The following is a 57,671-nucleotide window of genomic DNA, read 5'->3' as shown; positions in this document are numbered from 1 at the left end:
CGGTCTTGGCGAGCTGCTGGCGCGCGTCGGCCACCTTGCGCTCGAGGCTGGCGAGCTCCTCGCTACGCTCGACGATCTCGTCGGCCAGCGCCTCGCTCTTGGCCTGCTGCTTGGCGAGCGTGCGCTCGAGCGCGTCGCGGTCGTCCTCGAGCTCGTCGATCTCCGCCTTGGCGCTGGTGAGCCGCGCATCGGCCTGGGCCTTGGCCTGCTTGGCCGCGGCCAGCGAGCGCTGCAGCTCGTCGGAGACTCGTCCGCGGGTCTCCGCCTCGCCGATCTCGCGCTCGACCCGCGCGAGCGCCTTGTCGGCCTTGGTCCGCGCCGAGGCGGCGGCCCGACGCTCGGCCTGCGCCGCCGCGAGCTCGCGCTCGGCCTTCGCCAGCGCCGCCTTGGCCTGCTCCTCCAGCGCCGCCACGCTCTGGTGCTTGCTCGCCGCGTCGGACTTGGCGGCCGCGAGCTCGCGCTCGGCCTTCGCCAGCGCCACCTTGGCCTGCTCCTCCAGCGCCGCCGCGCTCTGGTGCTTGCGTGCCGCGTCGGCCTCTGCCGCGGCGAGCTTTTGCTCGGCCTGCGCCAGCTTGGCCCGCGCCGCCGCCTCCAACCCCTCGGCCTGCTTGCGCGCCTTGGCCAGATCCTCGTCGACCTCGCGCTGGGCCTTGGCCTGCGCCTTGGCCACCTTGCTGGCGATCTCGGCCTCGCTGCGAGCCCGCACCTGGGCGAGCGCGCGCTCGGCCTCCCGCACCGCGCTCTTCTCGGCCTGGGCCTTGGCCTGCGCCAGCTCGCGCTCGGCCTCCGCCTCCGCCGCGGCGAGCTTGCGCTCGGCCTCGAGCTTGGCGGCCGCGGTGGCCGCGGCGACCTTCTGCGCCGCGTGGACCTTGGCCTCGGCCACGATCGCATCGGCCTTGCGCCTGGCCTCTGCCTCGAGCTTCTCGGCCGCCGCCACCTTCTTGGCCGCTTCCTGCTCGGCCCGCGCCTGTGCCTCGGCCTTGCGCTTGACCTGAGCCTCGAGCTCGGTCGCCGCGGCCAGCTTCTGCGCCGCTTCGCGATCACCACGTGCCCGAGCTTCGGCGAGGATCTCCTTGGCTCGCGTCTCGGCCGCCTCGGCCGCCGCCAGCTTCTTGGCCGCGTCCTGCTCGGCCTTGGCCAGCGCCGCCTCGGCCTTGGTCCGCACCTGCTTGGCCGCCTCCTCCGACTTGGTCGCGTCGGCTCGCGCCTGCTCGAGCCGAGCCTCGGCCTCCGCCGCCGCCTGCTCGAGCTTGTGCTTGGCGGCCGCATCGGCGGCCCGGGCCGCCGCCGCGGCCCGCTTGGCATCCTTCTGGGCACGGGCCAGCTCCGCATCGGCCTTGGCTCGCGCCACCTTTGCGTCGGCCTCGGCCTCGGTGAGCTCGGCCCGTGCGGCCGACAGCAGCTTGGCCGCGTCCTGCTCGGCCCGCGCGGTCTTGGCCCGTGCCTGCTGCAGCTTCGCCGCGGCCGCGACCTCGGCCTGCTCGGCCCGCCCGCGTGCCTCGGCCAGCTGCTTGCGCTCGACCTCCGCCTGACCACGCGCCTTGGCCAGCTGCTCGCGCTCGGCCTCCACCTCGGCCCGCGCACGGGCCAGCGCTCGATCGGCTCGCTTGCGCTCGGCCTGGGCCTGCTCGCGCTCGGCCTGGGCCTCGGCCCGCGCCTGCTCGGCCTGCTTGAGCGCGCGCCGCAGTCGGAGCTTGCCCCCCGAGGCCTCCTCGAGGGACCGCCGCGCCTCGGCCTCCGCCGTGGTCGCGCGCCGCTCCGCCGCGGCTGCCCGCTGCTCGGCCTGCTGGGCCGCCTCGGCATCGCCGCGCGCCTGGCTCACCTTGCGCTCGATCTCTTGCTGCTGTTGCCGCGCGTGGCTGGCCAGCGCTCGGGCCTCTGCCTCCAGCGCCTTGACGTCACGGGCGCTGCGCTCGATCTCGGTGCGGCGCTCGTGGGCGCTCTTGCGCGCGAAGTAGGCCTCGGGTGCCATCTCGCGGGGCGTCACCGTGATCACCAGCTCCTCGCCCTTGGGCAGCACGATGTAGCTGGCCTCGCGTCGCAGCTCGATCACCAGCCGGACCAGGTTGGTGTCGCGCTCCTGCACGCCATCCACCGTGACCCGCCCGCAGGCCCAGGTATCCAGGGGAACGTGGGGCACGACCTTGCCAGGCTCGCTCCCGGCGATGTCGACCACCAGGCGCTCGGGACCGGACAACCGATACACGTTGAACGTGGGCTTGCGGCTGCCCTGGACCCGGAGCACGGTGGTGCCGTCCTCGAGCTCCTCGACCGACAGACCGTCGATGCGATTGCGCTGCTCGAGCGACCCCATGGTCGCCATTCCGAACAGCGGGGGCGAGGGCTCGACCAGCGGGACGGGCCCGAGCCCCTCCAGGATCGCAGCGTTGGCCACGGCCGGGACCTGGGTCACGAGCACCAGGGCAAGGGGCGCCGCCAAGCGAGACAGGGACATGGAGTTGGGCTGGCTCATGAAAGGGCGGCTCCTGCTACCGGGGTGCCGTGGCACCGGTCACTCGTTGCGGAGGTACAGCGCACGACGCTCCCCGCGTTTCATGCCGAGGCTGCCGGCGAGTTCCTCGTCGACGACCTCGATCTCGACATAATCCCGATTCACCGCGACGAGCAAAACTTCGGCGCTGGAGAAGTACTCGCCCTGCCTGACGGCCCCCGAGAACCCGTCGCCGGCCACGAACAGGGCCCGTGGTCTCACGCCCGATCGCCGAGAATTTGCGATCGCGACCAGCTTGAGGTCGTCGAACGAGTAGCGTCGCAGCTCCACCGCCCGCTCGGCCCGGATCGGGTCGGGCTCGGGCTGCACCGGCTCGGCCGCCACCAGGCCCTGGAAGGGATCGCGGCGGCGCACGAACGAGGTTGCATCGAGGATGGGCGGCGGCCGCTTGGGCGTGTCCGCCTCGGGCGCCTCCATCGCGATCGGAGCGGCGGCGTCGGGCGTGGCACGGCGGCTGGCCGGCGCGGCCTTGCCGTCCTTGGCGTCGCCCTTCTTCTTGTTGTTGGCCCCGGGCACGCCGCGCGACATCGTGTTCGGGAGTTCCTCCTCGCCGCAGGCCGCGGCCAGGAGCACGAGCGCGAGCGCGAGCCGTGAGGGCGCCACGAGTCGATGGATGCTCACTTGCTGCCTCCCCCGCTCTCGCTACGGCTGCGGCGCGATGGCTGGCGTGCACTCTGAGGAGCGCTGAGTTCCTCTGCACTGAGGGCCCGGTAGGTGGCCGCCTCGAACTCGAGCGCGAGCATCGGCACGTCGCTGTCTTCCTCGCGCTTGGCGGTCTGCAGCTCGAGCCGCACGTTCTCGATCGACAGCGGTCGCCGCAGCTCGCCGAGCTGGCGGAAGAACTCGCCGATCTGGGCCCACGAGCCCCGCGCCTTCACCTTCACCGGCATGCGCGCATAGACGTCCTGGCGCTGCTCGGGCTCGTTGGTCCAAAAGTCGAACGACACGCCCACCTGGCGCGCCTTCTGCTGGAAGGTCTCCATGAGGTTGTCCACCGCCGACGAGCTCACGGGCACGATCTCGAGGTTCTCGCGGGACTTGGCCTTGCGCTCCTCGTGCTGGCGCTGCTCCTCGAGGAAGTTCTCCTTCTTCTTCTGCAGCCGCTCCAGCTCGGTGTTGGCCTTGGCCAGGCCGCCCTCCGCGGCCTCGCGAGCCTCCACCGCGTCCACGTAGAAGAGGAACCACCACACCGCCGCGAGCATGGCCGCACCCAGCACCCACACGATCAACCGTTGCCATATCGGCAGGTTCTCGATGCCATCGAATGCCGAAGCCATTACGTCCTCACCTCCTCCGGGCCGACCCCATCACCACGCTCGATGACTAGTCCCACTGCTTGACCTCGACATCGAGCTTCCAGGTCAGGTGCGGCTCGTCCTTGCCCTTGGCGTCCACGCGCTCGAAGTTGGGGTGCGACACCCGCCCGAAGCGCGCGCTGGCGCGCAGCCGCCGGGTGAACTCCGACAGGTCGGTCGCGTCGCGAGCCCCGCCCTCGATCACGAGCAGCCCCCCCTTCTCCTCGACCTTGGTCAGCCACAGCCCCGTGGGATCCCACAGCGGGTTGGGCTCGGCCTGCGCATCGGTCTTGGTCAGCTGGCGCAGCTTCTCCTTGTCGATGTCGGGGCCGCCGCCCTCCCGTGCGTCGGTGAGGATCATCGCCAGCTCGTACATCACGTACACCGGCGTGCGCCGCTTGGACTCGAGCTTGTCCTTGATGGCCTCCTGCATCGCCAGCTCTTGCTTGCTGGCCTCGAGGCCCTCCTCGTCGATGTCTTGGCTGATCTTCTCCGCTTCGGCGGTCTTCTGCGCCGCCTGCTGGCGGACCTCGGCCGTGGCCTCCTCCTCCATCAGGAGCAACCACCACCCCGCCCCGCCCAGGAGCAGCCAGCCGATGAGCCAGCCCATCACCCACCACTGGCCGACACCAGCGCGCGCGGACCCCCCCTTGGCCGCGGCCAGGGCCCGGGCCGCCTTCTTCTTGGTGGGTAGGAGGTTGATGCGAATCATGTCGAGTCTCCCGGTCGGCGCAGGGACAGGCCGAAGGCGATCGATGCCACCGGGGCGTTGGCCCGCAGGTAGTCCACGTCGAAGCGCCGCGCGTCCACCTCGACGCGCACGAAGGGGTCCAGGATCTCGACCGGAATGCGGGAGCGATCCTGGATCGCCTTGGGCAGCTGCGGCACCAGCGACGACCCCCCCGCGAGGTAGATGCGGGACAGCTGCGTGTCGACCGCATCGTTGATGTAGAAATCGAGCGAGCGCTGGAACTGCTCGGCGACCTGCTCGCTGACCTGGGCCAGGATGCGGTGCACTTCCTGCGGCACCACGTCGGCCCCCGCCCCGGCGGCCGCAATCGCGCCTCCCACCTTGTATGCCTCGGCGCCGTCGATGCTCACCGCGAGCCGCTGCTGGATCGCCGAGGTATAGGTGTTGCCCCCCGCCGAAATCTCGCGGTTGAACGAGGGCATCCCGTTGTTGACGATGGACAGCGTGGAGTACGAAGCGCCCACGTTGATGATGGCGACCGCCTCACCGGGCGCGTAGCCGATGCCGCCCTCGACCGCGTTCTGCAGCGCGAACGCGGCCGTATCGACCACCAGCGGCTGAAGCCCCGCGTCGCGCACGGCCTGGTTGTACTGCTGGACCACCTCGCGCTTGGCGGCGACCAGCAGGACCTCCATCTGGCCCTGCGGCGTCTGCTGCACCAGCACCTCGTGGTCCACCACCACGTCCTCGCGGGAGAACGGGATGTTCTGCCGAACCTCCCACTCCATCTGCTCCTCGAGGGCCGGCCCCTCCATGGCCGGGATGGAGAGCCGCTTGATGATCACCGCGTTGCCCGAAACGGCGATCGCCGTGCCCTTGCCGCGCAGGTGGATCCGCCGGGTGAGGTTGCGAATGGCGTCCACCACGGCGCTGTGGTTCATGATGACGCCGTCCACGATCGCCTGCGGTGGGATCGGCTCGATCCCGAAATTCATCAGCGCGACGCCTCGCCGCCCGATCTTGAGCTGCACGAGCTTGATGGCGCTCGACCCGATGTCGAGGCCGATGCACTGCTTGGCCATGGCCTAGGACTCCCTCCTGGCCCCGTGGCTCGCCCGCTCGGTATCGAGACGAAGCGAGAGGACCCGCGCGGGGGTCAGGGCAGATCGAGATCGGGGAACACGTCCTTGGCGGCCGACGGCTGCAGGCCCAGCGCTTCGAGGATCTTGCGCTTGGTGTCCATGCGGCACGGGCAACCCGCCTCGACGCGATCGATCGTCAGCGGGCTGACGCCGGCCCGCCGAGCAAGCTCGGCCTTGCTCATCATCGCGGTCTGTCGCAGCTTGCGGACGTTGTTGGGGTGAGACCCCGCCTTCGGACGCGTACGACGCGACTTCCGTCCGCCCTCCGCTGGACTGGCCACGGGAGGGGCCGACTCGCCCGAGCCCGCGGCCTCGGGCCGCGTCGAGACCCGCGGCGGTGCCGAGACGTCCTCGACCACGGCCGAGATGCTCTCGACCGCAGCCGCAGCCTCTCCACTCGCAGAGGCCTTGCCTCCGTGGTTGCCTTCCGGGTCCATGCGTACGAAGCACGGTCATTGTCGACGCCGATCGAGAGTCCGTCAACGCGAAGATTGCGCGTCAGAGATATGTAAGTGAGTGATAGTGATAGGGAATTGATAGGTCATTGAAGTGATCCAAATGACCGACCGAGAGGCTCCCCACCCGGGGTGGAGAGGGACAAGTCCTTGAGTTTGTTGGGCAAAGCGTCACCGTCGCACACCACGCCAAGGTCCAGCCTCGGAAGTCCGGACAAGCATTTCACGAGCACCCCCACCCAGCCCAAAAATTGAGGGAATTCCACCGCGCTAGCCCCGCAACTCGGGATCCGGCGGGGACGGCCCCGGGGCCCGGCGCCGCGTGCGGGCCTCGTGAGGTCGGCGTCACTCTTCCGGGAGCGGCGTCTGGCGGCGGCCCAGGCCGCCGACATTTCTCGACTAGAACCCGAATTCCTTGATCTTGTAGAGCAGCGCGCGGTGGCTGAGGTCGAGCAGCTTGGCCGCGTGGGTGCGATTGCCCGAGGTCTGCTCGAGCGCCCGCAGGATGAAGTCACGCTCGACCGCTCGCTGGGCTCGCTTGACCGACAGGTCGTCCTTGGGAAAGCGCAGCTGAAACCACGCGTCGTCGTCGCCGACGTCACGACGGGCTCGAACGCGCTCGGGCAGCGCCTCGGGTCCGATCCACGGGCCCTCCGACATCACGGCGGCATGCTCGATGGTGTTCTCCAGCTCACGCACGTTGCCGGGCCAGTCGTAGGCCAGCAACGACGCGATCGCACTGCGGCCCACCCCCTCGACGTGGGTGCCGAGGCGCGCGTTGGTGGCGGACACGAAGTGCTCGACCAGCGGGGGGATGTCGTCCTTGCGCTCTCGCAGCGGGGGCAGCTCGATCGGCATCACGGCCAGCCGGTAATAGAGGTCCTGCCGAAACTCACCGTCCTCGACCATCTGGCGGAGCTCGCGGGAGGTCGCGGCCACCACCCGCACGTCCACCGCGATCGAGTGGTTGTCGCCCACGCGCCGGATTTCGCCCTCCTGCAGCGCGCGCAGCAGCTTGACCTGCAGCGGTGGCGGCAGCTCTCCGATCTCGTCGAGGAACAGGGTGCCGCCGTGGGCCTCCTCGAACAGCCCGCGCTTGTCGGCGGTGGCATCGGTGAACGCCCCCTTCTTGTGACCGAACAGCTCCGACTCCAGCAGCGTCTCGGGGATGGCGCCGCAGTTGACCGCCACGAACGGCCCGGCGCTGCGCGGGCTCTCGTCGTGCAGGGCACGGGAGGCCAGCTCCTTGCCCACCCCCGACTCGCCCAGCAGGAGCACCGTGGTCTTGTACCCGGCGACCTTGCGCACCATCCGCGCCACCCCGCGCATCGCCGCGGAGCCGATGAGCAGCGCGCCCAGGCGCTCGGTCTTGGCCAGCCGCTCGCGCAGCCGAGCCCGCAGCGCCGAGTTCTCGCGGCGCAATCGCTGCCGCTCCTGCGCCTTGCGCAGCGCCAGCACCACCTCGTCCTGCTTGAACGGCTTGCTGATGTAGTCGTAGGCCCCGCGGTGCATGGCATCGACGGCCAGGGCCACGCTGCCGAAGGCGCTCATCACGATCACGGTCAGCTCGGGGCGATGGGCCGCCGCCCACTCCACCAGCCCAAGGCCCCCCATCCCCGGCATGCGCACGTCGGTGAGGACCACGTCGAGCTCGGGCGTGGCATCGTCCTGCAGCCGCTGCACGGCCGTTTCGCCCGACTCGGCCGTGACCACCTCGTAGCCCTCGCGACGCAAGAGCAGCTCGAGCATGTGGCGCATGGGCTCCTCGTCGTCGACGACCAGGACGCGGGAGAAGGCGGGGGGTACGACGTCGAGCTCGAGGTCCGGTGCGGGATCCGGCGGAGCGGAATCGGGCGAGGGATGCTCGGCGGGAGGACGCACCACGACGGGAGGACGCACCACGAGAGGATGGTACCAGGGCCTTGCCGTCGATGACCGAGGCTGGCCGACCTCCGTCCGGGGTGCGACGCTCTCGGGATGTTCTTCGACTGGCTGCGGCGGCGACGACGCGAGCGGATCCTGGCCGAGCCCCTTCCCGAGGGCTGGCGGGAGATCCTCGAGCGCAACCTCGGGTGCTTTGGCGAGCTCGACGAGGAGGAGCAGGCGCACCTGTGCCAGCTGGTGCAGGTGTTCGTGGCCGAGAAGCACTGGGAGGGCCTGGGCGGGCTTGAGATGACCGATGAGATCAAGGTGACCGTCGCCGGGCAGGCGTGCGTGCTCATCCTCGATCTCCACCACGACCTCTATCGGCAGGTGGAGAGCATCCTGGTGTATCCGAGCACGGTGGTGGCCCCGCCGCCGTCCCAGGGCTTCGGGGCCGTGCTCACCGCTCCGCCGCCCGCGGCCATGCCCGTGCTGGGGCAGGCGTTCTCACGCGGGCCGCTCATCCTGGCATGGGACGCCGTGCGGCGCGGCGGCGCCGATGCTCGCGACGGGCACAACGTGGTGTTCCACGAGTTCGCCCACAAGCTCGACATGCTCGGCGGAGCGGCCGACGGCGTGCCGCCGCTGGCCGACGACGAGACCTATGCGCGCTGGGTGGAGGTGTTCGAGCGGCACTGGAACGAGCTGCACGCCCAGCAAGCGCGCGGGCGCAGGACCTTCCTCGACGCGTATGCCGGCAAGAGCCCCGCCGAGTTCTTCGCGGTGGCGACCGAGCAGTTCTTCGAGCAAGGGGCGACCATGAAGAGGAAGCACCCCGAGCTGTACGAGGTGCTGCGGGGGTTCTATCGCCAGGATCCGGCCGCGCGGCAGCGACGGCGGTCGAAGGACGAGGGCGAGACTCAGACGCGGCGCGGGAGACGCTCGACCAAGCGGTAGACGTGGCTGCCGGACTCTTGCGGCCAGCGCTGGGTGCGGTTGGTGTCGAGGGCGCGGGCACGGGCGATCGCGAGGTCGACGGCCTCACGGGTATAGATCTCGGGCTGGAGGCGGGCCTTGTTGTAGGAGCCGATGATGGAGCGAATCGCGGCCTCGCACTCGGCCTGGGTTGGCTTGGGCTCGTCGGAGAAGTGCAGCAGGAGCCAGACCTCGAAGGCCGGGTTGCTGATGGCGAGCTGATAGCCAGCGTCGAGGGCTTCCTTGCAGGCTCGGGCGAGGTTGGGGGCATGGCGGCCCGTGGCCCAGTGATCGACGTCGAGGCAGAGCCACCGCTCGTCGGCGTCGACCCTCTCGTCGAGCGCCCGCTCGACCTCGGCGAGGCGCAAGCGGACCGAGGTGGGATCGGATCGACGAGAGTCATCCGTGCTCAGCACCCTCACCACGACTCTGCGGGTGTCGAAGACGCCATTGGCCCTCAGCGCATCGAAGTACTGCTCGACGGCAAAAGTATCCTCGCTCGCGACCAGGAATACCCCCATGTCCCGAAAGCGCTCGTTGGCGGGCGGCAGCAAGCCCCGCCGCCGAATGTGGGAAGGGCTCACGACGCGTTCTTCTTGGTCGTGGCCGCAATGCGTGGGTTGCGGAGGAACGGGGTACCTCCGAAACGGCCAAGGAGGTACCCGCTCTCGATCTTGTTGCCGAGCTGCTCGAGTTGCTCCGCCTTGAACTCGGCGAGCGAGTAGATCGAGGAGCCTCCACCCAGATCCTTCTCGACGAACCGAATCGAGTCCTGCGGGAGCAACTCGAGATCGAGGAGGTTGGTGTCGTGCGTGGTGAAGATGAGCTGACCAGAGCTTGCCGAATCAGAAGCCAGGAAGCGTTCCAGTAGATTGCGAGACAGCAGAGAGTGCAAGCTTCGATCGAGTTCGTCGATCACGATGGTCGCGTCGGTCTTCTCCAGCAAGAACCAATTTGGCGCGAGCTCAACGAGACGACGTGTGCCGTCCGACTCCTCTTCCTCCTCGAAGAAGACGTCCTCGGTGACACCTCGTGTCTCGTGTAGAAATCGTATCTTGGGCTTGGCATTCTCCGTCCTGCGCGCGTGCAGACCCGCCAGGGACTCCACGGAATCGAGATCTTCAGCCTCGTTCCTCGGAAGAACCACCTCGAGACCCGCAACCCCTGCTCCTGCTCCTCGAAGCAATTCGGCCGCGAACGAGGTGACATCATCCCGTTTCGCGAAGACATTCGGGGCCGTGAGAACAAACCCCCAAAGCCCCCAAAAGAACCTCAGCAGCGGAGCCAACTCCTTCACGTTACGCTGGCTCGCCTCGGCCAAGAACAGCTGTTCCGGTCGCGTTCCCTCCGCTACGAACTTCCAGAACTGACGGCGATCGACATCGAATCGTAGCGCGTCTCCGATCTCGACCGAGACGTCGTCGCCGTCTCCGGTCGAGCGCAGAAAGACGTTGTTCTCTCCATCCCCGGCATCACGGTAGAGCCACTCAGCCTCGACTCGAGCCGCCGTGCAAGCAAAGCCATACGACCAGCGGAAACCGTCAGCCCATATCTCGAACTCGAACCGCGAAGGCTGGCGCCATGCGTCGGGAGCCAGCTTGAACGGCGAGACCCGAATTGGTCTTCCTGGAAGAGTGCCCACCAACACGAGCGCCGCCGCCATCTGCAGCGCCTTCACCAAATTCGACTTCCCCGACGCATTCGCCCCGTAGAGCGCCACCACCCGCAGCACCGGCCCGATCCCCGGCACCTCGATCACCTGCCCCGGCGCGTGCTCCACCCCGGGAACGGCCAGCAGGCTGAGCACCGTCTCGTCCCGAAACGACAGTACGTTCTCGACGGTGAATTGCAGCAGCATCGGCCGGCCTCTTCGCGAAAAACGTTGCTCCGTAGGAGTACCACGCCCTCGCTCCCTCCGCAGGGTGCCGCCCCTGCACCACCTGATCTAAGCTCGCCTCGCCTCCCCGCGATGTCCGCCCCCTCCTCCACCGGCTCGGCCGATCCTTCATCGGCACTGGCCGACCCGCGCCCGATCCACCACGGCGACGGGGCGCATGCGGTGCTGCTGCTGCACGGGCTGACCGGCACGCCCTACGACGTCGCGCCGTTCGCCGACGCCCTGTCCGCCCGCGGCTTTGCCGTTCGTGCCCCGCTGCTGGCCGGTCACACCGATCTCGCCACGCTCGAGACCACGTCGTGGCGCGACTGGTACGCCTCGGCCGAGGCCGCGTTCGACGAGCTGCACGCCGAGGGTCGTCGCCGCGTGGTGGTGCTGGGATTCTCGCTGGGCTCGCTGCTGGCGCTGCGCCTGGGGGCCCTGCGCGGCTCGGAGATCACGGGTCTCATCGCGATCTCCGTTCCCCTCGAGGTCCCGAGCTGGCAGCGCATCGGGATCAATGCCCTGGCCCGGCTTCGCACCACCCCGGGGCTCGGGCGCATCGTGGGCATGCTGCCCTCCGAGGGCCCCGACGTGCGGGTCGAGCGGGTGTTTCGCCAGAGCCCCAGCCTGCGCGGCTTTCCGTTCCCCTCGCTCGCCGAGCTGGTCGCGCTGCAAGACGAGGTCACCGATCTCCTGCCCTACGTGCGCCCACCGCTGTTGCTGCTGCACGGTCAGCACGACCATCGCGCGCCCGTCGAGCTGGCCGATCGCGTGGCCCAGCGCGTGGGCAGTCGCACGGTGCACAAGATCATCCTGCCGCGTTCGTTCCACATCATCGCGCACGACCTCGACCGGGAGCGCGCCCGTGACGAGATCGTGGGCTTCTGCCTCTCCGTGCTGGGGCGCCCCGTTCCCCCGCCGACGACCAACGAGACCAACCCCGAGACGTCCTCATGAGCGCCGACCTCATCCTCGCCATCGATCAAGGCACCACGGGCAGCACCTGCCTGCTGGTCGACACCGAGCTCCGCGTGCTGGCCAAGGCCAACCACGAGTTCCCCCAGCACTTTCCCCGCCCCGGCTGGGTCGAGCACGATCCCGAGGAGCTGTGGGCCTCGGTGCTGCACTCCATCGTCGACGTGCTCGGGCGCGTCGATGCGCCGGTGGAGCGCATCGCCGCCATCGGGATCACCAACCAACGCGAGACGAGCCTCTTGTGGGATCGCAAGACCAGCCAGCCGCTGCATCGCGCGCTGGTGTGGCAGGACCGTCGCACCGCCGACACGTGCGCCCAGCTCGAGGCCGCCGGGCACCAGGCTCGGGTGCGCGAGCTGACGGGGCTGGTGCTCGATCCCTACTTCTCGGCCACCAAGATCGCGTGGGTGCTCGACCACGTCGACGGCGCTCGCGCCAGGGCCGAAGCGGGGCAGCTCGCGGCCGGCACCATCGACACCTATCTGCTGTGGCGCCTCACGGGCGGAGCGGTGCATGCCACCGAGCCCAGCAACGCCTCGCGCACGCTGTTGTGGCCGCTTTGCGGCGGTGGCTGGAGCGACGAGATGTGCGAGCGCATGCGGGTGCCCAGGGCGCTGCTGCCGGAGGTCCGTCCCTGCGCGGGCGAGTTCGGCCGCACTCGCGGCGTGCCCGGGCTCCCCGACGGGATCCCGATCTGCGGGATCGCGGGCGATCAGCAGTCGGCGCTGTTCGGCCAGGCCTGCTTCGAGGTCGGTCAGGCCAAGTGCACCTATGGCACCGGGGCGTTCGCGCTGCTCAACACCGGTACGCGAGCGGTGCCCTCCGAGCACGGCCTGCTGACCACCGTGGGCTGGCAGCTCGGCGACGTGACCACCTACTGCCTCGAGGGCTCGTCGTTCATGGCCGGCGCGGTGGTGCAGTGGCTGCGCGACCAGCTCGGCCTCATCGCTCGCGCCTCCGACGTGGAGGCGCTGGCGCGCAGCGTGGACGACAGCGACGGCGTGGTGCTGGTGCCGGCCCACGCGGGGCTGGGCGCGCCGCACTGGCGACCCGATGCACGCGGACTCATCCGCGGGATCACCCGAGGCACCGGGCGGGGACACCTCGCTCGCGCCGCGCTCGAGGGCATCGCGCTGCAGATCGCCGACCTGCTCGAGGCGATGGCGGCCGATCTCGGCGCACCGCTCGAGCTGCTGCGCGTCGACGGAGGCGCGGCCGCCAACGACCTGCTGATGCAGATGCAGTCCGATCTGCTCGGGATCCCGCTCGACCGGCCCACCATGCTAGAGTCCACCGCGCTGGGGGCGATCTCGCTGGCGGGCTTGGGCGTGGGGCTGTGGCCCGACACCACGGCGCTTCGGCGAGCGTGGCAGCGAGACCGGCAGTTCACGCCGGCCGGGGATCCCGCGAAGATGGATGCGCTGCGCAAGGCCTGGCGGGCCGCGCTCGCATGCGCATGACCGCCGCGAACGGACACGAGAGCCCATGAACGACGACGCGCTCACCCCGGTGACCGAGGGCGTGTGGCTCGGGACGGCGCCCGTGCGCTTCCTCGGCCTGCGGCTCACCTCGAACATGACCGTGCTCCGCCTCGGCGACGGGAGCCTGCTGCTGCATTCGCCCGTCGCGATGACTCCCGAGCGTCGTGCCGCCGTGGAGGCGCTCGGGACGGTGGCGCACCTCTATGCGCCCAACACCTTCCACCACCTGCGGATCGGCGAGTGGGCCGCCGCGTTCCCTCGCGCACGGCTCCACGGCCCCGCGGGCCTCGCCAAGAAGCGTCGCGACCTGCGACTCGACCGGGCCCTCCCCGGACCCCCCGAGCCGGCCTTCGAGGGCGTGCTCGACGAGTTCCACATTCGCGGCTTTCGACTCGAGGAGCACGTCCTCCTCCACCGACCGTCGCGCACGCTGGTGCTCGCCGACCTGGTCCATGACATCGGCCGTCCCGAGCACGGGTGGACCAAGCTCTACACCAAGATGATGGGCTTTCACGACCGCGTGGCGCTCAGCCGCATGATCCGCTGGACCGGATTCCACGACCGCCGGGCCACCCGCGAGTGCCTCGACCGGGTGCTCGAGCTGCCGTTCGACCGGATCGTCGTGGGGCATGGGGAGCCGATCACCGAGCAGGCGCGCGAGCGCCTGGCCGACGCCTACGCCTGGCTGCCCCGCCGCTCGGCGTGATCGCGAGACCTCAGCCCACCGCCCGCCGCACGATCGTGACGACCACGTCGGCGGGCTCCACCGTCACCCACTGCTCGGGCGCGAATGCACCGCGCTCGAGCCACCGTCGAACCCGCTGCGCCGTCGCTTCCCGCAGCCGGCGCGCACGCACCCAGGGGCGCAGCAGATCGCCAGCACCTCGACGCCGGGCCGAAGCGAGCTCGATCAGCGTCCCTCCCGGGCGCAAGGCACTCCACCCCGCCTCGGGCAGCTCGACTCCGGGCTCGGGCAACGGCGACAGCACCACCAGCACGTCGAGCGAGGCGGGCAGCGCAGCATCGTCCAGCGCAGCAACATCGGCCCGTGCGAGCAAGCGCAGGAGCCCTCGCGAGGGCCTCCAGCGCGACTGCGGCGGCGCCGACCACACGGCCGCCCTCGCGCCCTCCCACCCGGGCACCAGCCAGCGGCGCAGCGCCGGACACGGCAGGTGATCGTCGAAGGGCGACACGAGCCCGCAGGCTACCGCAGCCGCGCGAGCGCTCCTATGCTCGGGCTCATGATCGAGGATGGGCTCGACCGCGAAAGCGGCGATGACCAAAGGCCCTGGCGTGGCTGGGACGACACCTGCCCCGCGACCGGCGACGCCCGGCTTCCCGCCAAGGCCCGCCGCCTGGTCGCGCTGGCGCGGGCCGGCTTGCCCGTCCCTCCGGGTGTGGTGGTTTCACCCGAAGCCACCGCGCTCGACGATCCAGCGATCCTCGCCCACGTACGCGCGCTGCTCCGGCGCGGCCCCGTCGTCGTTCGAAGCGCCCTGCACGGCGAGGACGAGCTCGAGAGCAGCGCCGCCGGGCTGGGCCGCTCGTGGCTCGGGTGCACCGACCTCGATTCCATCGCCACCGCCCTCGCCGACCTCGCGACGCAGCGACAGGACCCGTGGCTCGTCGCCTATCGCACCCCCACCACCACGTCCGGCCGCGGCGACCATGTCCTCGACCGCGCGATCGTCCAGCAGCAGGTTCCTCGTCGGGCGCTGCTGGTCCTCGCGGTCGATCCCGGAGGCTCGGTCGAGGTCGAGGTCCACACCGCCGACGGGGAGGCGCTCGCCCAGGGCCGCACTCCGGAATTCGCCGGCCTGCTCGACGCCTGGGACGACCCCGCGTGCGATGCCGTCCGTGCCCTCGTGGCGCGTGCGATCGACGTGCTGCCCTCCACGCCCCATGGTCACGATCTCGAGGTGGTGATCGACCCCCACGCTCGCGCACACCTGGTCCAGGCTCGCCCCCTGGTCGCCCCGCTGCACCCCGGCTGGTCCGAGTTCCATGCCGCGCTCGTGGCCGAGGGCCAAGCCGACGAGCTCCACGGCGTGCTCACCCTCGATGCCGAGCACAACCCGGTGCCGCTTTCGCCAGCCCATGCATGGCTGATGGGCTGGCTACGCACCCAGCGACCCAGGGCCGGCGATCCCACGGTGCTGGCCGGGTGGCTCTACGTCCGTACCTTGCCGCGCGACCTCGGTGGGGATCACGCCAAGCCCTCGTCGAGCCCCTCCGAGCGCCCGTCGGCCCGAGCCGTGCTCACCGAGCTGCAGGAGCACACGCTTCCGCGGGCTCGCGCGCGGCTGCACGCGGTCGAACGCGCGCTGTCCACCCACGATCCCCACGCCGTCGCGGGAGTCTTGCCCGTGGCCCAGCAGGCGTTCCTCGCCATGATCGACACCTATGTCGGCGTGCTGATCCCCGCCCGCACGCTGGCCCGCCGCGCCCTCGGTCCCACGATCGTCGCCGACCCACGGCGCCCGCTGTCCACCCGCGGCCGCGAAGGCTTCCTCGACGTGCTCCCGGCCACCTGGGACCTCGCCAGCAAGAGCCTCGCCGAGCTCGGCGCGCACATCGACCCTTCGGACCCGAGGGCCGAGCCCGTGAGCGAGCCGCCGGACGAAGCCACGGCCACCATCCTGCTCGGAGAGCACGACGATCACCTGTTCGCGCTGGGCCTGGCGCCCTTGCGGGCGTGGCACCTCGCCGCCGCGCGCGGCCTGGGCCTGCCCGAGGACGACGCCTTCATGCTCGAGGCGCCCGAGCTCGCGACGGCCCTCACCACCCCCACGGGCTCACCCCCCGACCTGCGCTCGCTCGTCGCGGCTCGTCGCGCCCAGCACGAGCGCCGGGCCGCACTACGCCCCCCCTTGCGGATCCACGACGGGCGCCCCGTGTCCTTTGGTCGCCGCGCTCGTCTTCGCGGAATCCCGCTGGGTCCCTCGTTCACCGGAGTGCTCGCGCCACGCCCCGACCTCGCCGCACTCCTGGCCGAGCCTCCCGGTCCCGACGCCATCGTGGTCCTGCCCTCCCTCACTGCCCCCGCCGCCGTCGCCCTCGAGCGCCTGGGCATACGCGCCGTGTGCTGCGAGCACGGAGGCCCGCTCAGCCACGCCGCCCTGATGGCACGCGAGCTGGGCCTGAGCGCCCTCATCGGCTGCCGCGACTGCACCACCCTGCCCGCTGGACAGCGCGCCCGCATCGACACCCGAGTCGGCCGCCTGATCCTCGACCCGAGCTAGGCGAGCCATCGGGTCCACCCTTGCGGGTCCAATGCGCGTCGTCGATAATCCGAGCGGTGTCCAACGACGAGAGTGCGTGGGCCTGGGCCGTCCCTGGGGTGGGGCTGCGGCCGCTGCTGCTGGATGCCGCGCAGGCCCATCGCTCCGGTGCGATACGCTACCGCGAGGATGCAACGGCGATCCTGCGCCATGACTCGACCGGAGAGCTCGAGATTGCCCCGAGCGCCCAGATTCCGTGCATCCGCGCGACGTTCGACGATCTGAACAAGTCGCTGTCCCGCCTGGCCAACTCCCCGCTCCTCCCCGGCGGCAAGACCCTGCGCGAGCTCTACGACGAGGCCTACGCCGAGTACGAGGCCCTGTGCGCCGAGACGATGGCCAGCGGCGGGGTCGAGCCGGACTACGGGACCTATGTCTTCGATCCTCGCGATCGATTCCTCTACCTCGTGGCCCCGGTGCAGTGGCACCGGCTCGGCTTGATCACGAGCAACAGCAAGCTGATCCAGGACCCCGAGGGCAAGCTCTCGTGGGCCGAGATTCGCGCCCGGCTCGAGCACGCCGTCATTGGCTTCGCCGGTGCGAGCGTGGGCGGCAACGTGCTGGAGGGATGGCTCAGAGAGGCCAGGCCGAGCCGGGTCAAGATCGCCGATCCAGACTGGGTGGAGCTCACCAACTTCAATCGCGGAGAGCGGATGTCGCTGCGCCACCTCGCGCTGAGCCGAGCCGCGCGCTTCGATCCCCGCAATTCCTACGATGTCCCCCGGATGTCGAAGGCGGCCTACATCGCCTACGAGGCGAGCCTGGTCGATCCATACATGGAGGCATTCGTGTACGAGGAGGGTCTCACGGACGAGAACGTCGAGCGCTTCCTGCTCGGCGATGGAGGCGACGAGCCGCGGCTCGACGTGCTGGTCGAGGAGACCGACGACATCGATCTCAAGATCTCGCTCCGAGAGGCCGCGCGGCGCCACGGGATCGACGTGCTGATGCTGAGCGACTTCGGACATCGTGCGCACGTCCTGTGGAATCCGTTCCGGACCGATGCGAGCGCGGCGATCGGTCACGGAGCGTCCGACGAAGAGCTCGCCGCGGCCGTGGCCAACGTGAAGAAGAACGGACGCAGCCACTTCCCCCGCGTCGTGACGGCGCTCTGCGGTCACGACTCGCTGGGCCCGGAGTTCGACGACTGGTTCGCCGGCGTCACCGAGCAGCCCACGGGGAGCCTCCCGCAGTCGGGTGCCACCGCCATGGCCTCGGGTGCGATCGGAGGCAAGGAGCTCGCGCTCCACGTGCTGGGGCACTCGCTACCGCCCGGCAATCGAGTCATCTACGATCTCGGGCACCGCACGTCCACGCTCGGCTAGCAGGGCATCGGAGGCTCGAGTGATCGACGTCGATGGCTTCTACGAGTCCGAGGGCGAGGCCGACGTTCCGCCCGGCCAGGCGTGGCAGGCGTGGCGGGTGAAGATCCTCCCCGAGCCGGCATTTCGGGCGCTCGGGGGCCACGAGGGGCTCTCGGGCGCTCAGCTGGCCTATCTGGCCGCGTTTGGTCTGCTCGCCCCCACCTCCCACAACACGGTGCCGCAACGCTTCGAGCCGATCGAGCGCAGGTCCGAGCTGCGGGTGTGGCTGGATCGTCGCGCGGTGCTGCCCGAGTCCGATTCCTGCGGTCGCCAAGCGACCATCAGCGTGGGGTGCGTGGTCGCCAACATCGAGCACGCGGCCCATCACTATGGATTGGCCGTCGAGCTCGAGGTCCTCGACACCCCGCTCGAGCACACGCACCCCGCTCGCGACGGGGAGCCGACGCTCGTGCCCCTGGTCTCCATGCGCTTCTCGAGGGGGAGCGAAGCGCCCCCCCGAAGAGCGGGCGCTGGCGCGGACCTGCTGGCGCTGATGAAGCGACGCAAGATGGTCCGTGCGAGGTTCGACGAGGCGGTCGCGCTTGGGTCGGAGGTCGCCGAGGAACTCCGTGCCATCGCGCGGGAGCTCGGAGGGCTCGAGCTCCACCTGCTCACCGATGCTCCCACGCTGCTGTTCCTGGGCAAGTTCCAGGAGCTCGCCGACAGCACCGTGTTCAACCGAGCCGGGTTTGCGCGCGAGCTCGGACAATGGACGCTCGCCAACGACGATCCCTCTGCGGTGGGCATGCGAGGCTGGGAGTTCGGGCTCTCGGACGAGGCGGCCCGCCACTTCAGTCGAGGCCTGCGCGGAGAGGCCACGCTGCTTCCCGACGAGGTGGCGGGGATGGCCAAGACGGCCAACATCGGGATGCGCTCTGCGTCGGCCGTCGGCGTCATCACGGTCGAGCGCGACGACCTCGTCCACCGCATCGCCGCGGGGCGAGCCTATGAGGGCATCGCGCTGTGCTCGTTGCGCCACGGCTTGGTGGCCTCCATGCACGCAGCGATCACCGAGGTCGAGGCCCCCAACATGGCGCTGCGCGGTCGGCTGAGGACGCGCCGTCGTCCCGAGGTCGTGTTCCGTCTGGGCCGCCCCAAGCTGCCCGAGGACGGCATGCGGCCCCATGCCTCGCGCCCGCTGCTGTCGTCCTTGTTGCTCCCCGAGGGCTGACGGTCGACCGACTTCAGATGCCGAGTCGGGTCTTGAGCACCTCGAGGGCCTCGCGGACGGGATCGAGCTGCCCTCGAGGCACCCCGAGATACGTGCACGCTTCCTCGAGCTGCTCGAGGTTGAACGCCTTGATTGCGGGGTTGAACCAGCTCAGAGCCGTGACGATGCCGCGGGTCATCGCGGAGTTGAGCATCACGGCGACCTGCTGGGGTCGATCTCGGAATGCCTCGTTGGCCTTGTTCCTCTGCAAGGAGTTGGGGCCACCGCCGATGCTGTAGACCAGCATCTTCACCGAGCCGTGAACGTTCATGACCCCGTTGGCGACGTCCCCGTAGCGATCCCAGTCCTCGTCCGTGGGGTTCTCCTTCGTGTGAACCGCGATGACGACGTCGTCGACGACCTTGCAGGCAAACCGAGGAGACGCGTACTCCATCGCGAATAGCGCGCATGGTAGCACGGTGAGTTGGGCGACGGAACGCATCCGTCGTCATGCATCATGCTCAGCGCAGATACCGCACGGAGCTCGTGGTATCGCGCATGCGGCCCTCCTACTTGGGAGCCGCCAGCTCGCTGATCCGCTCCAGCATCTCCGGGATTGCGGTGCGAGGCAGCAGAGCCACCATGCCGGCGCCGAGGCTCACCGCGCCCACCGAATGCATGATCTCCGGCAGATCTTCTTCCTCGAAGCACACGAAGCTGCTCTTGCCCATCGAGAAGAACCACTCGTGGGCAGCGAGCAGGAGCGACGCGTAGTGCTCACGACCGCGAGGATCGAGCCCGTAGAGGCGGATGGTATCGAGCAAGCCGTAGAGGTGCAGGCCATCATCGACCGCGTCGAGCACGGCGGCCGCCACCACCTGGCCATCCTCGACCGCGACGAGCATGGTGCGTTCCTTCATCAGTCCGTAGAAGGCCCACTCCTCTCGTAGATGCCGCTGATCATACGTCGCGGGCACGAGGTCGTGCGCCTCGAGGTACTGCCACGGACGCTTGCCCTCGAGCCGGCGCAGGACATCGTCCACCTGCTCGGGCGTCGCCTCGCTCACCCCGGGCGCGTGCACGTCGTCACGGACGTAGACGCTCAGCTTCCACACCTCGAACGGCACGCCGCATCCGTTCGGGATCGTGAGCATGAAGTCACGAAGCGCACCGCTGAAGCCGGCGTCGTTGCGCACGTAGCCCACCAGCCAGTCGATGTCGGGATTGCCCCCGGCGCGCTCGTAGGCATGGAGGTGGATGTCCTTGAGCGGAGAGCTGTCGGAGTTGACCAGGTGAGGTCGGTTGGCGTTGCGCGCCATGTGGAAGCCGAACCAGCTCCGGCTCCACGCCCGTACCGCGGCCAGGGCCGCTTCCACCCGCGTGGGGCTCTCGCAGGAGACCAGGCACCCCAGCTCGGGCGCGGCGGCGAGCTTGCGGTAGGAGGCCTCGAACGCGTCGCGCAGCAGCAAGAAGTCGAGGGCCTCGCGTCGATTGCCGGAGAGGTCGAAGTACCCCGAGGCTTCGAACAGGTCCCAGATCGACTGGTAGTTGTGGCCGTAGCTGCGCGTGGTGGGATAGAGCATGCTCTCCACCTCACGGGCCCAGCGCTCCCGGAGCGCTTCGGAGCTCGGGGTCAGCCGCAGCCCGATCATGTCGCTGCTGCGATCCCGCGATGGTGAGCGATGGCGAATCTCTCCCACGAAGCGCAGCTGCGGCCCACCCCTCCAGGTGACGATGACGTCCTGGATCGACATTCCCGGCGCGAGCAGCTCGTCGTCCTTGCTGACGCGGGCTCCGATTCCTCCGAACGAGACGTCGATCATCGCGAGCTCGAGCGGCTGCTCGGCCACGCCGTGCAGCAGCACGCGAGCGCCCGACGGAGCCGACACGCGTCGCGTCTCGCGGCGGCGGGTCAGCGTGACCTTCTCGGGCTGGGGTCGGGTCCAGCGCAGCGACTGCTCCTCGAACTCGAGGGTGGAGAAGGGTCCTTCCACCATGATCTCGTACGGGGGCTGGAGCTCGGACCACTGCGGGTCCCACTCGAGCAGCACGCCGCGCTCGGGGTCGAGCCGACCCGGGATCGACAGTCCGGAGCCTTCGCTGGCCCGCGAGCGCACCTGCACGCGCGAGCGATCGGCGACGAGCGAACGCAAGCGGCGGTCGATCCGATCCTTCGGCAGACGGACGTCGGGGGCGCCCAGGTAGGGCGCGGAGGGGAACGTGAGAGGGCCGAGGCGGCTGACGAGCTCGCGCCACCGAACCGCGTCGTCGAGCACCCACAGCAGCAGATCCTGGCTCAGCTCGTAGCGGACCAAGCCCACGACTCGGGCGGCGCACGAGGCCAGGGTTCGCCGGCGATCGTGGAGCTCGAACGACGTGGTCTGAGCCACCGACAGTCGTGCTTCGAGCGGGATGACCAGTCGCACGCCCCACTCGGCCAGCTCGGTCACCCGGGCGGGGGTGCGATCGGAGAGGAGCGCCCACACCTCGGGTGCATCCGGGAATCCACTCGGCTCCGGTTGCGGGACACGCGGCACCGTCGTCCGCCGGGAGCCCGCATCCGCGCCTTCGCTGTGCCGGTCTGCTCGATCTCGTTCTATTTCGGGCCGAAGCATCCGTTCCCCCGCGTGTTTGCCCCTGCCCGCCAACGCTCGCCTACCTCCTCGAGCCGTGGCCTTTGCAGCTCGTGAAGAGCGACCGCTGAACCTGCGGGCGATATCGTGCGCCTCCTGGTTGTCTCGCGTCGTGGTGCTCGTGGCAATGGATTTCATGACCCAGCCAGCCGGGAGGACGACGTTCACTCGCCCTACGGCACGATGGAGACGAAGATCGCGGTGCCCGAAGGTGCGATCATGTCGCAGATTTCAGCCCTCGCGCATCACCCACGGATTTCGCTGCACCGGGGACTGCACCGCCTGCTCCAAACCAACCGCGAGCCGAGCAGAGCAGAGCGAAACGCCACCCCAATGCCCCCCTCTGGGGGGCAACCTCGCTGCACCGCCTGCTCCAAGCCGAGCAGAGTAGAACGCCCCGAAACGCCACCCCGATGCCCCCCTCTGGGGGGCAACCTCGCTGCACCGCCTGCTCCAAGCCGGCCGCAAGCCGAGCAGAGTAGAACGCCCCGAAACGCCACCCCAATGCCCCCCTCTGGGGGGCAACCTCGCTGCACCGCCTGCTCCAAGCCGGCCGCGGGGGGCCAAACTAGATCACATCCTCGGTCATCCCCGGATCGGGCACCACGCTCGGCTTGGGGCTGCTGACGCTGCTCGTGGCAGCCGGCTTGCTCGACTCGGGCCGCCGAGGTGGCGGGGCCGGCCGCTGGCCATTGACCCGCAGCCGGAGATCCTTGCCCACCTTGAAGAACGGCAGACGCTTGGGCGCCACGTGGACCGCATCACCCGTTCGCGGGTTGCGACCCTCGTAGGACTTGTACTGACGGACGGTGAAGCTGCCGAAGCCACGGATCTCGATGCCTTCTCCGCGCTGCAATGCCTCGACCATGGCCTCGAAGATGGTGTTGATCACCATCTCGGCGCGTCCCTTGGTGAGATTGGCCTCCTGGGCCACGACCTCGATGAGCTCCGACTTCGTCACGCCTCACCTCGAGCCCCACGCTCGCGAGTTGGCATGGTAGAGCCAAAAACCTAGGGATTTCAAGGCTCACCAGCACGTGGCGCTCGGCCGCCAACGGCGTGGGGCTACGGGCCGGATTCGGCCCCCTGGCCGCGGCCGCTGGCGGCTTCGGGCCGGCTCGCCGGCGCGAGCGGGCACGGAAGTGCGACCTACGCCGGGGGGCTCACGGGCAACGAGGGCAAGGGCTCCTCGGCCCGCCGGTACCCCGGGAAGAACTGGAGACGATGGCAATCGTGGCGACTGTAGAAGTCGACCACGTCGGCCCACGTGGCCGTGCCCGCCTGTAGATAGGCCGCGATCGTCTTCGCATCGAGATCGACGCACCCGGACACGGGCACCTGCGGCTCGTGAGCAGCGGCGGTGGTTGCGTCGCGACCGAGCGCGAGCGGCGACAGCTGGCTGAGGTACCAGTACCCGAGCTCGGTCACCTCGAGCACCTCGACCTTCTCGACGCGCACGTCGTCGCGCCCGGCACACACCACGATCTCGGCGGACTCGCCGGGCGCGAGCGAGATCGCGTTGTGCTCGCGAGCCCCTCGCACCTCGCACTTGCCCGCCGCCCCTCGCATCACCACCGAGTACGCGATGGGACGCTTGGACACGTTCTCGACCCGTGCGATGGCGTGCACCGAGCTCACACGAGCGCCACGCTGCATATAGGCGACCTTGTCGAGCCTCACCTTGATGCGTACGTGCGGCGAGTCCCACGTGCGACCCGCTCCCAGCGTGATGGGCTCGCGCAGCTCATCGAAGTACGCGTTGGGAAGCGCGAGATCCTGCGCGGTGATCGGCGTGAGCCCAAAGCGCTCGAGGTCCTCTTGCAAGAGCTGCTCGAAGCGCCTGGGATCGAGCTCTGGCGACGGGGGCGCCTCGGCTGCGACGGCCCGGCTGCGCTCCACTCCCGCACGTAGATCGGTGATGCGCTGCTCCGCGTCCCGCCGCGCCTTGCCCGAGAGGTACAAGCCCGCCGCGAGGGTCAGCGCCAGCACGATTGCGGCGATGATGCGCAGCGAGGTGTTCGTCACCGCGTTCACCATGCCGCCGGCGGCCACGACGGCGCAAGACCACCGGCCCCTCGAGTGGTCAGGTCGAGGGCAGCCCCAACAAGCATGCGCGCAGTCGCGGCCGGTCCCAGCCCGCTCGGAGGGCGAGGCAGGCCTCGGCCAGGCCCGCGCCCACCGAGCCGATTCCCAGGGCGAGCACCGCCGACTCCTCCGGCCATGCGGCTCGAAGACGGGGATCGCGTTGTGTGAGGTCACGCAGGAATGCCGCCGGTCCCCCCTCGCCCGTGGCGCCGGAGCGCCATGCCAGCGCCTCGGCCGTGCGCCGATGGAGCTCGCTCCACAGGCAGATCGCCGCGTGGCCACGCGTCAGCCATGCGGAATAGGCGCAGTCGGGCTCGGCCAGACCCTGCTGCGCCCACGCCTCGCGCTGGCGATAGCGCGACGGACTGACCCGCTGGTGCTCGCGCAACGAGCCCGGCCAACGCTGCGCCGCATATCCCAGCGCGTCCTTGCGCATTGCCGCCTCGAGCGCCACCCGGCGCAGCCACGCGTACTTGGCGGCCATCGAGCCCACTTCGTGCGCCTCGAATACGGTGTTCCAGAACGTGCTGGACATGTGCTCACCACCCCTGCACCGCGACTGCGCCATTCGCGAGCCCGATCTTCGCCCCCTCGGCGAGGTTCCCGTGGGCCGGATAATGAGGTTAACTCGATCCCAGGCCGGAAATCCGGGCCAAAGTGTTGTCCTACGGTGCACACGACGCCGCGCGAGACGGGCTTGATGCAGAGTGCCGAGAACATTGCGATCGCTCACGTGGGCTCCTCGGAGAGCCCCGAGCTGTCGCAGGAGAGCACCTTCCTCTCGCGAGAGGAGCGGGAGCTGCTGTCGCGCGCCAAGACCGGTGAGCACCGGGCGTTGCGTCAGTTCTACAGCAGCTACCAGGGCCAGGTCCGTGCCCACCTCTATCGACTGCTCGGCCCCGACTGCGAGATCGACGACCTCACGCAGATCGTGTTCGCCCGCGCCTTCAATGCTCTCGCCACGTTCCAGGGCAACTCGACCCTGAGCACCTGGCTCTACCGCATCACCGCCAACACCACGCACAACCTCCTGCGCCAGCGATTCCGCCGAGATCGCGTCAAGACGGCCCTCAACTGGTTCAATACCAGTCGAGAGGCCGGCGTGCAGACCGGCCGCGTGGAAGCCCGTGACGAAGCCCACCGCATCCTGCAGCGCCTCGCGCCGGATCTTCGCGAGGTCTTCGTCCTCTATCACTACGAAGGACTCACTCTTCAGGAGATCAGCGACATCCTCGGAAAGCCCGTGTCGACGGTAGGGGACCGTCTGACTCGAGCCCGCAAGAAGCTCCGAGAGCTGGTGTCCGCCGCCTGACGAAGCCGACTGGGGTCTACCATGACTGCCGAGACGAACACGAAGCGCTACAGCTGCCACGAATGCCGAGAGGATGCGGAGCTGGTCATGAGTGACCGAGCAACGGCGGCCGTGCGTGGCTTCTACAACGCGCACCTGCGGGAGTGTCGTGACTGCCGCAAGATGCATCGACTGCTCTACGCCCTGTACGAGGGCCCCGTAGTGCCGCCCCCGCCCACCGGCATCGCCGAGGAGAAGGAGTTCCACGCCGCGCTCCGTCGTACCCGCGAGGAGCTGCCCGAGCCCTGGTACCACAAGTGGTCGCTGCGCGCCGGCGTGACCGCGATGGCCGGTGCTGCGGCTGCGCTCACCCTGGCGCTGTTCAGCCCCTCCACCCCCGACGAGATCCCCGGCACCTCGACGAGCTCCGTGGCCACCAACGAAGTGGCCCCGACCGATCCGGCAGCAGCCGGTGGCATCGACCACCCGGCCCAGAGCTACGGCCGAGTGCTCGGCGGCAACGCGGCCGTCACCACCTCGGGCAGCACGGCCGGCCAGCCTCCGGCCAACACCGACACCTTCCCCGTGGGCACCCGCTTTCGGGTCCATGACGACGACGCGTTGCAGGTGGGGATGGTCGGCAAGATCGTCGCCAACTTCACCCCGGGCTCCGACATCGAGTGGGTCCAGGCCACGCCGAGCCTGATCGAGCTCGAGGTCCATCGCGGCATCGCGGCCGTCCGCTACGATCGTCGCCCCTCCGATCCCATCCTCTACGTGCGCACGCCGTCGGCCGTGGTGCGGGTGATCGGCACCGTGTTCACGGTGGAGGTCGACGAGCACCAGGAGACCATCGTGTCCGTGCTTCGCGGCCAGGTCGACGTGCTGCACCCCGAGACCAATAGCCTGCGCGCCGAGGTCGAGTCGGGTGATCGCTACGAGGTCTCCACCTCGAGCCATGGCAACGTGGGCCTCACCGAGGTCGCGGCCGCGCTGCCGCTGTCCAACGAGGTCGACGGCGACTCGGCCGACTTCACCGATGCGTTGGCGCTGGCCGACGGCCACATCCCCAACAGCTGGAACGTGCCGGGTCTCTCGGACGACCCCACCCACCGCACGCTGATCAACATCCCCGCCCCCACCGCCGAGCCCACCACCTTCGAGGTTCCGGTGACTCGTCGCCGTCCGGGGGCCACCAGCCCGGTCGAGCCTGCTCACGAGCAGCAAGCGGCCGAGCTCGTCATCGACGACGAGACGGGCGACCTCATCGAGCACCTGATGAAGGACGTCAAGGCCACGCGCGGCAAGGAGCTCAACGCGGCGCTCGACGCCTGTCGCAACCTCTATGCCTCGCAGCGCACCCGCTACCGCGCCGCTCGCTGCCTGAGCGACTTCATCTCGCAGTACGGCCACGAGCCGGCCGCCGTCGAGGGCTACCTCCTGGTGGGCATGCTCCGCATGGACTACGCGCTCGACTACCGCGCGGCCGACAAGGCCTTCGAGGAGTTCCTGAGCCGGGCGCCTCGCAACCACCCCAGCGCCGAGCTGGCGATGTATCGCCTGTGGCTGTCAGCCACCGAGGACGGCCGCATCTCCGAGGCGCTGACCCGCGGCCGTCGCTACCTGGCCCGCTTCCCCAACGGCAAGTACGTGGGCAAGGTGCTGCAGCGCTTCGACGAGCTCAAGGCCGAGTACTGATTTAGCCCCCCGCGGCCGGCTTGGAGCGGGCGGTGCAGCGAGGTTGCCCCCCAAAGGGGGGCATGGTGGAGGCCGACCGAAGGGCTCTACAACGCTTGGCCCGCGGCCGGCTTGGAGCGGGCGGTGCAGCGAGGTTGCCCCCCAAAGGGGGGCATGGTGGAGGCCGACCGAAGGGCTCTACAACGCTCGCCCCGCGACCGGCTTGGAGCGGACGGTGCAGCGAGGTTGCCCCCCAAAGGGGGGCATGGTGGAGGCCGACCGAAGGGCTCTACAGCGCTCGCCCCGCGGCCGGCTTGGAACGGGCGGTGCAACGAGGTTGCCCCCCCGAAGGGGGGCATGGTGGAGGAAGCAATCACTTCGAGGGCGCGAGCAGGACGAGCCCAAACGTCTCGTAGGTGCTCGCGTCCGGCGGCAGCTTTCCGGCGGACCACGTCACCGCGCTGCCCGACACCGCGTACTCGCCCTCGTCGGTGACGAGCCTGCGTGCTCCCTCGCTCCGCTGCACCATTGCGGCCGCATCGCCGCGGGCGACGACGAGCCAGCGGCTCTCCGGACGCGCGCCGCCTCGCATGTGCGGACGACCGCGCTCCGCCACCCCCTTGGCCTCGACATACCAGCCCGGCGCGAACGTGATGTCGCCGTTGCCCGAGCTCGCGTAGATCACCCGGTGATTGCGATCGACGAGGCCGATGTCACTCACGGTGTGTATGCCCATGTTCGCCGTGCGCCACCGCGCCATCACCTCATCGCCGACTGCGACGGCGAGCCCTCCGGATCCGCCGAGGCCGAGCTCGAGCGTGCGACCATCGTCAGCCGTGATGACCAGCAATCCCGTGGGCTCGCGCAAGACATCGTCGGGGGCGGGCATCGTCCCCGGCGTGATCGCGGTGACCTTGCCGCGCACCTCGCCCTCGACCGGCTCCTTTGGCGTCGCGATCCACACGTAGCTCGTCTCCCAGGCCGGGAACGCACGCGAGTCATCGCCCTTGGGCCGCCCCGGCTCGACCGCCTTGCGCGACAGCGAAGGCACGCGCGCCTCGAGCGTCGGCCACCCGGCAGTCGACGTGGGCGTCGGCGCACCGTCGGAGGCCGCAGGCGTCGCGCCGATGGGCCGCGGCCCCATCGACGCGTCCATGTGCGTGGACTTCGTGCTCACCTGCGATGCACAAGCAAGGGCGAGCAGGCCTGCGCACGAGAATCGCGAGACACGCATCGCGCAGAATCGTATCGCGCGACACACCGACGGGATATCGGGTCAGCACGGCGGCTCGCACTCGAAGATTCTTCGAAGAACGAAGGCCGCCCCACCCCAGGGTGGGACGGCCTCCTTCGGCCGGTGTGCAAGCTCGCGGCTCAGCGCATGCCGCCGTACTGCCCGGGGTACCCGCCCGGCCCCGGCTGGGGCGGGAACGCCATCTGGCCGGGCATCTGGCCCTGCATCTGGCCGGGCATCTGGCCGGGCATCTGGCCCTGCATCTGGCCGGGCATCGCCCCCATCGGCATGCCACCGCCCGGCGGCAGACCCATGGGCATGCCCGGCATCCCGCTGGCACCCATCTCGTTGAACTCGAGGTTGTTGTACTGGAACTTCCACAGGTTCACGATGAACCAGGGATAGTAGATGTAGAACGTGATCACCGTCAGGATCATCCCCACGATCAGGGTCACGAAGAACTCGCCACCCGTACCGTGGAACTGGCCCCCGAACACCCGCCCTTGGTAGTGCACGCGGGTGTTCTCGGCGATGAAGCTCATCATCTTGACCTGGAACCAGGGCATGTAGATGTAGAGCGTGATCACCGTGAGGATCATGCCGACCAAGAAGGTCACGAACAGCTCGCCGCCCGAGCCCTCGAAGTCGAAGTTGCCCACCCGCTGCTCGTTCTCGAGGATCGCGGTCCGCGAGTAGATCGCCTTGTTCAGCTTGCAGATGAACCAGGGCATGTAGATGTAGACGGTGAGCACGGTGAGGATCGCGCCGACCAGGAAGGTCACGAACAGCTCACCACCCGAGCCCTCGAACTCGAGCCGGTAGCGGGTGCCGTCTTGCGCCACCGCCTGGGTGTTGGCGCAGAAGAACTTGATGAGCTTGACCAGGAACCACGGCATGTAGATGTAGGCCGTGATCACGGTGAGGAAGCCGTGGAGCAGCAGGATGACCAGCAGCTCGCCACCACCCCCGGTGAACTCGAGCCGCAGGTCGCCGCGGCGCGTGGGTCCGATGGTGGTGTTGTCACAGAAGTACCGGGCCATCCGGCACATGAACCACGGCATGTAGATGTAGAGGGTGATGAGGGAGAGCAGCGCTCCCACCAGCACCGTCACGAACAGCTCGCCACCGGTTCCCTGGAAGTTGGGCCGCACCGCACCCGCCGTGCCGCCGGCCATCGGCGCCATGGGGCCGCCCGGTACGGGCAGTCCACCGAAGCCACCGGGTCCTCCGGGCGGAGGCCCTCCGAAGCCACCGGGGCCTCCGGGCGGAGGCCCTCCGAAACCACCCGGACCTCCGGGCGGAGGCCCTCCGAAGCCACCGGGGCCTCCGGGCGGAGGCCCTCCGAAGCCACCCGGACCTCCGGGCGGAGGCCCTCCGAAGCCACCGGGGCCTCCGGGCGGAGGCCCTCCGAAGCCACCCGGACCAGGCGCGGGCGCCCCCGGGTAGCCACCAGGAGCGGCGGCGGCCGGAGCCGCAGGAGGATAGCCACCACCGCCCGGCGCACCAAAGCCTGCGGGCTGGCCGGCCGGCGGATACCCTCCACCCATCGCGGCTGCAGGAGCCGGAGCGGCCGGAGGAGGCGCAGCGGGAGGCGGCGCCCCGGGAGACGCCCAGCCGGGAGCGCCCCCGGGCGGTTGGGGCGGACCCCCCATGTTCATCACCGTCTTGGCCTGCGCCTGCGCGGCCCCCTGGACGGACATCAGCTGCAGGGTGGTCTGTCCGCACTGGAACCACTGGCCGGGCGACAAGGTGAAGTCGGTCAAGCGCTGGCCGTTGAACCACGTCCCGTTGGTGCTGCCGACGTCCCGTACCTGCACCACTCCGTTCTGGAAGTGGATCTCGGAGTGACGACCGGAGGTCTGCGGGTCGTTGAGGACGATGTCACCCGACTCCCGACCGATCGTCGTCGTCGGCGCGCTGATGTTGCGGGTCTCGGGCGGCCGATTGACGTACTGGATCTTGAGAACGAAGTAGCTGCTCACTCGTGCCTCCGGGGGGAGAGGCGCGAGTCTCGCAACGAGCGTGGCGCTTCGCAAGGGCGTTCGCGGGCCGCTTGCAGCCGTCGTCCCTCGCGCACCGAACGCAGCTCCCATGCTCGCAAAGGGACGCCACGAGCATTCCGGCCCAAGAACCGCAGTTCTCGCGTGCGCTGCCCCCAACTCCGTGACGAGCGCGACACGCGGCCGGGCGACGCTAGGTGCGGGCGTTGCCGTGCAGGATGTGCTTCTTCGCCTTGAAGGCCCACGTTCCGCGCAGCCCGGCACGTGGCCGGCGCACGGTGTCGACGGGGAGCTGCATCAGCGAGAACGCCAGCGCCATCAGGTTGAACGGATTGGGTGCATACGACGTGCGTAGGGGAAGGCTCGACAGCACGGCCTCCACCACGTCGGGCCTCGCCCCCGGGCCGTGCATCCGATACCAGAGCGGCCAGTTGGGATAGACCCAGTACTGCACGAGCCGCTCGAACGCAGGAGGCTTGGGCGCAGCGGGCAGGCAGCCGATGAGGCGCGCCACCGAGTCCATGAAGGCGGGGTAGTCCACCAGGTTCGGTGAGTGCTGGTCCTTGACGTAGAACGCGTGCTCGTCGGCTCCCTCCATCGCCGCACGCTCGGCGTGATCGAGCGGCAGCGCTCGAGTCCCGGCCAAGACCATGGCGAGGTAGCGCGAGAGGATCTCCGCGCAAGGAGGGATCCCTCCCTGGTGAGGACGCGCCCAGCCCATGAACGCGAGCGAGCCATCGAAGCCCGGGGGAAGGCAGTGCTTGAACCACGTGCGCGGATTCCAGTCGAGTCCATCCACCTCGAGCCATGCGAAGTCGGTCCGATAGCCGGTGCAGAGCACGGCCACGTCGACGGGGTCGATGACCACGCGCGCAGAGCCGGAGGAGCGATCGCCACGACGATCGTCGATCACGTCGGTGAACTCGAGGCGACGCCCATCGAAGGTCGCGGTGCGGGCCGACACCGCGCGAGCCTTGCCTCGCGCCACCACGGTGCAAAGCCGCGCGCTCTTGGTGGGGATCGAGGCTTGATCGCCGCGCAGCGGCTCTCCTGCGATGTTGTGCAGGTTCCACTCGTCGTTGACCCGCGCGGCCGGGGTCAGCTTGGGCATCACCCTGAAGATGAAGTGCCGGATGGTGGAGTACGCCCACATCGGTGCCGCGTTGGCCATGCGGCTGGTGGTCATCACCTCGAGGAAGTCCGAGATCTTGGTCCGGCTCCAGCGTGCCTCGTCCTTCATGACCTGCAGCTCGTCGTGCGCGGGGTCGAGGTTCAGCATGCCCGGGAACCGCGGGGCCGGAGCCATGGCCGAGCGCGACCACACCACCGTCTCCGCGGCCACCTCGCTGAGATCGGCCGCGATGTCGAAGGCGCTCTCGCCCGCGCCGACCACGAGCACGCGCTGGCCGGCAAAGTCCTCCGGGCGTCGGTACTCGGACGAGTGCACGACCCGCCCCGTGAACCCGGGCAGCTCGACCCTGCGGGGCACGTGGTTGGAGCCCGTGGCCACGACGAGGGCGTCGGCCTCGAGCACTTCGGTGGTCTGCGAGCCCGGGCCGCGGATCTCGATCCGCCAGCGGCCTGCCTCCCGATGGGCCCGGACGACCTCGGTGCACAGCCGGATGTGCCGTCGCAGGTCGAACGCATCGGCGTAGGCCTCGAGGTAGGCCTGGTACTCCTGCTTGGACGAGTACTTGATGCGCGGTTCCAGCGGCGGGAAATCGGAGAACGCCATCAAGTAGCTCGAGATGGTCAGGTAGAGGTTCTCGTAGGTCGGATCGTCCTCGCCGCGAAAGACCCCGCCGATCGCAGGTGCCTTGTCGAGCGCCACCGCCGTGTGGCCCGCCTCGAGCATCTCCTTGAGGGCCGCCAGGCCACAGGGGCCGGCACCCACGATCACCACGTGCTTGCTGATCATTGCTGGTTCCCGCCCCCGCCGTGGGGCTGGTGGCAATCCTGCGCAACGAGCCGGGCATGGCTCAAGCATGGCGAGCGTCGATCGACGCGACCTAGCGCACCGCGAGGTGCATTCGCCTGCATCGGCGTAGGGGTTGGCCGGACGGTCGTGGTCACCAACGATGGTCCGTTGGCACGACCACGACCGAGCGACGTCACGACCACCGGCGATCGCCGAGCACCTTGGCATGGAGCGCCTCGAGGCTGGCTGCATCCAGCATCTCGAGCTGGGCGCGGTGCTTCGCTTCGAGGACGATGCCCAGCAGGCCGCACAACCCCTCGATGGCCACCCTCGACGCCTGCGCACGCCCTTGCTCGATGCCGTCGCGGAGCACTCGAGCCTCCCGGGCCGCGAGCACGGGGTTGTTCTTGGCCAGCAGCGCGGCCGCGACGGCGTCGTCGGCAGCCGTGGGATCGAGCAGGGCACGAACCGGGATCGGCCGCACGAGCGCGGGGTCCTCGATGGAACGCGCGGGATCGAGTTCCACCCACCCATCGCTCACGGCGGACCACTCGCAGACCTGGTTGGTCTTGACGAAGATCGCGAACACGCGGCGGACGCCTCGGCTGGCGAGGTCTTGGGCGCGCTCGGTGATCTCGCGCAGGGACTGCTCCGCCACCACCTCGAAGGCCAGCTCTTCGAGGTGCCGACCGCCGGTGGCGGGATCGATCCCCTCCCGGCAAATGCAGGCGTCCGTCGCGAAGTCGGAGCCCGAACCCGCTCGGGTGAGCATCTCGCTCGCGCAGAAGTAACCCTCGGAGGCCGTCTGCTCGGCCACCGTCACCACCAACGCCTGACGTCGAGCATGCGGCTCGAGAGCGGGGGCTGCCACGATGGCCCGACCCCGCACTCGCTCCTCGCGAGTCTCGGGGCGGACGAGGTGCTCGTCGACCCGTGGAGCACGGACGAGCTCTGGCTCGCCAGAGCAATGGTCGTGGGATGGAAGGAAGGCACGACGATGGGGGGTGGGATCCACGAATCGATCGTACATCGAGGCATGGGAGGATGGAGCTTGGTACGCGATGGTCATTGGGGACTTTCGTCCATGGGTCGATCCGTTGCGAGGACCGAGCAAAGGCGGTTCGAAGGGGAGCAGGTCGGCGTTGAGACTCGAGGTGTCACCTCATGACTCAGGCCTGAGTCACGATGGTCCATGTCGAACGAGGGCGACGGATGGGCGCGAACGAACGCGCCCATCCATCGCCTCGCGAGGGGGGCCTACGCGGCCGCGTCGAGCCCCGGGCCCGACCAGCTGGCACGCAGCTCCTGCACCAGCGTCTCGCGCTCGGCTGGATGCTCGCGCAGCCATGCGATCGCGGCCGCCCGGCCCTGCCCCACGCGGGTGTCACCGAACGAGAACCAGCTGCCCGCCTTGGTCATGCGTCCCAGCGCCAGCGCCCCGTCGAGCACCTCGGCCTCGCGGTCGATCCCGCGGCCGAAGCTGATGTCGAACTCGGCCTGGGTGAACGGGGGCGAGCACTTGTTCTTGACCACCTTGACCCGCGTGCGATTGGCCACCGCCTGCTCGCCCTCGCGCACGGTGGAGACCCGACGGATGTCCATGCGCACCGAGGCGAAGTACTTGAGCGCGTTGCCGCCGGTGGTGGTCTCGGGGCTGCCGAAGGTCACGCCGATCTTGTGGCGGAGCTGGTTGATGAACACCACGGTCGTGCTCATCTGGTAAGCCACGCCGGCCACCTTGCGCATGGCCTGACTCATCAGCCGCGCCTGCAGGCCCAGGTGCTGATCGCCCATGTCGCCCTCGAGCTCGGCCTTGGGGATGAGCGCGGCCACCGAGTCGACCACGATGAGCCCCACGCTCCCGCTGCGCGCCAGCGTGTCGACGATCTCGAGCGCCTGCTCGCCGTGATCGGGCTGGGAGATCAGCATGTTGTCGGTGTCGACCCCCAGCGCGCGGGCGTAGGCGACGTCGAGTGCATGCTCGGCGTCGATGAAGGCGCACACCAGCCCCTGGCGCTGGGCCTCGGCGATCACGTGCAAGGTGAGCGTGGTCTTGCCCGAGCTCTCGGGCCCATAGATCTCGACGATGCGCCCCTTGGGCACGCCGCCGATGCCGAGCGCCCGATCGAGGTGCAGCGACCCGGTGGGGATGACCTCGAAGCTGGGCACCTCGCCCGGCTCGCCGCCGAGGGCCATGATGGCTCCCTTGCCGAACTTGGTGACGATGAGATCGATGGCCTTGTCGATCGCCTCGCGCAGCACGGAGGGGGCGCCATTGGAGGTGAGGTCGGAGGAGGTCTTGGTCTTCTTGTTGTTGGACATGGCTTCTTTCCTTCTGGCTCGGGCGGCCTGCTCGACCGCCGGTTGGTGCCGCCATGCCCTGCGATTCCTGTTCCGGTGACCTGGTTCAATGAAGTCCAATAGTTGGCGCGTCGATGCTTCGAAGGTGGTCCGCCCGTTGGCCGGGTCTCGTCTCACCGGTTGGCCACCGTGGCCCGAGCGGGCCGAAATTGGGGGGTCGAACGCGTTGACTCACGAGTCCCTGTCGCGAGCGACCGAGCTTCGCTCAGCCGGCGTCGGACGGGGTCGTGGTGCAGTCGACCACGACCACACCGGTGTCGGGCTCGAAGCGCCGTAGCGTCTCGCGCGACCGCACCATGCGGGTCGAAATCGAGGGCTCGGGCACGTAGGCTCACCAGCCATGGCATGGGCAGCCGAGCATGCGACGAAGCACGGAGGACGAGCGATCGCCCTCTCGCTCGTCCTCATGGGCGCGGGGTGCCGACTTCCACCGCCCGACGAGCCCGAGCCCTCTCCCCGCGTGACGCTACCGTACGCACCGCGGGATCCGTCGCCGGCGTTCTCCGGCGAGGCGGCTCTGGATCGAGTGCGAGCGCTGATGCTGCACCCGCGCACGCTCGGCGATGCCGCGCGCGAGCGCTCGATCGAAGCACTGGCGCGGATGCTCGCCGACGCCGGGGCGCAGCAAGTCGAGCGTCAGCCGTTCGTGGCAATCGAGGCCAGCACCGGCCGAAGCTACGCGCTGGTGAACCTGTTCGGTCACCTGCACCCCCAGGCTCCGCGCCGCGTGGTGCTGGCCACCCACTTCGACACGCGCCCGTGGGCCGACCAAGAGCCCGACCCCATGCTCCACGAGCAGCCGGTCCCCGGGGCCAACGACGGTACCAGCGGAGTGGCGGTGCTGCTCGAGCTCTTGCCCCTGCTGGCCGCCGCACTGCCGCCCGACGTGGGCGTCACGGTGATCCTGTTCGACGGCGAGGAGCTCGGACGACCGGGCGAGGGTGAGCGCGGGGGGTACTGCGCAGGCTCGCGTCACTTCGCAGCGGAGGCCGCGCGGCAGCCTCCGGCGTGGCTGCGCGGAGCCGAGGCCGGGATCGTGCTCGACATGGTGGGGGATCGCGACCTGCACCTGCCGATCGAGCCGGGCTCGGCCAAGCACGCCCCCGCGCTGGTGCAGCGACTATGGACAGTGGCGCGACGACGCGGGCACGCGCAGTTCCAAGACCACGAGCGCGAGCTCGCGATCCTCGACGACCACGTGCTCCTGACCCAGGCGGGCGTCCCCTCGGTGCTGATCATCGATCACGAGTACGACGCCTGGCACACGCGCCGCGACACCATCGATCGACTCTCGTCGGAGAGCCTCTTCGCGGTGGGGGACACCGTGCTTCACACGGTGCTCGAGCTCCTGACCTCGCCGAAGCCATGAGCGAGGGAGACGGGATCGGGCAGCCCCGCCACCCGCACGCGCATGCCCCCCGGCACCACCCACAGCTCGGCCGGCAACCGACCGGGCTGCTCGCCGTCGAGTTCCACGAGCACCACGTCGCCTTCGTTCCGGGCGCGCAGGGACACGTGGCGGACGCTCTGGGCCTCGACCTTGGGGTGATCGAGGTGTCGACCAGAGAACACCTTGGACAACATCCCGAGCAGGCTGGCCGTGGAGAGGTCACCCGTGTAGAGCAGCTCGAGCTGGCCGTCGTCGATCGCAGCCATGGGGGCGATCCACATGCCACCGCCGAAGAACTGGCCGTTGGTGATGGCCGCGAGCGCGAGGCCCAGGCGACGGGGGGGGCCGTGATCGGCCCGTAGCTCCACCTGGATCTCCTTGCGCGCGACGATCTCCCGCACCGAGTTCCATGCATAGATGCCCTTGGGACCGAGCACGCGTCGGCTCAAGCGGCTGGCGCGGAGCACTCGCGCCACCACGTTGCCGGTCAGGCCCGCGCTGGCCGCGTTGAGGAAGGGGCGCACGCGGGTACGACCTTGGTGGTCGCAGTGGCGCATGACCCCGTAGTCGATGGCGCGTCCGGGCTGCTCGATCGCATCGAGTTGCGCGGACCAGGGCGGCGAGCCGAGCTGGCGCAGGAAGTCGCCGCCCGTGCCTCCCCCGAGCAAGCCGAGCTCGGCGTGGGGAAAGCGGTTCTCGCCCTGCTCGTCCATGAAGCCGCAGAGCACCTCGTTGGCGGTGCCGTCCCCTCCCACGCTCACCACCACGTCCACCCCGTCCTCGAGCGCGCGGCGGGCGAGTTCGGTGGCATGACCCGGATGCCGGGTGTGGTCGATGCGCAGCCTCGGCCAGCGCTCGCGCAGGCCCGGCTCGAGCTCGGCGAAGCGACGCACCGCCTTGCCTCCACCGGCGGCTGGATTGACGATGGCGACGATCCGGTCGACCGCGGGCACGATGCGCACGGTACCCGGACCGAAGCAGCCAGACAACGCCACGCCCCCGCAAGGAGCGAGCACGGGCCGTGCAAGGGCTTGCACGCGCCTCTCCTCCCCGACCCCATCGAACCCCCATCGACCGTGGCCAACCGAGGTATGGTTGGCTCGATGCGCTTGGTCGTCTCCGTCCTCCTGTCGTGCTCCCTGTCGTTCGGCTGTGGTGACCCTGCGGAACCCGCACCCAAGCCCGACGCCCAGACACCCGACGCCCAGACACCCGATGCCAAGGAGCCCGCCGCCGCCGCCCCCGATGCCAACGCACCCGCCGCGGCCGCGTTCCAGATCGTCAACCTTCCGCCCGGTGGCGAGCTGCCCGGGCTCCTCGCCGAGCATGCGGCACTCGCCAAGCAGGCCAACCTCGCCCCGTTCGTGGAGCTGTGGGCGGAATGGTGCCCTCCCTGCAAGAAGCTCGAGGCCGCCATGGGCGACCCGCGGATCGAGAAGGCGTTCGCGGGGGTCTACCTCATTCGTCTCGACTCGGATCAATGGAGCGGAAAGCTCGAGGGCACTGGCCTCGACGCGAGCGCGATCCCGGTGTTCTTCGAGCTCGATGCCCAGGGCAAGGTCACCGGGCGCAAGATCGACGGTGGGGCCTGGGGCGAGGACGTTCCCGAGAACATGGCGCCCCCGCTCGACGCGTTCTTCCACGGCCGACAGGAGTCATAGGCCGGAGGGCACACGCACGAGCCGAGCGTCACCGCGGCAACGACCGTCCTCGCCCACTACGACGCGAGCATCTCGTCGAGCGAGCGGGCGGTGACCGCTCGTCGAAGCCATCGATCGAGCTGATCGAGATCGGTGCAGGCCATGATGCGGCTTCGCAGCGACGGATCGGGCACCAGACCACGGATGTCGAGCAGCTTGAGGATGGCCGAGGCCTCTCCCTTCGCTTCTCCCTTGGCATACAGCTCCTTGCCCCAGTCGCTTCGTGGCTTGAAATCGTGAAACCGCATCTCGAACTTCCTTCGTATGGCCTTGTCGAGCCCGGAGAGGAACGTGTCCCAGTAGAGCGCGCCGACATCGTCCGGGGTCTCGTCGAGCACGGTGGCCAGTGCCTTGCCGATCTCGGCGGCAACCGGTCGTCTCCCGTGCACGATGCCAGAGAGCAAGGCCTGCGGCAACGAGGCACGGGCCTGCTCGGGCGTGGCGATGACCGGCATGTTGGCCGGCCCGAGCACCAGTGGGCGCAAAGTAACCATCCCGGAATGGAACGGCCCTGCGGCCCAGGTGGCAATGGATGGGTCGTTCGTTACCACGACCAAGAAGGTCGGGATCCGCAGCCGATAGTGCTGACCTGCGTGATAGAGCAACCAAGAGTACGGCTTGCTCTCGTCCTCGCTGAGCTGGATCTCGACCGTTCCAGCCGCAATCGGCTCGTCCTGATTGGGACGATGGAGCTCGAGCGTCAGGTCGGCCCGAAGCGGAGGGATCTGGCTGGTGGCGGTCTCCCCCCGACGAAAGCGCAGCGAGGCGTCGCCGAGCCCGGGAACGTGCTCGCGAAGCGTGGGGAGCAACAGCTCCGGATGCTCGGCGAACAGCTCGACGAACATCTCGTGCAGGGGCGAGGCCATGGCGAGCCGCTCACCCGTCCGTGCTCTGCGGCGGCCTCCGCAGGTGCGCCGCCTCGGCCACGTAGACCTCGTCGATCGGGGCATGCGGGTCGATGTCGTCGGGGCACAGGTCCGCCAGCGTCCGCGCCACCCTCCGCAGACGATGCTGCGCTCGCGGACTGAGCTGACGCGTCATCGCCAGCCCTTCGAGCAACCGGCCCGCCTTGGTCGACAGCGCACACAGCCGGTCCACCGCCCCGCCGCGGGCGGGCACCTCGGCATTGACCCGCCACGGCGTCCCGCAAAGGCGCGCCGCCTGTCGCTCACGCGCCCGAGTCACCCGCCCGCGCACCACTGCGCTCGGCTCCCCCGATTCCCGTGACAGCTCCGTCCCCAGCGGAGCCGGAGCGATCGGCACCACCAAGTCGATCCGATCGAGCAACGGCCCCGACACTCGTGACAGGTAGCGCTGCACGGCGGGCGGCGAGCAGATGCAGGCGCGCTGCGGGTGACCGAGGTAGCCGCACGGGCACGGATTCATCGCAGCCAGCAGCTGGAAGCGCGCCGGCAGGGCCACCGCCCCGTGTGCCCGCACGATGCTCACCACTCCGTCCTCGAGCGGCTCCCGCAGCCCCTCGAGACACGAGCGCGACAGCTCGGGCAGCTCGTCGAGGAACAGCACCCCGCGGTGCGCGAGGCTCACCTCGCCCGGCCGCAGCGGTCGCCCCCCGCCGAGCAGGCCCGCCACCGAGACCGTGTGGTGCGGCATGCGAACCGGGGCTCGACGCCGCAAGCCCGACGGGGTCGCTCCCAATGCCACCCCGTGGATCTTGGTCACCTCGAGCGCCGCCTCGTCGTCGAGCGGAGGAAACAGCGCCGCGGTCCGCCGCGCGAGCATGGTCTTGCCCACTCCCGGTGGGCCGTGGAGCAGGAGGTTGTGCCCCCCCGCGACCATCACCTCCACCGCCATGCGACCGAGCGCCAGGCCACGGATGTCCGCCATGTCGATGTCGTCGTCGTCGGTCGACGAGCTTCCGGTTGGCACCTCGTAGGCGCTCAGCGCCTGCTCTCCACGCAGGTGACCGACGAGCTGCGCGAGGCTCTCGGCCGGTACGACCTCCAGGCCCTCGACCAGTGCCGCCTCGGGTGCGGCCGTCCGCGGGACCACCAGCGTTCGAAAGCCGTTGCGCCGCGCACAGTCGGCCACCACCAACGTACCGACCGCCGGCCGTAGGCCACCATCGAGCGACAGCTCCCCCCACATCATGGTGTCCTGCAGCCGCTCCGCAGGCACGATCTCGTGCGCTCCCAGGAGCGCGCACGCAATGGCGAGGTCCATCCCCGGGCTGTCCTTGCGACGATCGGCGGGAGCGAGGTTGACGATCTGCTTGCGGGGGCGAAGCTCGTGGCCGCAGTGGGCCAGAGCGCTGCGAACCCGCTCGCGTGCCTCGGAGAGCGCCCCGGTGGCCTGCCCCACCACGGTGAGCCCTGGTAGTCCCACGCGAGCGTCGGCTTCCACCGTGACCACGTATCCATCGACGCCGAGCAACCCTGCACAATGACTTCTGGCGAGCATGGCCCGCCCACCGTGCACGTGCCGTTCCGGAGGCCACCCCTCGTGATCTCCAGCGCTTGGCGCGTCGATGCGGCGAAGGTGGCCCGCCCGTTGGCCGGGCCTTGGCCCACCGGTTGGCCGCCGTGGCCCGAGGGGGACGAAATCGAGGGTCGATGGAGCTTTCTCTCGTTTTGTTCGAGGCTCCTCCCCAATCACGGCCCCAGGACCCGCAGGCGTGGCCGGGTCTCGTATGCTCACTCCCCGGTGAACCCTGCGTCCGTCCCCCTCGTTCGCTACTCCGTCAGCGTCCGTGTGCCCGCGTGGGGCGAGCACCCGGCGGTGCTCCTCGACGAAGACACGTGGCACGTCCGCGCAATCGAGCTCGACGAGGCACTCGACCGCCCCTACGCGCTCGAGCTGACCCTGGTCACGGAGGAGCTCGACCTCGACCTCGATCCCCTCGTCGGCGCCCCCCTCACCCTCTGCTGCCGTCGCGACGACGAGCGCGAGCGGCTGGTGCACGGCGTGGTCGAGCACGCCTGGTATCTCGGCACGTTCGGCAGCCGCCTCCACCTGCGCCTGACGGTGGGGCCTGCGCTCGGCCGCCTCCGGCTCTCGCGTCGCAGCCGGGTCTTCCAGGGCATGACGGTGGTCCAGATCGTGGAGGCGGTGGTGGCCGAGGCCTTCGAGCCGCTGGGGCGCACGCTCGACTGCTCGCGTCTGCTGCGGAGCTACGACGCGCGCGACTACTGCGTGCAGCTACGGGAGACCGACCTCGAGCTGGTCACCCGCATCCTCGCCGAGGAGGGCATCGGCGTGCTGTTCGAGCATGGCGAGTCGGCCGAGACGATGGTGCTGTTCGACGACCCGCGGGCGTTTGCCGCGATCGGAGCCGACGATGGAGAGGCGGCCATCCCCACGATCGCGGTCTCGACCTCCCAGGCCGACCGAGCGGGGCTCGAGACCATCACCCGCTTCGAATGGCGCCGTCGGGCCCGCCCTCGAAGGGTGGAGCGCTCGGCCTGGGACTGGAAGCCCTGGCAGCCCGAGCGCAACGTCGGTCGCGCCGAGGACGAAGATGTCCCGCCATGGGCGTTCGGCGAGCACTACGAGCACGGCCAGCGACGCATGGTGGAGGAAGGCGGCGACGGTCCACACCTCGATCACACCCCGCGCGCCGCGCTCGATGCCCACGAGGGCCTGCGGGCGCGCTCGCAGACCGCCCTCGGCCAGGGCAACGTGCTGCTGCTGTCGCCCGGTCGCACGTTCGAGCTCGAGGGCCACCCCCTGTCCGCGCTCGATCGCGGCTACGCGCTGGTCCGGGTGATCCACCGCGCCGACTGCCCCGAAGCAGACATCGACGACCCCGGCCGCTTCGCGGGCCCCAACTACGAAAACCGCTTCGAGTGCATCCCCGAGGGCGTGAGCTGGCGCCCCCGCGTGCCCGACAAGCCGCGAGTCCATGGCCACCTGCTGGCCACGGTGGTGGGACCGCCCGGCGAGGAGATCCACACCGACGAACACGGCCGCATCAAGGCGTGGATCCACTGGGATCGCGAGCACGAGCCCGGCGGCGCCGATGCATCCTGCTGGCTGCGCGTGGCCCAGGCGTGGGCGGGGCCGGGCTTCGGCACGATGTTCATCCCGCGGGTGGGCATGGAGATCCTGGTGAGCTTCGCCGACGGCGATCCCGACCAGCCGCTGTGCATCGGGTGCGTCTACCAGGGGCACAACCGGCCGCCGTACCCGCTGCCCCAGGAGCGCACCAAGAGCACGATCAAGTCGCGCTCCACCCCGCCGGGCGCAGGCCGGGCCGAGGGCACCAACGAGCTGCGCTTCGAGGACGCGACCGGCAGCGAGCAGGTCTACCTGCACGCCCAGCGCGATCTCGACGAGGTGGTCGGCCGCAACCACGACCGCCGGGTGGGCGTCGACGAGACGATCGCGGTGGGGAACGACCGCCACGTGCGGGTGAGCGGCTCGCAGCAAGTGACCATCGAGGGCAGCCAGCGGGTGGTGGTCAAGGGCACGTCGCCCAAGGGACTGCCGCTGCCGCCTCCCCACTATGCGATCGAGGTCGAGCGCGAGCTCGTGGTCGACGCCAGCGAGCGCGTGACCGTGCGAGCGCCCGTGTCGATCACCCTCGCGGTCCAGGGCACGTCGCTCACCCTCACGCCCCAGGGACTGGTGCTCACGGCGGGGTCGGGTGCGAGCACTACGATCGACGCGGGCGTGCTGCTGCGCTCGAGTCCGGGCGCGACCCTCGACCTCGACGGCAGCGGTGGCCTGGCCATGGCCGCCATGACCACCGGCGGAACCCCGGGTGCCTCGCTGGCGCTCGACGCCGTCGCCACGCTCGGCAGCCAGGCCGGCGCGGGGCTGACCCTCGGCGGCGACGTCTCGCTCCATGCCCCCACCGCGGCGACGGCCCCCGGTGCCTCGCTCACCCTCGACACCGGCGCGACCGTCTCCGGGCATGCGGTCGCGCTACGGGCCGAGGCCGCCACGGTGACGCTCGACACCGACGCCACCGTGGAGGGCATCGGGGTCACCCTGCGCGGCACCGACGTGACCTGCGAGGGCACCAAGACCAGCCTGCGTGGCCAGCAGCTCAGCGCCCAGGCGATGGCACTGCTGACCATGGCGGCTCCGCTCGTGAAGATCAATTGATGGACGACCTCGTCGAGCTCCACGATCAGGCCACGCGCCTGTGGCGGGACGACCGGACCCGGCTGCTGCACGTGATCGTCCCGGCGACGCGCCGCTCGGCTGCGCTGGAGCTGCTGCGAGGGCTCGAGCACCACCCGCTCGCCCCCGGGCCCGTCGTCATCCTCGAGCAGGCCCATGCGGTGAGCGATCCCGGCTGGGATGCCCGTCGTCAGGCGCTGCGCCAGCAGCACCACGAGCGCAGCACCGCGGCCGCCGACGAGGCGTGGCCGCTGCTGCCCCTCGAGCCGCCCTCGCGTGGGCTGGCCGGATTTGCGGAGCAGCTGGCCCAGCTGGTCCAGGCCACCCCCGACCAGCGCGGCTGGGTCGTCGTGCTGGCCCCCGCTCACGTCAAGGCCTCGGCGCAGTGGTCGCGAGCGCTCGCGATGTTGCTGCGCGGCTCGGCACTGGGGACCGTGCGCTGGGTGGTGGTCGACGTGGACCGCCCCTCCCTGGTGGAGGGCGTGGCCGAAGAGACCGAGCGACGCCGCGTGGAGCTCGGGGCCGATGGCGGCTCGGCGCTGACCGAGCTCGCGGCGAGCCTGACCCGTCCGTCCACCGCGGGCCCCCCGGGTGCGCGTGCACCAGGGCTCGAGCCACCGCTTCGCCCCACGGTCGTCCCGCCGCCTCCCGAGGATCCCGACGAATCCAAGCGGCGCACGATGGCGGCGCTGGTGCTCGGCGCCAGCGATGCGCAGCGCAAGGGCGACGTCGCGGGCGCAGTGGAGCGCCAGCGCAAGGCCGCCGCGCTGTGCGAGGACGCGGGATGGAGCGAGCTGGCCATCCCGCTGCAGCTCGTGCTCGGCGGCTACCTCTTGGCCGCCGATGCGGCCGAGCCCGCGCTCCGCACCCTACGCGACGCCATCGAGGTCGCGAGCTCCATGTCCACGCGCCCCGAGCTGCTGCCGCTTTGCCAGCTCGCGCTCGGCTCGACCCTCATGGCGCGAGGCGATCGCCCGGCCGCCATGCTCGCCTACGCCGATGCGACCCAGAGCGCCGAGCGCTCGGGCGCGACCACGCTGGTCCTCGAAGCCTGCCGGCTCACGGCCGACACCGCCCTACTCCTGGGCATGGAGGCACAAGCGATCGCATTCTGGTCGCGCGCGGTCTCGCTGGCCGAGGCGGAGCCGCTCGCGGCCAGCACCGGCAGCGCGGGCTACAGCGCCCGAGCCATGGCGCTGCTGTGCAACAAGCGTGGGCTCCACCAAGCCTCGCACCGCTACTGGGACGCGGCTCGACGCTTCGACGGGCTCGACGTCGGAGCGCTGCGAGAGGCCGTCGCGGCCGAGCCCCCCCTCGCGGCCGAGCCCACCCCCGTCGCAGTCGAGCCCACCCCCGTCGCGATCGAGCCCGCCCCTCTCCCCCCGCCGTCCGCCATCGAGGACGGGACCGCCGACCTCTCCTTGGAGGAGCTCGCCGCCATCCACTGGCAAGGCATGATCCCCAGTGTCGATCGCATCGGCCTTCCTCCGCCCACCGTGGTCCACCAGTGGACTTCCGCCGAGCAAGAGGCGATCCGTCGCGCCACGGCGTCGGTGATCTCCGACGATTCCACCGGGCTGCTCACCCGCGAGGAAGTCTTTGCCCTGCACGGTGAGGCCGAGCTCCCGCCCGCGCGCGAGGCAAACCCCGCGGCCACGGCGATCCTCGAGCGCGCCACCGCGGTCGCGATGCTCCGGGCCAGCGATCCCGAGGCCGATGGAACCGCGTGGATCGATCAAGAGCAGCTCGCCGCCATCCGGGCCCGCCTCGGTCACTCATTGCTCTCCACGGAGCCATCTCCGCCCTCCCCCCCTCCCGTGCCGGTACCCCCACCGAGCCCACCCAAGCCCGTGCCCGAGGTCTCCCGCGGTCCGGGCGACACCACCTCGATGATGACGCGCGAGCGCTTGGCCGAGCTCGCCCGCGCGCACGCAGAGCGAGCCAAGAAGGACCGCAAATAGCCACGTCCCCGCCGCCGTCCCGAGCGCCGACAACCCGGTTGGCAGCGACCAATCCCCCGCGACGATCCACGGCTCCGTCCCGTTGTCTCCCCACCGCGGTCGGCTCACCGCCCCCGCTTGTCGTCGCTGCCGCAACCTGCAAGGCTCCCGTCCAATGCAAGAGCTGGCTGCATTCGCCTGGACCCCCTGGATCGCGTGGCTCGTGGTGGGCGTGGGGGGCGTGCTGCTCTTGGCGACGGTGGTTGGTCCCGTTCGCGCGCTGCCCCGGGCCATCGCGGCGCTGCGCGGGCGCGAGGTCACCGAAGGAACCAACGGCCCGCTGTGGCTGCCGCTGGCCGCCGCCACCGGCATGGGCGGCATCACCGGCGGCGTGATCGCAGTGACCACCGGTGGCCCCGGAGCCCTGGTGTGGATGTGGATCGCCACCCTCTTGGGCATGGCGATCGTCTTCGCCGAGGCCAGCCTCTCCGCCCGCTCGCCCGAGGACCACGAGCCCGCCGCCGTTCACATCCTGAGCGCCCCCGGTGGCCGACTCCTCGCCCCCATGTACGCGGTGGCCGTGCTGGTCCTCGCGATGGTGGTGGGCGGTGCCTTCCAGACCCATCAAGCCGCCGCGGTGCTCGGCGTCACCCACGATCTGCCACCACTGCCCGTCGCCATCGGCCTGGCCGTGGTCGCCGCTCCGTTCGTGCTGTTGCCCAAGCTGCGCAAGTGGCTGTGGCTGACCGTTCCCGTCGCCATCGTGCTCTACGTGATCATCGCCCTGGGCGTGATCACCGAGGGCACCATGCCGCTGTCGCTGCTGCTCGGCGACGCCGTCAACCAGGCCTTTGGCGTACCGTCGGTCGCCGGCGGAGCCGTGGGCGGAGGCGTGGGCCTGGCCGTGACCCACGGCGTACTGCGAGCGACGCTGGCGGGTGAAGCCGGCCTGGGCTCGGCCGCGCTGCTCGATCTGCGTGCACGCGGTCGCGGCATCGCGGGCGCCGTGGCCATGCTCGTGCCGCTCATCGCCGCCGGCGTCGTCGGCAGCACCAGCGCGCTGCTCATGCTCGAGGCCGCCCCCGCCGATGAGCCCGTCACCGACCCCGCCCTTCCCATGCCGCGACCGCTCGAGGTCATCCAGGGCAAGGGCCTGCGCCCCAGCCAGCAGGTGGGGCAGACGGTCGTGCTGCACGACGACACCACCATGCAGGCCGACGAGCACTACGCCATGATGCTGCGCTCCGATCCGCGCGGCCATGCGATGGGGCGCCTGGTCGACGACAAGAACCACGTGGCCCTGCCCCACTGGGCCGTCGCCCACGCATCCGACACCATCGTGCTCCACGGTCGATCCGACCGCCGCATGCACCCGGGCTGGGACATCAGGATCCCCTGTGAGCGCGAGGTCAAGCAGTCGCCCGATGGCCTCGAGTACCTGCTGCTGCGCCCCAAGGACCCCGAGCTCAAGATCAAGACGCTCGCCATCAAGCTCGAGCTCGACACCCAGCCCTACGTGATCTTCGACGACTTCTCGTTTCCGGGCCGCGTGGGCATCGCCACCAGCCCCGACCTCGGCGAGCACCTCGCGATGTACGAGGCCCCCAGCGCCGACCGCCCGTTCAATCCCAAGCTGCACGAGTTCTTCCGCAACGGCTACCGCGGCCCCTATGCCGACGACGAGGGTCCTCGACCGCCGTGGGCCTTCATCGCCCGCGAGGGCTTCGACGCCGAGATCGGCACCAAGATCCCGCTGCGGATCGTGTCCGACCCGCGCGGCGAGGCGGTGCTCCACACCACCCCCAGCGGCAGCCTCGAGGCACCACCGTGGGACATCCTGCTCGATGCCAAGACCGTCGTGCTGCGCCACGAGTCCGAGCCGAGCCGAGACCTATTGATCCCCGTGACCCCGCGCTCCGACCTCCACCGCGTGCGCTTCACCGTCGACGACGAGCGCTTCGTCGACGCACGCGGGGCCTTGCGCCTGCCCGATCACTACGAGAAGGACCCCTATCTCATCGTCCCGGAGTACACGTTCGAGGCGGAGGTTCACGGCGACGCCCGCCTGCCCGCGACGATCGAGGTCAAGGCCGAGGACGGCACCACCCAGGACGTCCCGGTGAAGGGCCGCCGCACCTTGGTCCCACTGCACCCCCTCGGCGAGGCCCAGGGGCCCTTTGGCGACACCGAGACCTATCACCCCCATCCGGCCGAGCTGATCGCATTCGGCATGCGCGGGCCACTGCTCCCCGCCGCCGAGGGAGCACCGATCGCCGCCGCCCGTCTCCTGCCCGGCGGCGGGAGCGGTCGACGCGTGGTGCTGGCGTTCGTGGTGCTGGTGTTCGCCCTGTCGACCATCGTGGCGTGGGCCGAGCTGGGCGGCCGTGCCGCCACCGCCGTGGTCGGCTCGCTCGGGGCCCGCGTACTCCCGCTCGCCGTGTTGGTCACGGCCGCGGTCGGTACTTCTTGGACCTTCGAGCAGCTCCTACCCGCGGTCGACCTCAGCCTCGCGGCCGTGGTCGTGCCCAACCTCCTGGGCCTCTTGCTGCTCGTGCCCAAGATCAACGCCGCCGCGCGGATGACCAAGGACCTCGAGCCCACCGCCGCGCCCAAGGCCAAGAGCGACCCGGATCCCGAGAGCTGAGCTCGAGGCCCAGCCGTGGCCTGCCGCCGCTCGCCGGGTATGGCCCTACGGCCACTGCGGGAGCCATGGCAACACCCTCTCCGCCCGCTGCCATACCGACTCGAGCAGCCGCTCCGTGCGATCCACCAGGCGATCGCGGCGTCGCCGTCGCACGTCACGGTCGAGGTGCACCGCTTCGAACGCCGCGGCCAGCCCGTCGCGCTCCCCGGCCCGGAGCACGATCTCGGCGGCCCGCGCGTTGGCCCGCACCTGAGCCGGCGAGCTGCCCCCCACGATCACCCCGCTCACTGCCGGCTGATGCAGCAGCCACGCCAGCGCCATCTGGGCCGAACTCACCCCATGGCGCCGCGCGAGCGGCTCGAGCGACTCCTCCCGCGCCGCCTCCACCCGCGCCACGTTCGTGGGATGGAAGAGCGGATCCCAGCGCCGATGATCGTCCAGCCCCAGCCGTCGTCGACCCTCCATGCGGCCGGCGAGCAATCCGTGCAGCAGCGGCGAGTAGGCCAGCATCCCCACCCCGAGCGCCCGGACCACCCCCAACAGCTCGCGCTCCACCCCGCGTCGCAGCAGGCTGTACTCCGACTGCACGCTGGCCAGCGGCACGTCGCCCAGCGCCGCCACCGCCTCGAGCACCTGCGCCCCCGAGTAGTTCGACACCCCGATCGCCCGCAGCTTGCCTTCCTCGCGCAGCCTCGACAGCTCGCCCATCGTGTCGGCGATCGGCACCAGCGAATCGGGGTGATGGACCTGGCACAGGTCGAGCGCGTCGATCCCCAGCCGGCGCAAGCTCTGCTCCACATCGCGGCGTACCGAGACCGGACGGCTGTCACGCCGGATCACGCGAGCCCCGCCGTCGGGCCGGGTCGTGGTGAACAGCACCTCGCCATGCTCGTCGTCCCAGCGCAGGCCCACCTTGCCGAGGATCTGCACCCGATCGCGTCGATCAGCGATCGCCTGACCCACCAGCCGCTCCGACTCTCCAAAGCCGTAGAGCGGTGCGGTGTCGATGCTGGTGATCCCCGCGTCGATGGCGGCATGGAGCGTACGCACGCGCTCCACTGGCGCACTGCGACCAAAGCCCATCGCGCCGAACACGATGGGAGTGATGGAGAGACCCGAGGAGCCAAGCGAACGCATGCGCATGATGACCAGGGATTCCCCGAGGACCAATTCGGGCCTCGGGTCGAGCGGCCAGACGATACGGCGGAGCGACATCACCTGCTAGCGTTGCGACATGTGCCCGTCGGTGGTGCTTCACCCCACCCCATTGACGTTCCTCGATCGCGCCGGTGTGATGCTGATGCGTCACGAGGCCGAGCACTCCCTCTTGCTCGGCATCGCCAGCAGCTTGCCTCCCCAGAGCAGCGGAGCCCTGCTCGCGACGGTCGAGGAGAACGGCGAGGTCATCGCCGTCGCCCTGCGAACGCCCCCACGCAAGCTGCTCGTCTCCGATGGGCCACCGGGGGCGATCGATGCGCTGTGCGACGCCATGCGCCGGCACGCACCCGACCTTCCGGGAATCACCGGGCCGGCCGCCGCAGTGGAGCGCTTTGCGATGCGCTACTCCGACCAGGCCGTGCGCGAGCTCGAGATGCGGCTCCATCGACTCGATGCAGTGACCGCCGTACCCCGCCCGCCCGGTCACGTTCGCGTGGCCACCCCGGCCGACGCCGAGAGCCTCGCACCGTGGGCTCAGCGCTTCGTCGACGACAGCGGCTCGGACGAGACCCGACCGGGCGCCGAGCTGCTCGCGCCCTACCTCGCCAATGGGACCCTCTACCTCTGGGAGGACGGAACACCGACCAGCATGGCCGGCTGGTCGCGCGGGACCGCCCACGGAGCCTCGGTGAGCATGGTCTACACCCCCTCCGAGCACCGCGGTCAGGGGTACGCGACCGCGCTGGTCGCCGAGCTCAGCCGCACGATCCTGGCGCGGGGCAAGCGCTTTTGTGTGCTCTTCACCAACCTCGCCAACCCCACCGCCAATGCGATCTACGCGCGGATCGGCTATCAGCCGCTCTGCGACCACGGAAGCTGGAAATTCCCCAAGTCGTGATCCCCCTCACCCCATGAGGTCGACGAGCTGGAGACATGGTGGAATCCCCGAGGGGAAGATACGTCTGACTCGCCCCCGTGACCCCCCCCCGTGACCCCCACCGTGACACGGATCGCTCGCAGCCGCCGCCGTGTCCCCTACGCTGGAAGGCAAGGCCGGCCGTGATCACCAAGCTCCTCCTCAGCACGCTCCTCTTCGGCTTCTCCTTCGCCCCGCACGTGCCCTGGGTGGAGACCGACGTCGCCCACCTCGCGCCCGAGGGCTTGCTGCACCAGGAGGTCTTGCGCATCGATCCCGACTTCGGCAAGGGGCACCACGACATCGTGGTCGACTCGTGGATGCCTGCCGATGCACCGCAGACGCTGTCGGAGGTGCGGATGTGGTGGCTGCACAGCCAGGAGAACGACGAGCGCAGCCCGTTTGGCAAGGGCGTGCGCCGCTTCGTCGACCTCGAGTACGAGCGCAAGGACGTGCGCCGCTTCGGGGTGACCCTTCGGGGCGATCGCAAGGAGTGGAGCTTCGACGTGGTCCTTCGCGACGGCGGCCGAGCGGTCGCCATCGCCGACGTGACCACCAGCGACGGCTCGGTGATCCCTCAGTGCGAGGCCGAGTCGGCCAAGCTCCTCGTGCGACGCGTCATGGGGATTCCGGCGGGACTGCGAGGGCTCGAGGTGATCTGCCACGATGCCGAGGGCAAGCAGCACCGCGGCACGCTGCCCGAGCACAAGCGCAAGCGTCGGTAGCGGGCTCTCCATTTCGTTCGCACGCGGCTCGAGCCGGAGCCCGACTCGTCCTCATGCGATCGCCGCGATGCCGTAGCGCTCGCGCAGCGCGTCGATCGACTGCTACAGTCGGCGCCCCAACTTCGTCCCCGGGACGGGAGGAGCACCCCGATGAAAGCCACCGTGATGGAGGTCTTCGAGAAGACCGCCAAGAAGCACGCCGACCGGCCCGCTCTCAAGGCCAAGCGCAACGGCAAGTGGGTCACCACCACCTGGGGCGAGTACCGCACCCAGGTTCGCGCCGCCGCCAAGGCGCTCATCCACCTCGGGCTGCAGCCGGGCAAGGGCGTGTCGATCATCGGCTTCAACTGTCCCGAGTGGTCGATCTCCGACGTCGCGACGATCTACGCGGGTGGCTGCCCCGCCGGCATCTACACCACCAACACGCCCGACCAGTGCCGCTACGTCGCCGAGCATGCCGAGTGTCAGGTCGCGATGGTCGAGAACGAGGCGCAGCTGGCCAAGTTCCTCGAGATCCGCGACGCGCTCCCCGAGCTGCGGGCGATCGTGATGTTCCAGGGGACTCACGAAGCCGAGCAGGCCTCCGGCGCCGAACGCGACCCGCAGGATCGGCCCCCCGCGAGGGTCTACTCGTGGAACGACTTCCTCGCGCTCGGCGACGAAGTCGACGACGCCACGCTGCAGGAGCGCATCGACGCCCAGAAGCCCGACGACACGTGCACGTACATCTACACCTCGGGCACCACGGGCGATCCCAAGGCGGTGATGATCACCCACGACAACATCACGTGGACCGCCCGCACGGCGCTCGAGTCGCTCGATGCCAGCGACGGCGATCGCATGATCAGCTACCTGCCGATGTCGCACATCGCCGAGCAGGTCGTGTCGCTGCACGGGCCGATCGTCGAGGGAGCCTGCACCGCGTTCGCCGAGAGCCTCGAAGCGCTCGGTGACAACCTCAAGGAAGTGCGCCCCACCATCTTCCTGGCCGTGCCGCGCGTCTGGGAGAAGATCCAGGCCAAGATGCAGGCGGCGGCCGCGGGCAACTCCGGGCTCAAGAAGAAGATCGCCGCCTGGGCCCGCGGCATCGGCCTGCGGGGCGGCTACGCAATGCAGCAGGACAAGCCGCTGCCGCTGTTCTGGAGCGTGGCCGAGAAGCTGGTGTTCTCCAAGGTTCGCGACGCGCTGGGGCTCGACCAGTGCCGCATCATGCTCACCTCGGCCGCACCGATCTCCAAGTCGACGCTCGAGTTCTTCCTCTCGCTCGGCCTGCCGATCATGGAGGTCTACGGCATGTCGGAGTGCACGGGCCCGGCCACCGTGTCGCTGCCCAACGCCTACCGCACCGGCTGGGTGGGCCAGGAGATGTCGGGCACCGAGCTCAAGATCGCGGAGGACGGCGAGATCTGCATGCGCGGCCGCCACGTGTTCAAGGGCTACTACAAGAACCCCGAGGCCACCGCCGAGACCATCGACGACGAGGGCTGGCTGCACTCGGGCGACATTGGCGAGCTCGAGAACGGCTACCTCAAGATCACCGATCGCAAGAAGGACCTCATCATCACCGCGGGCGGCGAGAACATCGCGCCGCAGGTGATCGAGGGCAAGCTCAAGGGCATCTCGGTGGTCAGCCAGGCGGTGGTGGTCGGCGATCGTCGCAAGCACCTGTCGGCCCTGCTCACCATCGACGAGACCAAGCTCGAGGAGCTGCGCCGCGAGTCGGGCAGCTCGGCCGCCACGCTGGCCTCGGCGGCCGCGGACGACAGGGTGCACGAGTGGCTGATGAACCGCGTAGAGGAGGTCAACAAGGACCTCGCGCGGGTACAGACGATCAAGAAGATCAAGATCCTGCCCAATGATCTGACCATCGAAGGTGGCGAGCTGACACCGACGATGAAGGTCAAGCGCAAGGTCGTGAATCAGAAGTATGCGGATGCGATCGAGTCGCTGTATGCGTAGCCCGCCGCGGGTGGCTTGGAGCGAGCGGTGCGTCGAGCTTGCCCCCCAAGGGCGCATTGGGGAGGCTCTCGGGGCGCTCTGCTCCGATCGGCCCCGCACGGGCAGCAGTGGGCAAGCATCGGTCTCTGCTCGGCCCCAAGGGGGCTTTGGGGGCGCTCTACTCTGCTCGAACCGCCGCTGCTTGGAGTGAGCGGATCGATCCATTCCGGCCGTCTGGGGCCGAGAGGGCGCGCGCGGGTGGCACGTGGCCGCTCGTTCTTCTAAGGTGGTGGCGGGTGTCCAGGTTGATCATCGTATCCAATCGCCTCCCGGTGCAGCTCGATGACAGGGGAGGACTGGTGCGATCGACGGGTGGGTTGACGTCGGCGATGCGCGGTCTGGGGGAGGTACCGCACCGCTGGGTGGGCTGGCCCGGGCAGCTGTCGAGCAGCGCAGCCGATGGTCGCGAGGCGCTCACGCGAAGACTGCGCGAGGAGCAGGGCTGCGAGCCCGTGTTCATCGACGACGAGGTCGCGTACGAGCAGTTCTACGAGGGCTACTCCAATGCGACGCTGTGGCCGCTGCTGCACTACATGACCGAGCGCGCGCGCTTCGAGCCCAGCTGGTTCCACGGCTACGAGGCGGTCAACCGGCGCTTTGCCGACGTCGTACTCGAGGTGGCGGGCAGAGGGGCACGCGTGTGGGTGCACGACTACCAGCTCATGCTGCTGCCCGCGATGCTCCGGGCCGCTCGGCCCGACCTGCGCATCGGATTCTTCCTGCACGTCCCGTTCCCCAGCCACGAGGTGTTCCGCGTGCTGCCCGAGCGCGAGACGGTGCTGCGGGGGCTGCTGGGCGCCGACCTCATTGGCTTCCACACGTTCGGCTATCTACGACACTTTCGCTCGGCACTGCTGCGCTCGCTCGACCAGGACAGCATGCCCGACGGCGCGCTCGTCGACGGCCGCCACGTTCGATTCGGGGTCTACCCCATCGGCCACAATCGCGAGGCCTTCGATCGCGTCACCACCCAGCCGCGCTATCAGGCCCAGCTCGAGGAGCTCCAGCGCGACTTCGGCGACCGACGCATCGTGCTCAGCGTCGAGCGGCTCGACTACACCAAGGGCATCCCGCACAAGCTCCAGGCGATCGATCGATTCCTCGGCGAGCACCCCGAGCGGCGCAAGGACACGGTGTTCTTCATCCTCGCGGTGCCGTCGCGGCAGTCGGTCGATGCCTACCGCGAGCTGACCGCACGGGTGCAGCTCGCCATCGGCGAGCTCAACGGACGCTACAGCACGTTCTCGCGGCAGCCGGTGCACTTCTACAACCGCGGGACCAGCCTCGAGCGGCTCGCCGCGCTCTATGCCTTCGCCGAGGTCGCGCTGGTCACCCCGCTCGTCGACGGCATGAACCTGGTGGCCAAGGAGTACGTCGACTGCCGGGGCGCCCCGGGGGCGCGGCCGGGCACGCTCATCCTGTCGGAGACGGCAGGCGCGGCCCAGGAGCTCGCGGGCGCGATCCTGGTCAATCCCTACGACGCACAAGGCGTGGCGCGAGCGATCGCCAGCGCGATCGCCCGCACGCCGCACGAGGCCAGCGCCGCGATGGACCCCATGCGCTCGCGCGTGCGCAAGCACGACGCGGAGGCGTGGGCCCGCTCGTTCGTCGGCGATCTCGAGCTGGAGTCGCGGGTGCCGCTCGATCCCGCGGCCGAGGTCGGTGACGCCCTGCTCGAGCGCATCGTGGGCGCAACGCGGCTCGGACTGATACTCGACTACGATGGCACGCTGCGCCGCTTCGTGGGCAAGCCCGAGGACGCCACCCCCGAGCTCGAGCTGCTCGAGCTGCTCGAGCGGCTCGGCGCGCTGACGGGGACGCGGCTGGGCATCGTGTCGGGCCGCCCCGAGGCGTTCTTGCAGCAGCACCTCGGCCACCTGCCGGCGTGGCTGGTCGCCGAGCACGGCTTCCGTCAGCGGGTGCCGGGCGGCGAGTGGGAAGACGCCAACCCGCGCGCCGATCTCACCTGGCTCGACGTGGTGCGACCCATCCTCGAGCAGGCGGCCGATCTCACCCCCGGCACCCACGTGGAGGTCAAGAAATCCGCGCTGGTGTGGCACTACCGCCGCGCCGATCCGGAGTTCGGCGCGTGGAAGGCGGGCGAGCTGGTCGGGGCGCTCACCGAGGTCGCCGCCAACATGCCGGTCGAGGTGCACCGCGGGCACAAGATCGTCGAGGTCGCCAGCCAGCAGGTGAGCAAGGGCGCAGCGCTCGACGCCCTCGTGCAGAGCTGGGCGCCCGACCTCGTGGTCGCATGCGGAGACGATCGCACCGACGAGTCGATGTTCCACCGCCGCGACGCGTACCCGTTGCTCGAGACCATCAAGGTCGGTCCCGGAGCCACGTACGCGGCGTGGCGTCTGCCTGGCGTCGCGGCAGTGCGGCGCTTCCTCCAGCGAATCGTGGAGCTGCGCACCGGTGAGTGATCTCGATGACAACTACCACATGGGACTGATCGGCAACGGGCGCACCGGCGCGCTCATCGATCGCCAGGGCAGCATGAAGTTCGCGTGCTTGCCAGACTTCGACTCGGGAGCGGTGTTCTGCGGCCTGCTCGACCCGGACCGGGGCGGACAGATGAACGTCTCGATGATCCGTGGCCGGGCGACCGCGCAGGACTACGTGCGGCACACGAACATCATCCGCACGCGCTTCGAAGGGCGCGACGGGGTGTTCGAGATGTTCGACTTCATGCCGCGCTACCGCATCGACGGCGGGCATGACTGGCCCTACACCCCACCCGACATCGTTCGCGTGCTACGCCCGGTGTCGGGCACGCCCCGGGTCAAGGTCGGCTTCGATCCTCGGCTCGAGTTCGGCCGCTTCGGCACCGATGTCCGCGTGGTCCACGATGGCCTGCTCAAGTGCACCACCCGCGGTCGTGATGGCCGGCGGGAGATCTACGAGTCGATCTATCTCTACACCAACGCCGATGCGCGACGGGTCCGCGAGGGCAAGGTGCTCGTGCTCGATCGCACCATGCACCTGCTGCTCAGCTACAACGACAAGCTGCAGGAGCCCGACAGCGATCGCGTGCGACTGATGCTCGCGCAGACCGAGGCCTACTGGCTGGGATGGTCGTCGCGCACCACGGTTCCGCCGCGCTACCGCGAGTCGGTGCTGCGCAGCGCCCTGGCCCTCAAGCTCATGCAGTACGGGCGCACCGGGGCGCTCATCGCCGCGCCCACCACGTCGCTGCCCGAGTCGATCGGCGAGAGCCGCAACTGGGACTACCGCTTTTGCTGGCTGCGCGACGCCTCGATGACCGTGTCGGTGCTGCGGCGGATCGGCCACCCCGACATGGCGCACCACTTCGTCCAGTGGGTGCTCGACGCCACGCCGTCCAAGGATGATCCCCTGCAGATCATGTACGGCCTGCGAGGCGAGCGGGAGCTGACCGAGCGCGAGCTGCCGCACCTGGCCGGATACCAGGGCTCGAGCCCGGTCCGGGTGGGCAACGCGGCGTACAAGCAGCGCCAGCATGACATCTACGGGGCGGTGCTCGACGTGTTCTGGCAGAGCCTCGACCACTTCGCCACACGGCTCGACGTCATCGAGGACATGTGGACGCGTGTGCGGTCGGTGTTTCGGACCGTGGAGCGGATCTGGTCGCAGCCCGATCGGGGCATCTGGGAGTTTCGGGGAGCCAAGCGGCACTTCGTGTTCTCGAAGGTGCTGTGCTGGGTCGCCGCCGATCGAGCCGTGCGCATCGCCGAGCGACTGGGGCGTCATCGGTGGGCCGACCAGCACCGCCACGTCGCCGAGGAGATCCGCCAGGACGTGCTCTCGCGGGGCTGGTCCAACGAGCTGGGCGCATTCGCGCAGAGCTACGGCAGCGACGAGCCCGACGCCTCCAACCTGCTGATGGTGGACTACGGCTTCCTGCCCCCCGACGACCCTCGCTACGTCGCCACCGTGGAGCGCGCCTGGGAGCTGCTCGGGCGCGGAGAGGGCCTGCTGATGCGCTATCGGTCGGCCGACGACTTCGGCGAGCCGAGCAGCGCGTTCACGATCTGCTGCTTTTGGGGGGTCAAGGCGCTGGTGCACATCGGCCAGATCGATCGCGCGCGCGCGGCCTTCGAGCGCCTGCTGGTCGACTGCAACCACATGGGGCTCCTCTCCGAGGACCTGCACATCACGTCGCGACGTCAGCTCGGCAATTTCCCGCAGGCGTACTCGCACCTGGCCCTCATCGACACCGCGCTGGCGCTGGCGGACGCCACGGGCTGGGACGACGTGCCCGCGCTGCTCGAGCGCGTGGCGTACTGAGTCGAGGTCCTCGATGGCCGTGAGCGGCGGTCTCGGAACGGCCCAAGCGGTCATTTCCACTCGCGCAACCGCCGGGAGTACGCTTCGATCCGTCGCGCTCCGCCATGACCACGCCCGAAGACGTCCAAGCCCAAGCCGCTCCCCTGCTCGCGCCCATCGCCGACGGCAAGCCCGGGGGTGACAACGCGTCCTACGATCCCGACTACGAGGCGGTCCGCAACGAGGTCGGCAAGCTCGACTCGCCGACCGGCGGCGAGGTCGACTGGGAGACGGTCGCCCAGCAATCGCGGGAGATCCTGGCCGGCAAGAGCAAGGACATCCTGATCGCGTCGTACTACGCCTATGCGATGTACGAGACCCGCAAGCTGGCCGGGCTGGCGGTGGGCTTGGCGGTGCTCGAAGGCTTGCTGGAGCAGTTTTGGGAGACCATGTTCCCGCCGCTCAAGCGCGTGCGCGGCCGCGGCAATTCGCTGGACTGGTTGTTCTCCCGGCTCGAGGTCGGCTTGCCGACCCTGGCGGTGACCCCCGCCGATCGCCCCGCGCTCGATCTGGTGATCAAGGGCTTCCGCACCATGACCGGCGTGGCCCGCGACAAGCTCGAAGACCACGCCCCGGCCACGCGTGCGGTGAGCGACGCGCTCGAGCGCATCAACCTCAAGATCCCCAAGGCCGCGGCTCCAGCCGCGGCTCCGACTCCGGCTCCGGCGCCCGCACCTGCGCCTGCTCCACCCGCTCCCGCAGCATCGGCCCCCACTCCGCCCGCATCGGTCCCCGCGCCTCCTGCCCCGGTCGCTGCCCCGACCCCCGCGGCCGAACCCGCTCCACCGCCTCCCGTCGCCGCACCGCCCGAGCCCGCGCCTGCTCCCGCCACCACGCCGCCCCCGCCCGAGAAGCCCCCCGAGCCCGCCAAGAAGGACCTCCTGGCGCAAGCCCAGGAGGCCGCCAAGCCATGGCTCGAGCCCATCGGTGATCCGCCGCATGGCAGCGATGCACGCTACGATCCCGACTTCGAGACCATCCGCACCGAGGTCGGCAAGCTCGACTCGCCGTCGGGCGACACCGACGTCAAGTGGGACGAGGTCGGGAGCCTGGCCAGCGAGCTGCTGAAGTCCAAGACCAAGGACCTCCTGATCGGCTCCTACTTCGCCTACGCGCGGCTCGTGACGCACGGCATCGAGGGCCTGGGCGTGGGCCTGTGCGTGGTGACGGGGATGCTCGAGAACTTCGCCGACGTGTGGCCGTCGCGACCGCGCGGTCGCGGCAATGCGCTCTCGTGGTTGACCGAGCAGCTCGAGCGGCAGCTCGCCGCGCTCAAGCTCGAGCCCAAGGATCGCGAGGCGGTGGAGGGCCTGCAGAAGATCGTGCGGGCCTTCAGCCTCGCCGCACGCGACAAGCTCGAGGACAACGCCCCGAGCACGCGTCCGCTGGAGGAACGGGTGCAGCGCATGCTGCTGGCGATCCCCAAGCCCGCCGCCCCGCCTCCTCCCAAGCCCGCCACGCCACCGCCGGCTCCGACCCCGGCGGCGGCCCCGACCCCGGCGGCCGCGCCTCCGCCCGCCGCCGCACCGGCCCCCGCCGCGG

Annotated in this window: 44 protein-coding genes (1 of these 44 running past the window's edge); 20 read left to right on the top strand and 24 right to left on the bottom strand. The window is 69.9% G+C overall.

Annotation, left to right across the window (positions count from 1 at the left end):
- The 7 genes from pilQ to OEB96_RS06605 form a co-directional block, all read right to left on the bottom strand.
- A protein-coding gene (pilQ, locus tag OEB96_RS06635) for a type IV pilus secretin PilQ (protein WP_266214602.1) crosses the window boundary here: on the bottom strand, positions 1-2,473 show its 5' portion. 1,892 nt of this gene lie to the left of the window's left edge; 2,473 of the gene's 4,365 nt are visible here — the first part of the coding sequence; the start codon lies at positions 2,471-2,473; its stop codon lies off the left edge, out of view.
- Positions 2,474-2,512: 39 nt separating this feature from the next.
- Positions 2,513-3,133: a hypothetical protein gene (locus OEB96_RS06630; protein ID WP_266214601.1), complete on the bottom strand. Its 621-nt coding sequence runs from the start codon at positions 3,131-3,133 to the stop codon at positions 2,513-2,515.
- A complete protein-coding gene (locus OEB96_RS06625) occupies positions 3,130-3,789 on the bottom strand; it encodes a type IV pilus inner membrane component PilO (protein WP_266214600.1) in 660 nt (219 codons plus the stop codon). Before OEB96_RS06625 ends, OEB96_RS06630 begins: the two co-directional genes overlap by 4 nt.
- A gap of 46 nt (positions 3,790-3,835) precedes the next feature.
- Positions 3,836-4,519 carry a PilN domain-containing protein gene (locus tag OEB96_RS06620; RefSeq protein WP_266214599.1) on the bottom strand — a complete coding sequence of 228 codons (684 nt, stop codon included), beginning with the start codon at positions 4,517-4,519 and terminating at the stop codon, positions 3,836-3,838.
- Complete coding sequence (pilM, locus tag OEB96_RS06615; protein WP_266214598.1) at positions 4,516-5,580, bottom strand: type IV pilus assembly protein PilM; 1,065 nt, start codon at positions 5,578-5,580, stop codon at positions 4,516-4,518. Before pilM ends, OEB96_RS06620 begins: the two co-directional genes overlap by 4 nt.
- Before the next feature lie 74 nt (positions 5,581-5,654).
- Entirely contained in the window at positions 5,655-6,077 is a 423-nt protein-coding gene (locus OEB96_RS06610; protein ID WP_266214597.1) for a helix-turn-helix transcriptional regulator, read from the bottom strand.
- Positions 6,078-6,494: 417 nt separating this feature from the next.
- The gene (locus OEB96_RS06605) at positions 6,495-7,994 is read right to left on the bottom strand and encodes a sigma-54-dependent transcriptional regulator (protein ID WP_323137346.1); all 1,500 of its coding nucleotides are present in this window, start codon (positions 7,992-7,994) and stop codon (positions 6,495-6,497) included.
- A 78-nt stretch (positions 7,995-8,072) separates the two neighbouring features.
- Between OEB96_RS06605 and OEB96_RS06600 the strand changes: the two genes are divergently transcribed.
- Positions 8,073-8,915, top strand: a complete 843-nt coding sequence (locus OEB96_RS06600) for a M90 family metallopeptidase (RefSeq protein ID WP_266214596.1) — start codon at positions 8,073-8,075, stop codon at positions 8,913-8,915.
- Here the strand turns inward: OEB96_RS06600 and OEB96_RS06595 are convergent.
- Both OEB96_RS06595 and OEB96_RS06590 read right to left on the bottom strand, forming a co-directional pair.
- Positions 8,879-9,517 (bottom strand): RloB family protein, encoded by a 639-nt coding sequence (locus tag OEB96_RS06595; protein ID WP_266214595.1) that lies wholly within the window; start codon positions 9,515-9,517, stop codon positions 8,879-8,881. The genes OEB96_RS06600 and OEB96_RS06595 overlap by 37 nt on opposite strands.
- On the bottom strand, positions 9,514-10,791 hold the full coding sequence (locus tag OEB96_RS06590) for an AAA family ATPase (protein WP_266214594.1): 1,278 nt from the start codon (positions 10,789-10,791) through the stop codon (positions 9,514-9,516). Before OEB96_RS06590 ends, OEB96_RS06595 begins: the two co-directional genes overlap by 4 nt.
- Positions 10,792-10,902: 111 nt before the next feature.
- On the opposite strand from OEB96_RS06590, the gene OEB96_RS06585 reads away from it, so the two are divergent.
- The 3 genes from OEB96_RS06585 to OEB96_RS06575 are packed head-to-tail and all read left to right on the top strand — an operon-like array spanning position 10,903 to position 13,974.
- Positions 10,903-11,769, top strand: coding sequence for an alpha/beta hydrolase (locus OEB96_RS06585; protein ID WP_266214593.1), 867 nt, complete (start codon positions 10,903-10,905; stop codon positions 11,767-11,769).
- Entirely contained in the window at positions 11,766-13,247 is a 1,482-nt protein-coding gene (glpK, locus tag OEB96_RS06580; protein ID WP_266214592.1) for a glycerol kinase GlpK, read from the top strand. Before OEB96_RS06585 ends, glpK begins: the two co-directional genes overlap by 4 nt.
- A gap of 25 nt (positions 13,248-13,272) precedes the next feature.
- Positions 13,273-13,974 carry a DUF4336 domain-containing protein gene (locus OEB96_RS06575; protein WP_266214591.1) on the top strand — a complete coding sequence of 234 codons (702 nt, stop codon included), beginning with the start codon at positions 13,273-13,275 and terminating at the stop codon, positions 13,972-13,974.
- 10 nt (positions 13,975-13,984) lie between these two features.
- On the opposite strand, the gene OEB96_RS06570 is transcribed toward OEB96_RS06575, so the two are convergent.
- Positions 13,985-14,461 carry a hypothetical protein gene (locus OEB96_RS06570; protein WP_266214590.1) on the bottom strand — a complete coding sequence of 159 codons (477 nt, stop codon included), beginning with the start codon at positions 14,459-14,461 and terminating at the stop codon, positions 13,985-13,987.
- A gap of 48 nt (positions 14,462-14,509) precedes the next feature.
- On the opposite strand from OEB96_RS06570, the gene OEB96_RS06565 reads away from it, so the two are divergent.
- From OEB96_RS06565 to OEB96_RS06555, 3 genes are read left to right on the top strand one after another with little or no spacing between them, the layout of a single operon-like run.
- A complete protein-coding gene (locus tag OEB96_RS06565) occupies positions 14,510-16,510 on the top strand; it encodes a PEP-utilizing enzyme (RefSeq protein WP_266214589.1) in 2,001 nt (666 codons plus the stop codon).
- Positions 16,511-16,566: 56 nt separating this feature from the next.
- On the top strand, positions 16,567-17,874 hold the full coding sequence (locus OEB96_RS06560; RefSeq protein ID WP_266214588.1) for a nitroreductase family protein: 1,308 nt from the start codon (positions 16,567-16,569) through the stop codon (positions 17,872-17,874).
- Positions 17,875-17,893: 19 nt separating this feature from the next.
- Complete coding sequence (locus OEB96_RS06555; RefSeq protein ID WP_266214587.1) at positions 17,894-19,084, top strand: nitroreductase family protein; 1,191 nt, start codon at positions 17,894-17,896, stop codon at positions 19,082-19,084.
- Positions 19,085-19,097: 13 nt separating this feature from the next.
- Here the strand turns inward: OEB96_RS06555 and OEB96_RS06550 are convergent, their stop codons facing one another.
- The 5 genes from OEB96_RS06550 to OEB96_RS06530 all read right to left on the bottom strand — a co-directional run bounded on the left by OEB96_RS06550 (position 19,098) and on the right by OEB96_RS06530 (position 24,316).
- Complete coding sequence (locus OEB96_RS06550; protein WP_266214586.1) at positions 19,098-19,517, bottom strand: SpoIIAA family protein; 420 nt, start codon at positions 19,515-19,517, stop codon at positions 19,098-19,100.
- A 115-nt stretch (positions 19,518-19,632) separates the two neighbouring features.
- Positions 19,633-21,549 (bottom strand): PilZ domain-containing protein, encoded by a 1,917-nt coding sequence (locus tag OEB96_RS06545; protein WP_266214585.1) that lies wholly within the window; start codon positions 21,547-21,549, stop codon positions 19,633-19,635.
- 715 nt (positions 21,550-22,264) lie between these two features.
- Positions 22,265-22,657, bottom strand: coding sequence for an HU family DNA-binding protein (locus tag OEB96_RS06540; protein WP_266214584.1), 393 nt, complete (start codon positions 22,655-22,657; stop codon positions 22,265-22,267).
- A 188-nt stretch (positions 22,658-22,845) separates the two neighbouring features.
- Positions 22,846-23,721: a hypothetical protein gene (locus OEB96_RS06535; RefSeq protein WP_266214583.1), complete on the bottom strand. Its 876-nt coding sequence runs from the start codon at positions 23,719-23,721 to the stop codon at positions 22,846-22,848.
- Positions 23,722-23,779: 58 nt separating this feature from the next.
- Complete coding sequence (locus OEB96_RS06530; RefSeq protein WP_266214582.1) at positions 23,780-24,316, bottom strand: hypothetical protein; 537 nt, start codon at positions 24,314-24,316, stop codon at positions 23,780-23,782.
- A 165-nt stretch (positions 24,317-24,481) separates the two neighbouring features.
- On the opposite strand from OEB96_RS06530, the gene OEB96_RS06525 reads away from it, so the two are divergent.
- Positions 24,482-25,093: an RNA polymerase sigma factor gene (locus OEB96_RS06525; protein WP_266214581.1), complete on the top strand. Its 612-nt coding sequence runs from the start codon at positions 24,482-24,484 to the stop codon at positions 25,091-25,093.
- A gap of 87 nt (positions 25,094-25,180) precedes the next feature.
- Positions 25,181-26,770, top strand: coding sequence for a FecR domain-containing protein (locus tag OEB96_RS06520; protein WP_266214580.1), 1,590 nt, complete (start codon positions 25,181-25,183; stop codon positions 26,768-26,770).
- Between the two features lie 352 nt (positions 26,771-27,122).
- On the opposite strand, the gene OEB96_RS06515 is transcribed toward OEB96_RS06520, so the two are convergent.
- The 5 genes from OEB96_RS06515 to recA all read right to left on the bottom strand — a co-directional run bounded on the left by OEB96_RS06515 (position 27,123) and on the right by recA (position 34,223).
- Positions 27,123-27,983: a hypothetical protein gene (locus tag OEB96_RS06515; RefSeq protein WP_266214579.1), complete on the bottom strand. Its 861-nt coding sequence runs from the start codon at positions 27,981-27,983 to the stop codon at positions 27,123-27,125.
- A 140-nt stretch (positions 27,984-28,123) separates the two neighbouring features.
- On the bottom strand, positions 28,124-29,965 hold the full coding sequence (locus OEB96_RS06510; RefSeq protein WP_266214578.1) for a DUF898 family protein: 1,842 nt from the start codon (positions 29,963-29,965) through the stop codon (positions 28,124-28,126).
- A 211-nt stretch (positions 29,966-30,176) separates the two neighbouring features.
- The gene (locus OEB96_RS06505; RefSeq protein ID WP_266214577.1) at positions 30,177-31,901 is read right to left on the bottom strand and encodes a flavin-containing monooxygenase; all 1,725 of its coding nucleotides are present in this window, start codon (positions 31,899-31,901) and stop codon (positions 30,177-30,179) included.
- Positions 31,902-32,094: 193 nt separating this feature from the next.
- Positions 32,095-32,772: a hypothetical protein gene (locus OEB96_RS06500; protein ID WP_266214576.1), complete on the bottom strand. Its 678-nt coding sequence runs from the start codon at positions 32,770-32,772 to the stop codon at positions 32,095-32,097.
- Between the two features lie 386 nt (positions 32,773-33,158).
- The gene (gene recA, locus OEB96_RS06495; RefSeq protein WP_323137345.1) at positions 33,159-34,223 is read right to left on the bottom strand and encodes a recombinase RecA; all 1,065 of its coding nucleotides are present in this window, start codon (positions 34,221-34,223) and stop codon (positions 33,159-33,161) included.
- A gap of 379 nt (positions 34,224-34,602) precedes the next feature.
- Here recA and OEB96_RS06490 point away from each other — a divergent pair, with 379 nt between their 5' ends.
- Positions 34,603-35,631: a M28 family peptidase gene (locus OEB96_RS06490; RefSeq protein ID WP_266214575.1), complete on the top strand. Its 1,029-nt coding sequence runs from the start codon at positions 34,603-34,605 to the stop codon at positions 35,629-35,631.
- Here the strand turns inward: OEB96_RS06490 and OEB96_RS06485 are convergent.
- Complete coding sequence (locus tag OEB96_RS06485) at positions 35,592-36,605, bottom strand: diacylglycerol/lipid kinase family protein (RefSeq protein WP_266214574.1); 1,014 nt, start codon at positions 36,603-36,605, stop codon at positions 35,592-35,594. The two genes, OEB96_RS06490 and OEB96_RS06485, sit on opposite strands and share 40 nt — an antisense overlap.
- Positions 36,606-36,755: 150 nt before the next feature.
- Here OEB96_RS06485 and OEB96_RS06480 point away from each other — a divergent pair, with 150 nt between their 5' ends.
- Complete coding sequence (locus OEB96_RS06480; RefSeq protein WP_266214573.1) at positions 36,756-37,313, top strand: TlpA family protein disulfide reductase; 558 nt, start codon at positions 36,756-36,758, stop codon at positions 37,311-37,313.
- Positions 37,314-37,369: 56 nt separating this feature from the next.
- Here OEB96_RS06480 and OEB96_RS06475 read toward each other — a convergent pair whose 3' ends face one another.
- Together OEB96_RS06475 and OEB96_RS06470 are read right to left on the bottom strand one after the other, a co-directional pair.
- The gene (locus OEB96_RS06475) at positions 37,370-38,218 is read right to left on the bottom strand and encodes a hypothetical protein (protein WP_266214572.1); all 849 of its coding nucleotides are present in this window, start codon (positions 38,216-38,218) and stop codon (positions 37,370-37,372) included.
- A 10-nt stretch (positions 38,219-38,228) separates the two neighbouring features.
- Complete coding sequence (locus tag OEB96_RS06470) at positions 38,229-39,773, bottom strand: YifB family Mg chelatase-like AAA ATPase (RefSeq protein ID WP_266214571.1); 1,545 nt, start codon at positions 39,771-39,773, stop codon at positions 38,229-38,231.
- 243 nt (positions 39,774-40,016) lie between these two features.
- Between OEB96_RS06470 and OEB96_RS06465 the strand changes: the two genes are divergently transcribed.
- The 3 genes from OEB96_RS06465 to OEB96_RS06455 all read left to right on the top strand — a co-directional run bounded on the left by OEB96_RS06465 (position 40,017) and on the right by OEB96_RS06455 (position 47,024).
- Positions 40,017-42,422 carry a type VI secretion system Vgr family protein gene (locus OEB96_RS06465; protein WP_266214570.1) on the top strand — a complete coding sequence of 802 codons (2,406 nt, stop codon included), beginning with the start codon at positions 40,017-40,019 and terminating at the stop codon, positions 42,420-42,422.
- The gene (locus OEB96_RS06460) at positions 42,422-44,401 is read left to right on the top strand and encodes a hypothetical protein (RefSeq protein ID WP_266214569.1); all 1,980 of its coding nucleotides are present in this window, start codon (positions 42,422-42,424) and stop codon (positions 44,399-44,401) included. Before OEB96_RS06465 ends, OEB96_RS06460 begins: the two co-directional genes overlap by 1 nt.
- Positions 44,402-44,555: 154 nt before the next feature.
- Positions 44,556-47,024 (top strand): alanine:cation symporter family protein, encoded by a 2,469-nt coding sequence (locus tag OEB96_RS06455; RefSeq protein ID WP_266214568.1) that lies wholly within the window; start codon positions 44,556-44,558, stop codon positions 47,022-47,024.
- A gap of 45 nt (positions 47,025-47,069) precedes the next feature.
- Here OEB96_RS06455 and OEB96_RS06450 read toward each other — a convergent pair whose 3' ends face one another.
- Complete coding sequence (locus tag OEB96_RS06450) at positions 47,070-48,161, bottom strand: aldo/keto reductase (RefSeq protein ID WP_266214567.1); 1,092 nt, start codon at positions 48,159-48,161, stop codon at positions 47,070-47,072.
- A gap of 97 nt (positions 48,162-48,258) precedes the next feature.
- On the opposite strand from OEB96_RS06450, the gene OEB96_RS06445 reads away from it, so the two are divergent.
- The 6 genes from OEB96_RS06445 to OEB96_RS06420 all read left to right on the top strand — a co-directional run.
- Entirely contained in the window at positions 48,259-49,080 is an 822-nt protein-coding gene (locus tag OEB96_RS06445; RefSeq protein WP_266214566.1) for a GNAT family N-acetyltransferase, read from the top strand.
- A gap of 161 nt (positions 49,081-49,241) precedes the next feature.
- Entirely contained in the window at positions 49,242-49,823 is a 582-nt protein-coding gene (locus tag OEB96_RS06440; protein WP_266214565.1) for a hypothetical protein, read from the top strand.
- A 150-nt stretch (positions 49,824-49,973) separates the two neighbouring features.
- On the top strand, positions 49,974-51,782 hold the full coding sequence (locus OEB96_RS06435; RefSeq protein ID WP_266214564.1) for an AMP-dependent synthetase/ligase: 1,809 nt from the start codon (positions 49,974-49,976) through the stop codon (positions 51,780-51,782).
- A gap of 107 nt (positions 51,783-51,889) precedes the next feature.
- A complete protein-coding gene (locus OEB96_RS06430; RefSeq protein ID WP_323137344.1) occupies positions 51,890-54,247 on the top strand; it encodes a bifunctional alpha,alpha-trehalose-phosphate synthase (UDP-forming)/trehalose-phosphatase in 2,358 nt (785 codons plus the stop codon).
- Positions 54,240-56,090, top strand: coding sequence for a glycoside hydrolase family 15 protein (locus tag OEB96_RS06425; RefSeq protein WP_266214562.1), 1,851 nt, complete (start codon positions 54,240-54,242; stop codon positions 56,088-56,090). The genes OEB96_RS06430 and OEB96_RS06425 overlap by 8 nt, the downstream gene beginning before the upstream one ends.
- A gap of 104 nt (positions 56,091-56,194) precedes the next feature.
- Positions 56,195-57,671: type VI secretion system ImpA family N-terminal domain-containing protein (locus tag OEB96_RS06420; protein ID WP_266214561.1), on the top strand; the 1,477-nt coding region annotated here is incomplete at its 3' end.

The organism is Paraliomyxa miuraensis (genome assembly GCF_026337845.1).
GTDB lineage: Bacteria > Myxococcota_A > Polyangia > Nannocystales > Nannocystaceae > Paraliomyxa > Paraliomyxa miuraensis.
Note: the sequence above shows the minus strand (reverse complement) of the source record. Positions and strands in the feature narration are given on the sequence as shown.

What these genes read in the sequence shown, in the direction of transcription:
- OEB96_RS06480 (WP_266214573.1), top strand. Translation starts at nt 36,756, where the DNA reads ATGCGCTTGGTCGTCTCCGTCCTCCTGTCGTGCTCCCTGTCGTTCGGC.
- OEB96_RS06520 (WP_266214580.1), top strand. Translation starts at nt 25,181, where the DNA reads ATGAGTGACCGAGCAACGGCGGCCGTGCGTGGCTTCTACAACGCGCAC.
- OEB96_RS06470 (WP_266214571.1), bottom strand. Translation starts at nt 39,773, where the DNA reads ATGCTCGCCAGAAGTCATTGTGCAGGGTTGCTCGGCGTCGATGGATAC.
- OEB96_RS06490 (WP_266214575.1), top strand. Translation starts at nt 34,603, where the DNA reads ATGGCATGGGCAGCCGAGCATGCGACGAAGCACGGAGGACGAGCGATC.
- OEB96_RS06525 (WP_266214581.1), top strand. Translation starts at nt 24,482, where the DNA reads ATGCAGAGTGCCGAGAACATTGCGATCGCTCACGTGGGCTCCTCGGAG.
- OEB96_RS06600 (WP_266214596.1), top strand. Translation starts at nt 8,073, where the DNA reads ATGTTCTTCGACTGGCTGCGGCGGCGACGACGCGAGCGGATCCTGGCC.
- OEB96_RS06550 (WP_266214586.1), bottom strand. Translation starts at nt 19,517, where the DNA reads ATGGAGTACGCGTCTCCTCGGTTTGCCTGCAAGGTCGTCGACGACGTC.
- OEB96_RS06610 (WP_266214597.1), bottom strand. Translation starts at nt 6,077, where the DNA reads ATGGACCCGGAAGGCAACCACGGAGGCAAGGCCTCTGCGAGTGGAGAG.
- OEB96_RS06565 (WP_266214589.1), top strand. Translation starts at nt 14,510, where the DNA reads ATGATCGAGGATGGGCTCGACCGCGAAAGCGGCGATGACCAAAGGCCC.
- OEB96_RS06445 (WP_266214566.1), top strand. Translation starts at nt 48,259, where the DNA reads ATGTGCCCGTCGGTGGTGCTTCACCCCACCCCATTGACGTTCCTCGAT.
- OEB96_RS06575 (WP_266214591.1), top strand. Translation starts at nt 13,273, where the DNA reads ATGAACGACGACGCGCTCACCCCGGTGACCGAGGGCGTGTGGCTCGGG.
- glpK (WP_266214592.1), top strand. Translation starts at nt 11,766, where the DNA reads ATGAGCGCCGACCTCATCCTCGCCATCGATCAAGGCACCACGGGCAGC.
- OEB96_RS06460 (WP_266214569.1), top strand. Translation starts at nt 42,422, where the DNA reads ATGGACGACCTCGTCGAGCTCCACGATCAGGCCACGCGCCTGTGGCGG.
- OEB96_RS06620 (WP_266214599.1), bottom strand. Translation starts at nt 4,519, where the DNA reads ATGATTCGCATCAACCTCCTACCCACCAAGAAGAAGGCGGCCCGGGCC.
- OEB96_RS06450 (WP_266214567.1), bottom strand. Translation starts at nt 48,161, where the DNA reads ATGCGTTCGCTTGGCTCCTCGGGTCTCTCCATCACTCCCATCGTGTTC.
- OEB96_RS06475 (WP_266214572.1), bottom strand. Translation starts at nt 38,218, where the DNA reads ATGGCCTCGCCCCTGCACGAGATGTTCGTCGAGCTGTTCGCCGAGCAT.
- OEB96_RS06590 (WP_266214594.1), bottom strand. Translation starts at nt 10,791, where the DNA reads ATGCTGCTGCAATTCACCGTCGAGAACGTACTGTCGTTTCGGGACGAG.
- OEB96_RS06515 (WP_266214579.1), bottom strand. Translation starts at nt 27,983, where the DNA reads ATGCGTGTCTCGCGATTCTCGTGCGCAGGCCTGCTCGCCCTTGCTTGT.
- OEB96_RS06455 (WP_266214568.1), top strand. Translation starts at nt 44,556, where the DNA reads ATGCAAGAGCTGGCTGCATTCGCCTGGACCCCCTGGATCGCGTGGCTC.
- OEB96_RS06625 (WP_266214600.1), bottom strand. Translation starts at nt 3,789, where the DNA reads ATGGCTTCGGCATTCGATGGCATCGAGAACCTGCCGATATGGCAACGG.
- OEB96_RS06585 (WP_266214593.1), top strand. Translation starts at nt 10,903, where the DNA reads ATGTCCGCCCCCTCCTCCACCGGCTCGGCCGATCCTTCATCGGCACTG.
- OEB96_RS06435 (WP_266214564.1), top strand. Translation starts at nt 49,974, where the DNA reads ATGAAAGCCACCGTGATGGAGGTCTTCGAGAAGACCGCCAAGAAGCAC.
- OEB96_RS06505 (WP_266214577.1), bottom strand. Translation starts at nt 31,901, where the DNA reads ATGATCAGCAAGCACGTGGTGATCGTGGGTGCCGGCCCCTGTGGCCTG.
- pilM (WP_266214598.1), bottom strand. Translation starts at nt 5,580, where the DNA reads ATGGCCAAGCAGTGCATCGGCCTCGACATCGGGTCGAGCGCCATCAAG.
- recA (WP_323137345.1), bottom strand. Translation starts at nt 34,223, where the DNA reads ATGTCCAACAACAAGAAGACCAAGACCTCCTCCGACCTCACCTCCAAT.
- OEB96_RS06530 (WP_266214582.1), bottom strand. Translation starts at nt 24,316, where the DNA reads ATGTCCAGCACGTTCTGGAACACCGTATTCGAGGCGCACGAAGTGGGC.